This is a genomic window from Aquimarina sp. MMG016 (assembly GCF_018100805.1).
GTDB lineage: Bacteria > Bacteroidota > Bacteroidia > Flavobacteriales > Flavobacteriaceae > Aquimarina.
The window spans coordinates 517504-575174 of record NZ_JAGJEA010000003.1 but is presented as its reverse complement, the minus strand read 5'-3'; the positions used below and the strand labels follow the sequence as shown (position 1 = coordinate 575174).

General features: G+C 32.1%; 56 protein-coding genes (2 of these 56 only partly in view). 3 read left to right on the top strand and 53 right to left on the bottom strand.

All coding sequences use genetic code 11. The features are described 5' to 3' along the window. The 21 genes from J8M14_RS08685 to J8M14_RS08585 all read right to left on the bottom strand — a co-directional run. Window positions 1-941, bottom strand: partial view of a sugar phosphate nucleotidyltransferase gene (locus tag J8M14_RS08685; RefSeq protein ID WP_211074195.1) — the 5' portion only. 76 nt of this gene lie to the left of the window's left edge; the window shows 941 of its 1017 coding nt (coding positions 1-941); it begins with the start codon at window positions 939-941; its stop codon lies off the left edge, out of view. A gap of 105 nt (window positions 942-1046) precedes the next feature. Beyond that, window positions 1047-1481 (bottom strand): dUTP diphosphatase, encoded by a 435-nt coding sequence (gene dut, locus J8M14_RS08680; protein ID WP_211074194.1) that lies wholly within the window; start codon window positions 1479-1481, stop codon window positions 1047-1049. Between the two features lie 76 nt (window positions 1482-1557). Continuing rightward, window positions 1558-3009 carry an oligosaccharide flippase family protein gene (locus J8M14_RS08675; protein ID WP_211074193.1) on the bottom strand — a complete coding sequence of 484 codons (1452 nt, stop codon included), beginning with the start codon at window positions 3007-3009 and terminating at the stop codon, window positions 1558-1560. Window positions 3010-3044: 35 nt separating this feature from the next. Further along, entirely contained in the window at window positions 3045-3563 is a 519-nt protein-coding gene (locus J8M14_RS08670; RefSeq protein WP_211074192.1) for a hypothetical protein, read from the bottom strand. Next, complete coding sequence (locus J8M14_RS08665) at window positions 3539-4186, bottom strand: hypothetical protein (RefSeq protein ID WP_211074191.1); 648 nt, start codon at window positions 4184-4186, stop codon at window positions 3539-3541. Before J8M14_RS08665 ends, J8M14_RS08670 begins: the two co-directional genes overlap by 25 nt. A gap of 139 nt (window positions 4187-4325) precedes the next feature. Continuing rightward, window positions 4326-5186 (bottom strand): ATP synthase F1 subunit gamma, encoded by an 861-nt coding sequence (gene atpG, locus J8M14_RS08660; protein ID WP_211074190.1) that lies wholly within the window; start codon window positions 5184-5186, stop codon window positions 4326-4328. Between the two features lie 30 nt (window positions 5187-5216). Further along, window positions 5217-5558, bottom strand: coding sequence for a four helix bundle protein (locus J8M14_RS08655; RefSeq protein WP_211074189.1), 342 nt, complete (start codon window positions 5556-5558; stop codon window positions 5217-5219). A 34-nt stretch (window positions 5559-5592) separates the two neighbouring features. After that, the gene (gene atpA / locus J8M14_RS08650; protein ID WP_211074188.1) at window positions 5593-7170 is read right to left on the bottom strand and encodes a F0F1 ATP synthase subunit alpha; all 1578 of its coding nucleotides are present in this window, start codon (window positions 7168-7170) and stop codon (window positions 5593-5595) included. A gap of 73 nt (window positions 7171-7243) precedes the next feature. Continuing rightward, a complete protein-coding gene (gene atpH, locus J8M14_RS08645; protein WP_211074187.1) occupies window positions 7244-7771 on the bottom strand; it encodes an ATP synthase F1 subunit delta in 528 nt (175 codons plus the stop codon). A gap of 7 nt (window positions 7772-7778) precedes the next feature. Beyond that, complete coding sequence (locus J8M14_RS08640) at window positions 7779-8279, bottom strand: F0F1 ATP synthase subunit B (protein ID WP_211074186.1); 501 nt, start codon at window positions 8277-8279, stop codon at window positions 7779-7781. A gap of 83 nt (window positions 8280-8362) precedes the next feature. Continuing rightward, the gene (atpE, locus tag J8M14_RS08635; RefSeq protein WP_027394417.1) at window positions 8363-8554 is read right to left on the bottom strand and encodes an ATP synthase F0 subunit C; all 192 of its coding nucleotides are present in this window, start codon (window positions 8552-8554) and stop codon (window positions 8363-8365) included. Between the two features lie 39 nt (window positions 8555-8593). Then, window positions 8594-9661 carry a F0F1 ATP synthase subunit A gene (gene atpB / locus J8M14_RS08630; RefSeq protein ID WP_211074185.1) on the bottom strand — a complete coding sequence of 356 codons (1068 nt, stop codon included), beginning with the start codon at window positions 9659-9661 and terminating at the stop codon, window positions 8594-8596. A gap of 122 nt (window positions 9662-9783) precedes the next feature. Continuing rightward, window positions 9784-10161: a DUF6168 family protein gene (locus J8M14_RS08625; protein ID WP_211074184.1), complete on the bottom strand. Its 378-nt coding sequence runs from the start codon at window positions 10159-10161 to the stop codon at window positions 9784-9786. 34 nt (window positions 10162-10195) lie between these two features. Beyond that, window positions 10196-10444: an AtpZ/AtpI family protein gene (locus J8M14_RS08620; RefSeq protein WP_348772835.1), complete on the bottom strand. Its 249-nt coding sequence runs from the start codon at window positions 10442-10444 to the stop codon at window positions 10196-10198. Next, complete coding sequence (locus J8M14_RS08615) at window positions 10395-10835, bottom strand: polymer-forming cytoskeletal protein (RefSeq protein WP_211074183.1); 441 nt, start codon at window positions 10833-10835, stop codon at window positions 10395-10397. The genes J8M14_RS08620 and J8M14_RS08615 overlap by 50 nt, the downstream gene beginning before the upstream one ends. 25 nt (window positions 10836-10860) lie before the next feature. Beyond that, on the bottom strand, window positions 10861-13485 hold the full coding sequence (locus J8M14_RS08610; RefSeq protein ID WP_348772834.1) for a hypothetical protein: 2625 nt from the start codon (window positions 13483-13485) through the stop codon (window positions 10861-10863). Window positions 13486-13715: 230 nt separating this feature from the next. Beyond that, on the bottom strand, window positions 13716-14411 hold the full coding sequence (locus tag J8M14_RS08605) for an ABC transporter ATP-binding protein (RefSeq protein WP_211074181.1): 696 nt from the start codon (window positions 14409-14411) through the stop codon (window positions 13716-13718). Between the two features lie 4 nt (window positions 14412-14415). After that, window positions 14416-15891: a DUF5687 family protein gene (locus J8M14_RS08600; RefSeq protein ID WP_211074180.1), complete on the bottom strand. Its 1476-nt coding sequence runs from the start codon at window positions 15889-15891 to the stop codon at window positions 14416-14418. Between the two features lie 109 nt (window positions 15892-16000). Next, the gene (locus tag J8M14_RS08595) at window positions 16001-16663 is read right to left on the bottom strand and encodes a hypothetical protein (RefSeq protein ID WP_211074179.1); all 663 of its coding nucleotides are present in this window, start codon (window positions 16661-16663) and stop codon (window positions 16001-16003) included. Beyond that, entirely contained in the window at window positions 16660-17283 is a 624-nt protein-coding gene (locus J8M14_RS08590; protein WP_211074178.1) for a hypothetical protein, read from the bottom strand. Before J8M14_RS08590 ends, J8M14_RS08595 begins: the two co-directional genes overlap by 4 nt. Beyond that, complete coding sequence (locus J8M14_RS08585) at window positions 17284-17622, bottom strand: PadR family transcriptional regulator (protein WP_211074177.1); 339 nt, start codon at window positions 17620-17622, stop codon at window positions 17284-17286. 90 nt (window positions 17623-17712) lie between these two features. Here J8M14_RS08585 and J8M14_RS08580 point away from each other — a divergent pair, with 90 nt between their 5' ends. Further along, a complete protein-coding gene (locus J8M14_RS08580) occupies window positions 17713-18798 on the top strand; it encodes a ferredoxin--NADP reductase (protein ID WP_348772833.1) in 1086 nt (361 codons plus the stop codon). A 48-nt stretch (window positions 18799-18846) separates the two neighbouring features. After that, a complete protein-coding gene (locus tag J8M14_RS08575; RefSeq protein WP_211074176.1) occupies window positions 18847-19449 on the top strand; it encodes a hypothetical protein in 603 nt (200 codons plus the stop codon). 4 nt (window positions 19450-19453) lie between these two features. Here the strand turns inward: J8M14_RS08575 and J8M14_RS08570 are convergent, their stop codons facing one another. The 11 genes from J8M14_RS08570 to J8M14_RS08520 all read right to left on the bottom strand — a co-directional run bounded on the left by J8M14_RS08570 (window position 19454) and on the right by J8M14_RS08520 (window position 32041). After that, window positions 19454-20473: a glycosyltransferase family 9 protein gene (locus J8M14_RS08570; protein WP_247672590.1), complete on the bottom strand. Its 1020-nt coding sequence runs from the start codon at window positions 20471-20473 to the stop codon at window positions 19454-19456. Window positions 20474-20645: 172 nt separating this feature from the next. Beyond that, window positions 20646-21254 (bottom strand): DUF4254 domain-containing protein, encoded by a 609-nt coding sequence (locus J8M14_RS08565; protein WP_211074175.1) that lies wholly within the window; start codon window positions 21252-21254, stop codon window positions 20646-20648. A 4-nt stretch (window positions 21255-21258) separates the two neighbouring features. Then, window positions 21259-22257: a DNA adenine methylase gene (locus J8M14_RS08560; RefSeq protein ID WP_211074174.1), complete on the bottom strand. Its 999-nt coding sequence runs from the start codon at window positions 22255-22257 to the stop codon at window positions 21259-21261. Window positions 22258-22317: 60 nt separating this feature from the next. Then, window positions 22318-24018 carry a DUF4199 domain-containing protein gene (locus J8M14_RS08555; RefSeq protein WP_211074173.1) on the bottom strand — a complete coding sequence of 567 codons (1701 nt, stop codon included), beginning with the start codon at window positions 24016-24018 and terminating at the stop codon, window positions 22318-22320. A gap of 11 nt (window positions 24019-24029) precedes the next feature. Then, entirely contained in the window at window positions 24030-24545 is a 516-nt protein-coding gene (locus J8M14_RS08550; RefSeq protein WP_211074172.1) for a hypothetical protein, read from the bottom strand. Further along, window positions 24542-25792, bottom strand: coding sequence for a DUF6638 family protein (locus J8M14_RS08545; RefSeq protein WP_211074171.1), 1251 nt, complete (start codon window positions 25790-25792; stop codon window positions 24542-24544). Before J8M14_RS08545 ends, J8M14_RS08550 begins: the two co-directional genes overlap by 4 nt. Before the next feature lie 3 nt (window positions 25793-25795). Continuing rightward, entirely contained in the window at window positions 25796-27760 is a 1965-nt protein-coding gene (locus J8M14_RS08540) for an AAA family ATPase (RefSeq protein WP_211074170.1), read from the bottom strand. A gap of 24 nt (window positions 27761-27784) precedes the next feature. Further along, entirely contained in the window at window positions 27785-28834 is a 1050-nt protein-coding gene (locus tag J8M14_RS08535) for a hypothetical protein (RefSeq protein WP_211074169.1), read from the bottom strand. A 72-nt stretch (window positions 28835-28906) separates the two neighbouring features. Next, complete coding sequence (locus J8M14_RS08530) at window positions 28907-30253, bottom strand: microtubule-binding protein (protein ID WP_211074168.1); 1347 nt, start codon at window positions 30251-30253, stop codon at window positions 28907-28909. 226 nt (window positions 30254-30479) lie between these two features. Beyond that, entirely contained in the window at window positions 30480-31124 is a 645-nt protein-coding gene (locus J8M14_RS08525; protein ID WP_247672589.1) for a hypothetical protein, read from the bottom strand. Continuing rightward, entirely contained in the window at window positions 31121-32041 is a 921-nt protein-coding gene (locus J8M14_RS08520) for a DUF6427 family protein (protein WP_348772832.1), read from the bottom strand. The genes J8M14_RS08525 and J8M14_RS08520 overlap by 4 nt, the downstream gene beginning before the upstream one ends. Window positions 32042-32152: 111 nt before the next feature. On the opposite strand from J8M14_RS08520, the gene J8M14_RS08515 reads away from it, so the two are divergent. Next, a complete protein-coding gene (locus J8M14_RS08515; protein WP_211074166.1) occupies window positions 32153-32386 on the top strand; it encodes a uracil phosphoribosyltransferase in 234 nt (77 codons plus the stop codon). Between the two features lie 110 nt (window positions 32387-32496). Here the strand turns inward: J8M14_RS08515 and purD are convergent, their stop codons facing one another. From purD to J8M14_RS08410, 21 genes are all read right to left on the bottom strand, one after another. Next, window positions 32497-33768 carry a phosphoribosylamine--glycine ligase gene (purD, locus tag J8M14_RS08510; protein WP_211074165.1) on the bottom strand — a complete coding sequence of 424 codons (1272 nt, stop codon included), beginning with the start codon at window positions 33766-33768 and terminating at the stop codon, window positions 32497-32499. 108 nt (window positions 33769-33876) lie between these two features. After that, window positions 33877-35190: an O-antigen ligase family protein gene (locus J8M14_RS23045; RefSeq protein ID WP_211074164.1), complete on the bottom strand. Its 1314-nt coding sequence runs from the start codon at window positions 35188-35190 to the stop codon at window positions 33877-33879. Between the two features lie 4 nt (window positions 35191-35194). After that, window positions 35195-36547 (bottom strand): exopolysaccharide biosynthesis polyprenyl glycosylphosphotransferase, encoded by a 1353-nt coding sequence (locus J8M14_RS08500; RefSeq protein WP_211074163.1) that lies wholly within the window; start codon window positions 36545-36547, stop codon window positions 35195-35197. A 6-nt stretch (window positions 36548-36553) separates the two neighbouring features. Next, window positions 36554-37534 carry a UDP-glucuronic acid decarboxylase family protein gene (locus tag J8M14_RS08495; protein ID WP_211074162.1) on the bottom strand — a complete coding sequence of 327 codons (981 nt, stop codon included), beginning with the start codon at window positions 37532-37534 and terminating at the stop codon, window positions 36554-36556. A 1-nt stretch (window position 37535) separates the two neighbouring features. Next, window positions 37536-38849, bottom strand: coding sequence for a UDP-glucose/GDP-mannose dehydrogenase family protein (locus J8M14_RS08490; RefSeq protein ID WP_211074161.1), 1314 nt, complete (start codon window positions 38847-38849; stop codon window positions 37536-37538). 41 nt (window positions 38850-38890) lie between these two features. Further along, window positions 38891-40189, bottom strand: coding sequence for an undecaprenyl-phosphate glucose phosphotransferase (locus tag J8M14_RS08485; protein ID WP_247672588.1), 1299 nt, complete (start codon window positions 40187-40189; stop codon window positions 38891-38893). Window positions 40190-40338: 149 nt separating this feature from the next. Beyond that, window positions 40339-41505 (bottom strand): glycosyltransferase, encoded by a 1167-nt coding sequence (locus J8M14_RS08480; protein WP_247672587.1) that lies wholly within the window; start codon window positions 41503-41505, stop codon window positions 40339-40341. Between the two features lie 128 nt (window positions 41506-41633). After that, window positions 41634-42881 (bottom strand): O-antigen ligase family protein, encoded by a 1248-nt coding sequence (locus tag J8M14_RS08475; protein WP_211074159.1) that lies wholly within the window; start codon window positions 42879-42881, stop codon window positions 41634-41636. Then, window positions 42874-43962 carry a glycosyltransferase family 1 protein gene (locus tag J8M14_RS08470; RefSeq protein WP_211074158.1) on the bottom strand — a complete coding sequence of 363 codons (1089 nt, stop codon included), beginning with the start codon at window positions 43960-43962 and terminating at the stop codon, window positions 42874-42876. Before J8M14_RS08470 ends, J8M14_RS08475 begins: the two co-directional genes overlap by 8 nt. Further along, a complete protein-coding gene (locus tag J8M14_RS08465) occupies window positions 43928-45190 on the bottom strand; it encodes a hypothetical protein (protein WP_211074157.1) in 1263 nt (420 codons plus the stop codon). The genes J8M14_RS08470 and J8M14_RS08465 overlap by 35 nt, the downstream gene beginning before the upstream one ends. 115 nt (window positions 45191-45305) lie before the next feature. After that, complete coding sequence (locus tag J8M14_RS08460) at window positions 45306-46157, bottom strand: FkbM family methyltransferase (protein WP_211074156.1); 852 nt, start codon at window positions 46155-46157, stop codon at window positions 45306-45308. A gap of 73 nt (window positions 46158-46230) precedes the next feature. Next, window positions 46231-46971 carry a hypothetical protein gene (locus tag J8M14_RS08455; RefSeq protein WP_211074155.1) on the bottom strand — a complete coding sequence of 247 codons (741 nt, stop codon included), beginning with the start codon at window positions 46969-46971 and terminating at the stop codon, window positions 46231-46233. Between the two features lie 930 nt (window positions 46972-47901). Next, window positions 47902-49248 (bottom strand): undecaprenyl-phosphate glucose phosphotransferase, encoded by a 1347-nt coding sequence (locus J8M14_RS08450; protein WP_211074154.1) that lies wholly within the window; start codon window positions 49246-49248, stop codon window positions 47902-47904. Window positions 49249-49440: 192 nt separating this feature from the next. Continuing rightward, complete coding sequence (locus tag J8M14_RS08445; RefSeq protein ID WP_211074153.1) at window positions 49441-50556, bottom strand: glycosyltransferase; 1116 nt, start codon at window positions 50554-50556, stop codon at window positions 49441-49443. After that, window positions 50534-51181, bottom strand: coding sequence for a hypothetical protein (locus tag J8M14_RS08440; protein ID WP_211074152.1), 648 nt, complete (start codon window positions 51179-51181; stop codon window positions 50534-50536). The genes J8M14_RS08445 and J8M14_RS08440 overlap by 23 nt, the downstream gene beginning before the upstream one ends. 613 nt (window positions 51182-51794) lie before the next feature. Further along, entirely contained in the window at window positions 51795-53072 is a 1278-nt protein-coding gene (locus J8M14_RS08435; protein ID WP_211074151.1) for a hypothetical protein, read from the bottom strand. A 31-nt stretch (window positions 53073-53103) separates the two neighbouring features. Further along, entirely contained in the window at window positions 53104-53754 is a 651-nt protein-coding gene (locus tag J8M14_RS23370; protein WP_348772831.1) for an O-antigen ligase family protein, read from the bottom strand. Window positions 53755-54341: 587 nt separating this feature from the next. Then, on the bottom strand, window positions 54342-55361 hold the full coding sequence (locus J8M14_RS08425) for a hypothetical protein (RefSeq protein ID WP_211074149.1): 1020 nt from the start codon (window positions 55359-55361) through the stop codon (window positions 54342-54344). Further along, window positions 55354-56430 carry a hypothetical protein gene (locus J8M14_RS08420; RefSeq protein ID WP_211074148.1) on the bottom strand — a complete coding sequence of 359 codons (1077 nt, stop codon included), beginning with the start codon at window positions 56428-56430 and terminating at the stop codon, window positions 55354-55356. The genes J8M14_RS08425 and J8M14_RS08420 overlap by 8 nt, the downstream gene beginning before the upstream one ends. A 247-nt stretch (window positions 56431-56677) precedes the next feature. Continuing rightward, on the bottom strand, window positions 56678-57433 hold the full coding sequence (locus J8M14_RS08415) for a hypothetical protein (RefSeq protein WP_211074147.1): 756 nt from the start codon (window positions 57431-57433) through the stop codon (window positions 56678-56680). A gap of 7 nt (window positions 57434-57440) precedes the next feature. Next, window positions 57441-57671 carry the 3' portion of a hypothetical protein gene (locus tag J8M14_RS08410; protein ID WP_211074146.1) on the bottom strand. It continues 1095 nt past the right edge of the window, so the window shows 231 of its 1326 coding nt (coding positions 1096-1326); its start codon lies off the right edge, out of view; it ends in the stop codon at window positions 57441-57443.

Genomic DNA, 57671 nt, shown 5'->3' with positions numbered 1-57671 from the left:
GCATTGTCTAAGTTAGCATTTTTTATGACAGTTTGTGTTTGAACCAGACTATTTTTAATTGCTGTGTCCTCAATCGTACATCCATCCCCTATAGATACGTTTGGCCCTACAGATGCGTTCTTAATCGTAACCCCTTCTCCAATGTAACAAGGAGGGATAATTGTAGCGTTTTCTTGTATAACAGAATCGCTTACCAATTTTTCGCCATCTTTTTGTAAAAAACCTAGCATTCTAGAATTAGTTTCTACAGTCACATTTTTGTTTCCACAGTCCATCCATTCATCCACCTGTCCGGTAACAAAAACTTTGCCGTCAGCCATCATTCTTTTGATTCCGTCATTAATCTGGTACTCTCCTCCATTGATAATATTATGATCCAAAACATACTGAAGCTCATTTTTAAGTACTCCAACATCCTTAAAATAATAGATTCCTATCACCGCTAAATCCGAAACAAACTCCTGCGGTTTTTCAACCAGCTCTACAATTTCTTTTTTGTCATTTAGTTTAACCACACCATAGGCTTCCGGACGATCCACCTGTTTTACCCATATTGCAGCATCTGCTTCTTTATCTAAATCAAAATTTGCTCTAATCAAAGTATCCGCATAAGCAATTACCGCAGGGCCTGATAAAGATTCCTTTGCAGACATAATTGCATGACCAGTTCCTAACGGTTCATCTTGTCTATAAATAGAAGCTTTAGCCCCAAGACTTTCTGCCAATTCTGTTAAACTAGCTACAACATCATCTCCAAAAAACGCAGGATCGCCTAATATAAAAGCAATTTCTTCTATGGGTTCTCCTAAAACTTTTGCAATATCTGACACTAATCTATGTACAATAGGTTTACCCGCTACCGGAATTAATGGTTTAGGAACTGTTAATGTATGAGGTCTTAATCTAGAACCTCTTCCTGCCATAGGTACAATGATTTTCATATTTGGTTTGTTGTTTTAATATTTTGATTGATTGTTAATACATCCCCCTAGCCCCCTTCCAAGGGGGAAACCGGTTTTGTTTATATATTTTTATTTTATACTCGATTACTTCACCCCAGTACTACCGAATCCTCCTTCTCCTCTAGAGGTTTCTGATAGTTCCTTTACATCCACCCACTCTGCTCTCTCGTGTTTAGCTATTACCAGCTGAGCAACTCTTTCTCCATTTTCTATAGTAAAATCTTGGTTAGAGAGATTTACTAGAATTACACCGATCTCCCCTCTATAATCCGCATCTACAGTTCCTGGCGCATTAAGCACTGTAATTCCTTTTTTGGCTGCCAATCCACTACGCGGACGAACTTGTGCTTCATAACCAACTGGTAATTCTATAAGCAAGCCAGTTTTTACAATTGTTCGCTCTAATGGTTTTAAGGTTACAGCTTCAGTAATATTAGCTCTTAAATCCATTCCCGCAGAGGCAATGGTTTCATAATGTGGTAAATCGTGTGACGACTTATTGATGATTTTTATTTGCATCTTTATATTTTAACTTTTGCATTGCAATGAAGTCTTATTCCTCGACTCCAATCGAAACAGCAGAAAATTTGTTTTTTTATCTTTTTAAAATTTGTCTTAATTCCCTCTTTTCAGAGGCGTACAAAATTACTAAAAACACTAGTAACAAAGGGATTGAAATCAAATAATTACTATCAAAAACATAAAACGACAGTACAGAAAAAACAATAGACAATGTTAAATACATTCCAATCTTCTTTAGATCATATGGAATAGCATAATATTTTCTTCCAAAATACCAGGAGAGTACCATCATGGTTCCATAAGCAACTAGTGTGGCAACTGCTGACGCCATATAATTATATTCTCGAATTAATACAAAGTTTAGGACCAAAGTGAGTATTGCACCTACCACTGAAATGTAAGCTCCAAACTTAGTCCTGTCTGTAATTTTATACCAAACCGAAAGATTATGATAAATCCCCAGGCAAAGATTAGCTAACAAGATAATAGGCACAATCTTTACAGCTTCCCAATAGGATTCGTCTAGAATAATATACTTTTTCAAAACGTGCACAAAAACAACGACAGTCAATAAAATAAAAGAACCAAAAGCCACAAAAAATTTTGTGATTTTTGCATACGTTTCTGGAGCATTTTTATTTTCTGCATGACTAAAGAAAAAAGGTTCAATTCCCAATCTAAAAGCGGTGGCAAACAATGTCATAAACAATGCTAGCTTATAACAAGCTGAGTACACTCCAACCAAATGTTCTGCAACATCTTCTGGCAATAAATTATCCAAAAGAATTCTATCAAATGTCTCATTAATTGAATACGCAACACCAGCTACAAGCACCGGCAAAGCATATTTCATCATTTTCTTCCACAATGCTTGATCAAAACGGTATTTGACCTTAGTATAGAATGGAATCAATAACAATAGCGTTAGACCACTGGCAACTAGATTAGATATAAAAATATAGTTGATCTCATAATTATCTTTACAGATATGATCTAAAACCGAAGGAGTAGAAGTCAACTCAGATAAGTATTTTAAAAGAAAGACATTTAGTCCTAAATTAACTGCTACATTCAAGATTTTGACAAAAGAATATCGCATAGGCCTTTCATTGGCTCTGAGCCACGCAAAAGGAATAATTACCAAAGCATCTAAAAGTAAAATCCATATTACTAAAGAAATATAATCTACTCTTATGTCTGTTAGAAATGCTATCTGATCTTTGAGCAATAGCGCCAATGCAAAAAACCCAAATGATGATACTGCAAGGGAAATTGCTGAGGTACTTACCACAGCATCTTTATCAGATTCTTTATTAAAAAACCTAAAAAATGCCGTTTCCATGCCATAAGCCAAGATCACATTAAATAATACGAAATAGGAAAATATGATAGAAACCTTACCATATTCATCTGTGGGTAAAAGATCAGTATATAATGGTACCAAAAGAAAAGACAACATGCGCGGAAGCACAGTTGCCAATCCATATATAAATGTTTGTTTAAATAATTTCTGAAATATTCCCAACTAGTATCTTGATTATGGCTCTAAAAATACAATTTTTATTGCCTTATCTGCATAGGAACTCCTTCTACTTTCTTTTCGGGTAAATTATCTAATCTAAAATGTTCTTTCTTATTATTTTTGGTATATTCTATTACACATTCATTACCCTTTAATTCATATGGAATTTTCTCAGGTGATTCTGGAAATTCATTGCCATATTCTTTTTTGGGATCTACATGCATTTTATACCCCTTCTTTTTAGCGCGATTTACATATTTTCCAACGTAAACAGCTTCTCTTGCTTTTCTTTCGAGTTTTATCTTCTTTCCCTTGAAATATGCATACTCCAGTTGAATATTTGATGATTCCTCTATCGGTAGATACACTAAAAATCCAGAGCCTCCCTCTTCTATTGACGAATTCCATTTCTGAAAGTACGGCTCCTTAACTTTAACCGGAGCTGTTTTTTCTGTATTTTGACTACTGGCACACTGTGTAAAAACTGCTAGCAGGCTACATAAAACTATATTAGTGCAAATTGATTTGATACTTATTGATTTTCTTCTTTTTCCCATTTTTTCTTCAGACGCTCTCGCATTTTGGTTTTCCATTTTTTGACATCTTTTGTATTAAAAACAATATTCATACCAAGGTTTAATCCAATACCAGAAAACAGCTTGGTATCGTCTCCATTAGTAATATTAAGGCCATACATATACGGAACACCAAACTCTAATTCCAGGCATTTAGCGAATCTATATTGAATACCTGCTCCTGCAGTAAGTAATAACATTCCTCCGCTATTGTCTTCAATGGCTATATCCGCAGGATCTTTGGCTTCATATCGTATCGCTCCGATTCCAACACCGGACTCTAAATAAAAACTGAATTTACCACTATTAATTGCATGTTTTCTAAAAGAAGGTATAAAACCATAGGCTTGTACTTCTGCATCTCGTCCGCTATCCAGTTCAATATCCTGCGGAAATAAAACAAATGCAGCAGTATTAATTGCAAATCGCTCGGATACGTAAAAAGAAACACTTGGTTTAGCTGCTACTCCAACATAACCATCGCTAAGATCCAAAAGAGGAACTCCGGCAAAGCCCATTTTAATATTATTTGCTTCATTTTGAGCTTTAATCGTTGAAAAACTACTTATTAAAAGTAGTATAGTGAAGAGTTTAATTGCTTTCATTTTTCTTTTTCTCTTAAAGGTAAGGGATTTGCCGATAAGCAATTCTTAAAAAAACTAAAAAACCTCATAAGTTTTCTTATGAGGTTTTTAACTGTTTTATGATAATATATTCCAACCTTCGTCGAAATGATATATCTTTTTAATTATTCAAAGCTTCTGCCCCACCAACGATTTCAAGAATTTCGTTAGTAATAGCAGCTTGTCTTGCTTTGTTATATGATAGCTTAAGCGAATCTCTAAGTTCTGTAGCATTATCGGTCGCTTTATGCATTGCAGTCATACGAGCACCATGCTCTGACGCAAATGAATCTCTCACAGCTTTATACAATTGAGTCTTTAATGATTTAGGAATCAACTGCTCTACTATTTCCTCCTTAGAAGGTTCGAAAATGTAATCTAAATTCACATTAGTATCTCCTTCAGTAGGAACAATTGGTAAGAACTGTTCAGTAGTGACATCTTGCGTAGCAGCATTCTTAAATTTATTGTATACTACTACAATTCTATCATAAGAACCATTAGTAAATAATTCCATCAATTCTTCAGCAATTGCTGCTACATTAGCAAAAGTTAAATCATCAAACAAGTCACTCTTGTTAGCGACAACAGTATGTGTTTTTGAAATGATATCATTAACCTTTTTACCAATAGTAACAAAATCAACTTGCTTTCCTGAGTATACATTTTCATATAACTCTCTTGAAGCTTTAATGATATTAGAATTAAACGCTCCTGCTAATCCACGATTAGATGCTATAGATACTACTAGTACCTTATTAACCTCACGTTGCTCAGAATAAACACTTGCACTATCACCTTCAAGCGAAGCGCTCAGGCTTTGTAAAAGCTCTGTAAGTTTATCGGCATATGGACGCATTGCAGTAATAGCCATCTGTGCTTTATTCAACTTTGCAGCAGATACCATTTTCATAGCACTGGTAATTTGCATTGTTGAGGATACAGAGGTAATTCTACTACGTAATTCTTTTAAATTTGCCATTTTTTATAATTATGAATTCTGAATTCAGAATTATGAATTTTTAATTATACTAACCAATAACCTAATTAGCTCATCACATCTTTCAGTTAACTCATTTGGAATCTCCATCGTAGTTTCCTCAATTACATCAAGCCAAAAAGATGTTTCATCAGCTTCTTTTAAAGCAATCCCTAATTTATTTTTGAAATCTTTGGTGCTTACTCCTCTTTGCGATTCTCTTACATTTGCACCTATACTAGTACCACTTTTTATAAGTTGACTAGCAATTTCATATTCATGCTTTTTCTTTAATTCTTTACAAAAATTTACAATATCACAACTAAAATAAAAACTTTTATCTACGATTGCATTATTCCTTTTTTTGTAAGCCATCTCCTATTCAGAATTCTAAATTTAGAATTCTGAATTATTTGTATTTTGCAGAAATCTCCTTACAAGCAGACATTAATACATCTGTAACCTCGTCAGTTAGTTTTCCTGCCTTAAGAGTATCTAGTGCATCTCTATGTTTAGCATTAAGATATTCTATAAAATCGCTTTCGAATTCCTTTACTTTATTTACTGGTACGTCTCTTAACAAGTTCTTAGATCCAGCATAGATTATTGCAATCTGATCTTCTACTGTATAAGGATCATTCTGAGCTTGTTTTAAGATTTCTACGTTACGCTTACCTTTTTCGATTACATTTAAGGTTGCAGCATCAAGATCAGATCCAAACTTAGCAAACGCTTCTAATTCACGGAACTGCGCCTGGTCAAGTTTTAAAGTACCTGCTACTTTCTTCATCGATTTAATCTGTGCCGATCCACCAACACGAGACACAGAGATACCCACGTTAATTGCCGGACGTACACCAGAGTTAAATAAATCAGAAGTTAAAAATATCTGACCATCAGTAATCGAGATTACGTTGGTTGGGATATATGCTGATACATCACCTGCTTGTGTTTCTATAATAGGAAGAGCGGTTAAAGAACCTCCTCCTTTTACTTTATCTTTTAAAGAATCAGGAAGATCATTCATGTCTTTAGCAATAGTATCATCAGCAATTACTTTTGCAGCACGCTCTAATAATCTAGAGTGAAGATAGAATACATCTCCAGGATATGCCTCACGACCCGGTGGACGACGTAATAATAATGATACCTCACGATATGCAACCGCTTGCTTAGATAAATCATCATAGATGATTAAAGCAGGACGACCTGTATCACGGAAATACTCACCAATTGCAGCACCTGCAAACGGAGCATATACCTGCATCGGTGCAGGATCAGACGCGTTAGCTGCAACAATAGTTGTATACGCCAATGCACCTTTATCTTCTAATACCTTAGCAATATTCGCTACTGTAGAAGCTTTCTGACCGATAGCTACATAAATACAGTATACCGGCTCACCAGCATCATAAAATTCTTTTTGATTAAGAATGGTATCAATACATACCGTAGTCTTACCTGTTTGACGGTCACCAATTACAAGTTCACGTTGCCCTCTACCAATCGGTACCATAGCATCAATAGACTTGATACCTGTTTGTAGTGGCTCATTTACTGGCTGACGGAAAACTACTCCAGGAGCTTTACGCTCTAATGGCATTTCGAAAGTTTCACCTTCAATTGCACCTTTACCATCGATAGGGTTACCCAGTGTGTCAACAACACGACCTACGATACCTTCTCCAACATTGATAGATGCGATACGCTGTGTACGCTTTACTGTTGCACCTTCTTTTACTTCTGTTGAAGAACCTAAAAGTACTACCCCAACATTATCCTCTTCTAAGTTAAGAACGATACCTTCAAGACCTGAATCAAACTGTACTAATTCTCCATATTGAGCATTAGACAATCCGTATACACGTGCGATACCATCACCTACTTGTAATACTGTTCCTACTTCCTCCAATGAAGCTGATGCTTCAAATCCAGATAATTGTTGTTTTAATATTGCTGATACTTCAGCAGGATTCACTTCTGCCATTTTATAATAGTTTAGAAGAATGAGAATTTAACTCATTCCCTTATTATTAAATTTTTATTTTAAAATGTAATTCTTAATTACTTAATTCTCTTTTTAAACTTGTCAGCTTATTTGCTATACTAGCATTATACTGCAAATCTCCTACTCTAAGAATAAATCCACCGATAATACTTTCATCAACTTCATTTTCTATAGTCGCCTCATTACCTGTTAGCTCCTTTACCTTAGCCAGTACCTTTGTACTCATTGCTTTGTCTAGGGGCACTGCAGTAGTAACTTTTGCAACCTGAGTATTATTTAACTGATCAAATAAAACAATGTATTGCTTTGCTACATCAGCTAATAAATTCACTCTTTTATTTTCAATCAATACATCGAAAACTTTTTGAGTTATTTCTCCAGTATTTTTAAAGATTTCCTTTAATGATGCAAGTTTCACCTCACTTTTGATCAAAGGACTATTTAAAACCATTTTGAGCTCTGCGCTATCACTTACTGTAGTGATAATACTTTGCATATCCTTCTGAACATCTTCAGTGGCTTTTTTGTCTTGAGCTAAACTCAAAACAGCTTTAGCATAACGTATTGCTGCTCTACTCATTATACGATTAGTTTAAAGTAACATCTCCTAACATAGACTCTACTAACTCTAGTTGTTTGTCTTTGTCAGCTAATTCTTTTCTTACTACTTTTTCTGCGATTTCTACAGAAAGTCCAGCCACCTGATTCTTAAGGTCAGCAATTGCAGCTTTTTTCTCACTAGCAATAGTTGCTTGTGCTTGTGCAACAATTTTATCAGCTTCTGTCTGAGCTTCTGCTTTAGCATCAGCAATCATATTTTCTTTAAGCTGTCTTGCTTCTTTAAGCATTCCATCACGTTCTGCACGAGCTTCATTAAGGATACGCTCATTATCAGCCTGAAGGTTTTGCATTTCTTTTCTAGCAGCTTCTGCAGACTCTAATGCATTTTTAATTCCTTCTTCACGATTATTAACTGAATCCAAAATAGGTTTCCAAGCAAATTTTCTTAATACCAATAGCAATCCAACAAATAAAAGTATCTGCCAGAAAAACAAACCGAATGAAAAATCATTTATTAACTTATCCATAACTAATTATGTTATTTTCTTTTTTGTCTAATTCTAAATCTTAGTAATAGCTGCAACCAACCGTTACAGCTATTACCTATAAATTAAGCTGCGAATAAGGCAGCAAATCCAATACCTTCAATAAGTGCTGCTGCAATAAGCATAGCAGTTTGGATTTTTCCTGAAGCTTCTGGCTGACGAGCAATAGCTTCCATTGCCTGACCACCGATTCTACCAATACCTAAACCAGCACCGATAACAATCAAACCAGCTCCTACATAATTTAAACCTTCCATAGTAAAGAATTAAAAAAATTAAACAATTATAAATTATCGTTAATGATGCGCCTCTTCATTAGCCATACCAAAGTATAGTGCAGACAACATCGTAAATATATATGCTTGTAAAGCAGCTACCAATAATTCTAATAATGATAGTGCAAATGCTAAACCAAATGATAACGGACTACCAATCCAGCTCTTAAATAAGAACATCATCCCAACAATGCTCATTAATACAACGTGACCTGCGGTCATGTTTGCATATAAACGAATCATTAATGAAAATGGCTTGATAAACACCCCTAATAATTCTATAGGTGCTAAAACCACTTTCATAAATGTTGGTACTCCTGGCATCCAAAAGATATGACCCCAATAATTTTTGTTGGCTGTCAAATTAGTAATTAAGAAAGTAAGCAGCGCCAAAGCAAATGTTACTGCTATATTTCCTGTGACATTAACGGCCAGAGGTGTCATTCCTAAAAGATTTAAAAACCAAATAAAGAAAAAGATAGTCAATAAAAAACTCATATACTTTTTATACTTCTTTTCTCCAATGTTTGGGATAGCAATTTCGTCTCTGACAAAAAGAACCAAAGGTTCTAGGAAACGACCAACTCCTGTAGGGATGCCGTTGTTCTTTTTATAAGACTTGGCCAAACCTCTAAACATAAAAAACATCAGTAAGCCTATTAAAACCATACTTACTACATTTTTTGTTATAGAAAAATCAAGTGGTTTTGCATTAGTTGCGTGATGCTCTTCGTCATAAGTAATAGTCCCTTCGGCATCAGTCTTATAAATCTTGCTATGGTATAATTTGTAATAATTTCCATCTACTTCAGCAACTGTTTCACCGTGATGAAATTTAGATGAAGAAAAAAACTTTAATCCTTCATCCCAAAGAATGACAGGCAACGGAAATCCGTAATGTTTTCCGGATTCCTTATCAGAAAATAATGTAAAATCGTGTGAATCTTGAAGGTGATGATCAATAAACTCTTTGATTTCAGTTTTTAAGCCTCCTTTTTCTTCTTTTCCTGATTCTTTTGCGAACAGGTTTGAAGTGGTAAAAACCAATGTAAAAATCAATAAAATTTTAACTACAGTACATTTTTGCATTACGCGTAAAATTTCGGTTCCTAAATTTCGGTGCAAATGTACATAATTAAGTTAGATTCTTAAACTATTTTAGTTAAATAAGTTTGAGATAATTTTACAAAAAACAATATACTGAAAATCAGTTATTTAATATTGTTCAGAATTTTAGAAATATAGTAGACTTCAGCTACTAAACAGATTACATAAGGAATGAAAAAATCCGGAAAGACACTTTTGTTAATTTCCATTCCGATAAGTTTAATTATCGCCATAAAGATTCCAATCTTGGCGAAACTAGCTCCCAAAAAAATAAAACCTAACTGGTCTTTGAATCTATTACTAAGCAGAATTATTCCTGAAGTAAGAATGATCGTAAACACCCCATTAAACATATAGGATACTTTAATCAGATCTATATCACGATTGAGATTGTAGTATGTTATAATCTGCATTTGCAGGAAGTAACCTATAACAACAACTACAGCAAATAGTAGTAAAAACTGGAGTAAACTTTTAAACATTAAAAAATCTGTGTAGCATATATAAATTAAGAGATCATTTATTGGATCTATTAATTCTGTCTAATTGTTTGAGAACTAAATATAGTGAAGCTGCAACCCCAAAAATCACAAAACCCATTGTGAACCACTGTTTTTCTAGTTCATAATAAGCGTCAAGTTTTTTGCCCACATATGCGCACAAGAAGATAGTAGCTCCCATCTGGAAAGCTATTCCTGTCAAGGCTACATATCTACTAAGCCGGTTGCCCCTGTTTTTGTCCTTGTCCTTGTTGTTTTTGCTCACTTGGCTTACCTCCTAAGGATTTTACACTTCCTTTCATAGAACAAGATGCATTAAAGTTTGCTCCTGGCTCTACTGCAAGTTTACCTACGGTAACTTCTCCTTCGATATGAGCAGTAGGTTTTAATGACAAAGTGCCTGTTATGATCAGTGTACCAGAGAATTTTCCTTCAAAATCTGCGTCAGAACACTCCAGGGTTCCTTTGATAAAACCTGACTTACCTACAACTACTTTTCCGGTTGTTTTAAATGTACCTTCTATGGTCCCTTCTACCCTGAAACCTCCTTCAGAAACAATGTCTCCTACAATCTTAGTTCCTTCAGAAATTTTGTTTTGATTTCTTGAAAAATCAGTTGCACCTTGGTCTCTTCCTTTCTTATTATCTGAAAACATATACTCGGGGGAATTAAAAAATTTATTATTCTGATTCTGGTCTTAAATATTCTTCCAAATTTTTATGAATCTGAATAATCCTGTAATTTGGAGAATTTACTATAAAATATTCTTTATCTACACTGCGGTAGTACTTCTTCTTTCTATTCCATTTAGTAAGGTCAACACCTCTTGTATCTTCGGTTTTACCTAGCGCTAACAACTCACCTAAACCTTCTGCTCTAAGCTTATCTCTTTTGGTATGGACTACTACAAACTGCTGGTCTTTAGAATACACATCAAGTGAGACCTTCATTTTATCATACTTAAGCTCCTTAATGACATTCTCTATATGCTCTCTTAAACCTAAGGCTTGATTGTTTCCTAAAGTAGAAAACACATAGATTAACTTATGATTTTGATCTTCGTCTATATTCTGAACAAATGTGCTATTTTGTATCTGAGGAATAGAAACTTGATAGATCAGTTGCGCTTTTTTACCTTCCGGACTTTGCGGATAATTAAGTGAAACATAATTTAATGCCTCTTTATAAGCTTCAAAACCTTTATAACGTCCAACAGCTTGTGCCTTTAACAATTCGAATTTAGGCAAAAATTCATCATCGCCACCAAACTTAGTAATCAACTCATCACTTTCTTTAATGACCGAAGCATATTTCTGATTCTGGAAATCTTTATAAAGCTTATTGTATCTATATTTAGGGCTGTCTTTATCATCTTGCAATGCTTCGTCCGGGTTCTGTAGAATTTTAGCATAACGAGAATCCCCATGATTATTAATTATATCCTGCATCATAGCATTCGCCTTTGTATCATCTCCTTTAGCAACATATATCTTATATAAGTTATATTTAGAAGGGATAATTAAGCGCTCTTCAGGGTTGCTTTGTAATAAATTTTCAAACTTATCAATTGATAGATCATACTCCTGAAATTTTTCTTTGTAAATAACTCCTAATTGGTAATAGGCAAAATTACGTTCTGTATGCAAACTATCAATTACGGCTTGATCAGTTGGCAATTGAGCTATATATGTTTGCGGGTCAAAAGTAGGGTCGGTATCAATAGAATATTCTTCTTCCTCTTCTGATTCCTCTTCTTTGGCTACAGTATTCGGATCCGAAATACTAGAAACCCTCCAATTATCTTTTAGTTCTCGATTACCGTATGTTCTTTTAAAAGTAGTTTTTCCGAAAGCAACTGTGGTTTGGTTATAAAAATAAAACACTTCTACTGTTTTCTTTTCTACACGTTCTTTAATAGCCGCTCCAGAGTTTTTAAATCGTTGCTCTACAGGCAAACCTTGTTTAATACGTTCTACCTCAGCCGCTTCCTCAGCTGCTATTGCTTTAGCTTTTAGTCCTTCTGCATATTCAGCATAGTATGCTAGCCTTTCTTCTGGTGACATCTTTACCGCATCAAAGATGCTATCATTTTTTCTAGCTATACCATCATATAAAATAACATCATCTAGATTATCGCGTTTTTTCTTAAGTACACGATATCTTTTGGAATCTACAACCATTCTTTGCAGCGTACTATCATAATATGCACCAGCAATAGCATATTCTTTAGCATCAAAATTAAAATTACCTAAAGTGATATAATTTAAGGACTCCAAATACTTGTCTTGTGAAGCCGTTCTAAGGGACTTATTATAATATTCAGTTGCTCCTTCCAGCGAATCGGTAAACTTAAAATATTGAGCTTTTTGATGATATATGATATCAAGAAACGGTCTGTTTTCTCGATTTTCCTCGAGGTCTGTCAGTAATTCAAAAAATTCTTCCTTATTTCCTGATTCATAATTAAAGTTACGTGCTTTGGCCATCTGCGCATTAATCAGATAACGTCTTGGCGTTCTCCGATTCAATTCAATAATTCTATCAAAAGCATAGTTTGCACTATCCTTATAGCCTAATTGATTAAGTAGTTGACCTTTTATAAAAAGGTAACGCCCTTTTTCTTCGGGTTTTGTGGTATGAGTTGCTGATTTATTAATATAAGTGACCGCAGAGTCTTTTTGTTCCAAATTGATGTAAGCTTGGGCTAGCATCGATGTCGCATCAGCATAATCCTGAGGCTTCATATACTCCTGCTCAATCATCCTCATCAGATCCTTGATAGCTTTCTCGTTATTATCGAGTCGAAGATTAGCCTTGGCTTTCCATACCTTGGCGTGATTGATAGTATTACTTGTGGGATATTTATACAATATATAATTAAAAGCTTCTAAAGCAGGAATGAAACGTTGTTCGAAATATCTAGCTTTACCCAATAACAAAAAAGCTTCATCGATTTTAGGGTTTCGCTCTTTTCCATCGATCAGCATGCTATGTTTCTGAATCGCTTTTATAGCTTTTTCTTCAGCTCTATCAAAATTTTGATTCAGTACCTCATTTGGAAGCCGAACATCTTCGATCGTAATCATGCGCTCTACCGGAAGTAGCTCCCAAAAATTATCACGATAGGTCTGAATAAGTTCTTCCTGACCATCTGCATATGCATTCCTTCCATTATATAAGGTATTGTTCTTGGTAGTCATATCATGCCACGTACGATTCAAGAACTTGTCTTTCTTTCGTGAACAACCAGACCCTAAAAGAGCCACAAGAAGAACGATAATGATTGGCGACGAATATTTATTCAAACCTCTAAATTTATACATCAGATAACTACAAAACTTAAGTTTTAGTACATCTAACGTGTGCAAAAATAATCTGTGAATGGTAAAAATACATTTCTTTCTTAAAAAAACGGATGATTAGCAGGATTTTCTGCTTCAGGTTTAGCGGTTTGAGTTCTAAACCCCATTATATAAAAAAACACCACAGTATGAATACAGTGATGTTTTGTCAAATTCCCAAACTTCTTTATTTATTATTTATTGAAATGTTCTTCGAGTTCTTTTAGCGTAGCCTCTGATGTTGCTATGTCCTTTACTACTTCGCCTTTATCCAGTACTACAATACGCTCACAAACTTCTGTAACATGCATTAAATCATGACTAGAAACTAAAACTGTAACTTCAGGATCAGCTGCCAGATCTTTGATAATTTTCTTTAAACGAATTTGAGTTGTAGGATCCAAATTCGCAAAAGGCTCATCCAGAACTATTACTTCGGGTTTACCGATTAATGCAGCAACGATACCTGCTTTTTTCTGGTTTCCTTTAGAAAGATCTCTTAAATACTTTTTCTGACCAAGAATTTCACCGTGAAAGAAATCCTCAAATCCAGAAAGTAATGCGTCTACATCAGCTTTGTTCTGGCCTCTAAGTTCTCCTATGAAATAAAAATATTCCTCAGCAGTCAGGTAACCGATTAAGAAAGTCTCATCTATAAAAGCTGAAGTAATGGTCTTCCAATCTTCACTTTCATTAACCTTAATTCCTTTATTTTCTATATGTCCTGTTGTAGGTTTTATTAAGTCTAAAATAGAACTAAAAAGTGTTGTTTTTCCTGCTCCGTTGTTACCCACCAATCCAAAACTGTTTCCTTTATGAATTTCTAGGTTATCAATATTAAGAACCGTATTCCCTGAGTATGTTTTTGTAAGATTATGTACTGCTATCATCTTTTTACTTTTTTTGTTTGTATGCCCAAAGGGTCTTATATTTTTCTGTTCTATATATACTTTCTATTTTATCAAAAACTTTATCCTTAAATGCAAATCCTGCTACCCCTGCAACTGCAACCAAGGCATATCCTGCATAAGGGCTATACGCATAATGTCCTATAGCATATAAAACTAAGGGTAGTACCATTTTTGGTAAAGACAACAATAACGTCTTCGTATTAAAAGCTTGCTTATCCCCAAAAGCCTTTTTATTACTTGTTAAGTCAATCGGCGTTTTTACATAGGCACCTGCCCAAAGTACAATATGTGAGTTCACTCCAATATTATAAATTGCTGCAACAACAATTGCTAAATATACATCCCACCCAAAATACAGATATCCTGAAGCTAATACCGTAGAGATTAAAGTAGCGATCACCATCAACCACCATTTTGATGATAAATATTCTTTATATCTAATATTCTGACTCATCATTAATGGATAATATGAACTATCCCAACTAGGTACAAACTGCCCGAAGCTTAGTAAAAAACCTCCTGTCACAAAAATTGCGGCAAAAATTCTCCAAACCGGACCGTCATATGTTTCTATTGCTCCAGTAAAAAACAGTAATCCATAAAACAGGAACATAATACTCACCAAAACAGTAGATCTTGCACGTTTATTTCTTTTGATAAGTTTTATATCATTCTTAAGAAAAGTAGCGGTTTTGCCAAATCGATCTAACCATTCCAGGTTTTCGGTTTTTACACTTTGTGCTTTAGAAGCCAAGCCTGCATCCAGATATAAATCCTTTATAAAAGATCTAAAAGAAATTATAACTAAAATAATCAATACTATTATTGGAAATACTACCATATACGAAGTATCGAATAACCCTTGGAAAAAAGGAGCGGTATACTTGGTAATATCAAAATATCCAAAGTACTGTAAACCTCCAAAAATTGCTAAAATCCCTCCAACCAAAAAGATCAGGTTATCTTTTTTATTTAATAGAATATTCAAAAAGTTATTTGCATAAATCAATGCGATCAACCCTATATTCCATAATAACACGTTCAGAGCAGAATGTCCTCCTTTTACTATGAGTAATATAGAAAAAGGAATAAAAAAGAAGCCATGAATAATATTAAAAAATGAAAAGACTGTTTTACCAAAGGCAAAGGATACGATCTTTCTTTTGTTAAAAGGAAGTATCAATAATGGTTTAATATTAATTACTGGCATTTTCTGTAATGCATACCTAAACAAAAGGTCTGCAACTACCCAATATATTAAAAATCTATTTACTACTACCAATGGGTCTAGACATAGTTCTTTTTCAATAAAATAATAGGCTCCAAAACTTCCTCCTACCATCGCTACAATAAGATATAATGCCCAAAATCCCATAAAAATTTTCATCCAAAGACTGGAGCTTAATGTGGCAGATCGCCAAAAGGATTTCCACTGTAAATTAATAAAATGCTTAAACATAGTTGTTGATGTTATTTATAAGAAGCTAAGATGGCTTCATATATATTTAGTAATCAAAATGTGGATTTTGTTACAAAACAACATATAATTAAGTAAATATTTAGAAGGTTTATACTATTGAAGGATACTCTTCAAGTACTTTTTTGATAAGATACTTTTTGATATTCGAATATGCCAAAAGCATAATCATAGAAGTTGTAATAATCAAACTAAAAACTATAGAATTAGTAAAGTTTTTATACATAATAGTAATAAAAAAGAGCAAGAAAACAGGAATTGATAACATCAAGTGGATATAATCCTGAGATTTAATCATCAAAAACTCATACCCCTTATTATGCAATTTTTTTAAATAAGAATTACCACCATAAATTCCCTGAAAAATTACCAATACATTTAATAATTGTGCAATTGCAGAATAAATATCACTATCCATAGCAATCGTTCTAAATGAATATTCTAAACCGACAAAAATGGCTAAGGTTAATAGAATCTTTGGTAACGAAAAATATTCTTTTAGTGACATAAAATACATTTTCAGAAACCTCTTAATTAGGATTTTCTTTTTCTCCCAAACCATTGATTTAAGACCTTGTCTCCCTCCAAAATCCTGAATAATATTCTGAATTTTATCTTCGAAAGACAACATGTTTTCCTCTTCTAATGCAGTAGCAAAGTGATCAACCAATTCGGTCTGAACATCGTAATATTTTACACCATTACTCTTAATGATCTGGTATAATTTATTGATATGATCTTTTTCTAATTTCATATTGTTTGCAAATTCTTATTATAATATGAAGAAAGATCAAGCATAGTCTTAAAACTAGCTGCGCTGAAAAATGCCCAAATAAAAAGTATAGCGTAGAAAAAAGTCGAATTAAAATCCGTTATGAGAGTTAACTGAACACATAAATTGAAGTAAACACATTGGAAAATAGCAAAGTTTCCTATAAAAGAGTATTTTTTTCCTCTCAACCTAATAATTGGAACTGATGTAATCGCAAATAACATTAGCATTGGAATAATCATAGCTGTAAAATCATCAAACGGATAAATCATTGTATCCAAAAAACGTAGAGCCAAAAACAAAAGTATTCCACCTAGTATAACTTTAAACGAAACCAGATTAGCAGCAAATTTTTTTAAAGTACTCTTAAACACTTTCCACTGAAAAGGTTTTCCTTGCTTCTCTAGTGAAGATTTATTTTCTATCATATACTCTTTAAAAATCTCATAGAAACCTCTCGAATCTCCTTCATTCATTTTATGTTCAATATCAGAAGCCACATGATCTATCATCTCTATTCTGATATCTTCATAATGAATGTCAGAATTTGATAAATACGTGTCTATAAACTGTATGTCTTCTTTAGGTAATTTGTTTTCCATTTAGTTAATACTCCAATTAGGGTTAATAATCGTTTGCATGGTTCTAATGTATTCTTCTAATTCTGATAATCGATTTGCAGTTTCTGTGGTACCTTTTTCGGTTAGTTTATAATACTTGCGTAATCGATTATCGACTTTTTGCATCTCTACATCCAACAAACCTTCGGCTTCTAGTTTATGTAAGGCTGGATATAATGCTCCCTCAGTAATATTCAATTCACCCTTAGTTATTTCTTTTACCTTTTGAGTAATTTCATAACCATACATCTTATCACTCTCTTCCAAAAGCTTTAGAATAATAGTATTCAGACTGCCCTTATATAATTTAGAATTGCCCATATCAAATTATTTGAAGCAAATATATACCTAAAACTCTTATGCATAAGAGTTTTAGGTATATAAAATTTCATAAAAAACTATGCCCTCATTATGCATTTACTATTTTTGCCAAAAATTATTGCAATGGCTGACTTTCATAAGCTCACAATCAAAAACATCATCCGCGAAACTCCAAAAGCGGTTTCTATAGAATTTGAAGTTCCTGTGGATTTAAAAAACACATATGCTTTTACAGCAGGACAATACATCACCATAAAAACTGAAGTTGCAGGAAAAGAAATCCGCAGAGCCTATTCTATTTGTAGCTCACCTAAAAGTGGAATACTTAAAGTTGCAGTAAAAGAGGTTGAAGATGGAACTTTTTCTGTTATTGCCAATACTAAACTAAAATCCGGAGACCTATTAGAAGTTCATCCTCCTGAAGGAAACTTTTTATTAAATACAAATACGGACTCTAATAATACATATGCGGCATTTGCTGCAGGAAGTGGTATTACTCCGGTAATGAGTATGATCAAAGCAGTTCTGGAAGAAGAATCAAACAGTACATTTGTTTTAGTCTACGGAAATCAAACTCCTGAGGAGACCATTTTTCTTAATGAGTTATCAAATCTTCAATCAAATCATCCTGATAGATTATTTATCGAATCGTTTTATAGTAGAACCGATGTAGAAGGTGCTAGATTTGGTAGAATTGAGAAGTCTACGGTCAATTATATTGTAAAGAATAAGTTTAAAGATACTTCTTTTGACGGTTTTTACCTTTGCGGTCCGGAAGAAATGATCAATGATGCTAAAGCAACCTTATTGGAAAATGGTATTGCAGAAAACACTATTCATTTTGAATTATTTACCAGCAGCACAGAAGAAGTAGAAATGGATGCTAATCTAGAAGGAAAAACTTCTATAACAGTATTAGTTGATGACGAAGAGTTTACTTTTACTATGGATCAGAAAAAAACGATTCTAGATGCTGCATTAGAAGAAGATATTGATGCTCCTTATTCTTGTCAGGGTGGTGTTTGTAGTTCTTGTATCTGTAAAATTACCGAAGGTGAAGCTATTATGGAGAAGAATAGTATTCTAACCGATGGTGAAATCGAAGAGGGATTAGTATTAGCTTGTCAGGCACATCCCACTTCTGCTAAAGTGAAGGTTGATTTTGATGATGTGTAATCCCCTTATCTTCGAATATGGAGCTCTATTTCACAAATTTACTATTAGATGGTGAAAACAAAAGTCATTCTGTTTTATAAATTATTCATTTACATTTTAATAATTACATTTCTAAGCGGTTGTGCGTCTTTTTCGTATGAATTTCAAAACCCAACCTTTTTAACTCCAGCTTTTATTACCTCGAAAAATATCCAAGAATTAAATGGAGAATATAGCATTATAGCCAGAGCAAAAGACTCTTCCGCTAATAGTTATAATGTAAAATTTAATAATTTTTTTCAAATTCTTGATGGAGATATTAAAAAGGATACTTTGACCGAGCATAATTTAGATCACTATTCTTTTAAAATCAATGTAATTAATGATACAAATATCAAAATAGAGTACTTAAATAATCATATACCTTTTGAAGAACTAATTATTGGATATGAACTTAGAGAGGGGTATTTATATCTGAAAAACAAAAAAACCACTATTCGCGGAGTTCCTTATTTGTTTGGAGGAGTAGAAGTCAATAAAATAAGGTTAACTAGAGATTTAAATGATAATTTAGTTGCTGAAATAGCACATCATAATTCAGGTACAATACTATTTATATTTCGAGATGCTAAAGACAACCATTATCAATGTTATTATCTCAAAATCAAATAGGTGTTTACAATTTATTAATTGCTTCAACCACCATTTCTGGTTCAATAGTATACATTACTTTTTCGTATCCCGGTGGAAGTTTATTACCATAAATCGAAGTTGGGATCTGATCATATTTTGTCAAATTAGGTATAATTGCATTTATGACAGGTTGGTCAAAAGGCATAAAGCCCGCATATGGGTGTGTTACTCCCCAAAGGGTAATGGTTGGTATTCCATACATCGCAGCCAGGTGTGCATTACCACTATCCATAGATAACATTGCATCCAAATTACCTATTAATTTGAGTTCGTCTTCAAAAGATAACTTGCCAACAATGCTTATTGCATTTTTAAATTTGCTTGCGATATTATTCAGGATATCTTTTTCTCTTTTTCCTCCTCCGAAAAGGAAAATTTCGAACTTATCTTCTTTATCCAACCGCTCAATTACCTCAACCATGAGTTCCAAAGGATATGTTTTTCCTTCATACTGTGCAAAAGGTGCAATCCCAAGCCATTTCTTTTTTGAATTTTGGGTTAATGCAACTATTTCTGGTGTTAGTTGTTGTTTTTCAGGAAAAACATGATCATCAAGATCAATTGGGTATCCTAACTTATCAAAAACATCTACATAACGTTGATGCGTAGTTTTGAGCTGTTTAAAAACCTTGTTCTGAGATCTGGTCAGTGCTTTCTTCTCGGCTCTTCCTTTATCAATTTGAACGACTTTGATGCTACTAAAGGAAAACAACTTCTTCAATACATTTGAGCGAAGTACATTGTGCAAATCTGCGACTGCATCGATTCCCAATTTCTTGAGCTCTTTTGATAATCTGGTAAGTCCAAGAATTCCTTTATGCTTTCCATCCACATCTGCATGAAATACCTCGAGGTTTTCAATATCAGAAAACATAGGTGCGAAGAACTTTCGTGTAAGCACAGTGAGTTTTATGTCGGGATACTTAGCTCTAAAAACCCTGAGAACGGGAACAGTCATTGCTACATCTCCCATTGCAGAAAGGCGTATAACCAGAACGTTCATTTCCCTCCTAGACGGAACTTTACTATTTTTAGATATTGACCTATTCTTACTCAAAAACTGTAATTATCATGAAAAATGATTGAATATGAAAATTCCCTCATCCTAACTCCTTTACATAATCTCGCCCATTGCTACTAAAATGTCGTCCAAGGAGAAGGAACTTTAAAATAGATTATTTTTCGCCGCGTAATACCGGGTTTAACTCATCATCATTATACATTTTCATCTGCTTATAGACTTTCATGTACTTGTCTCCTTTTTCGATATCACTCAGCAATGTGTCTATAGCTGTAGATAAATCCACTCTCTGTTCTAATAAAATATCTAGCTTTGCCTGACAAGCTGCCTTATGTGCATCAGAAGCTCCAATACGCACAGTTTCTTCGTGCATGTGATATACCTTTAGTGCTAGAATGGATAATCGATCTACTCCCCAGGCAGGGCTTTCGGTATTGATGCTAGCATCAGGTTTAGCAGTTACATCTTTATATTTTTCTAAAAAATAGCTATCGATATACTCTACCATATCTGTACGATCCTGGTTCGAAGCATCGATTTGTCTCTTTAAAGTCAAAGCCGCTACAGGGTCAATTTCCGGATCACGAATAATATCTTCATAATGCCATTGTACGGTGTCGATCCAACATTTGCGATACAATAAATGTTCTATCACCTCTGATTTGCTATCATAAGGGTTAGAAAATGGTTGATCTACACTGTCAATTTCGTGATACTTATCTATAACTTCTTTAAAAATCTTGTTTGCTTTATTAGTGAACATAGTTCTATTGTTTTTCTAAGATGTGTAAATATTCTGTTGTAGCTGTTGCTTTATGATTTCGGTTTTCGGTCTTATCGGCTTTAAATCTTTGATATGCTGTTGTCACCAAATCATATTTACCATAACGTTCTAAAATTTGTCGGATCTCTGTTTCCGGCATTAATCCTTCATTATTATAGCTTAAAAAGATGTACTTAAACTTAGCATTTTTGATTAGCTCTTCAAAAACCTCAGATACTTCTCCTTTTTTGCAATAATCAGAACGATCATAAGGCCGTAAACCTGTTTTTCCGGCAGGTACAAAGGTATCATATTTTGCAATAGTATTCAGCATATGATAATTGGCTCCATATTGCCGTGCATTGTATGGCGGGTCTAAGTATAAAATATCTCCTTCGATCTTTTTGATAAGCTCATTACTGTCTTCATTATATACCCGATGTGAATTGGTTGTCACTTCAAATGCTGCCGGAGTAATTTGCAGGGTTTTCTGAGCTGTTTTCTTTAGTTTTTTGAGATACGCACCATACACCGAGGCCGTATTAGCCACTTTATCTGCACTTTCTAACAGCGAGGTCAGGAGAAAATAATATGTATTTTGGTCAATCTCTCCAGAAGTTTTCCAATCCTCGATTTGAAGTCGTGCGGCGTCAATCTTTAAACCATTTTCATCACTAAAATATTGTCTTTCTGATCCTCCACCAGTACAATAATTATTATAGATAAATCCTTTCTTACCTTTGAGTTCATTTAGCTGAGAAAGATAGTCTTCTGCATTGAGCTTAGTATGATTTCCTATATAATTTTGGTTTAAAACATAACTATAGTACTCTAAATCATTAGAAATTACCTTTTTTACTGAAGTTTTAAACGTTCGACCAACAATCCCCGTTCCAGCAAAAAGGTCACAGAAAACCTTATCACTGAGATTATAGCCAGCAACACCCTCAACAGCGGTTTTAATGAAGTCTGAAAGTTTATATTTTGAACCTATGTAATTCATTCAGATTTTTGCAGGTTCAAATGTAATAACATAACTTGAAATAGCATCTCTCTGATCTTACTAATTCGATATGGTATCCGGAATAATACTATCAACTTCTTTTTTTACTAGGATAATACTGTCCTTTTCTTTACCGATAGGAAGAACATTTACTGGAATACTATCTGTTTCTAATTTTGTATCTGCATCTTCAGGTATCTGATCTTGATAAAAATGCCCAATATTTTCTGAGGAACGCCAAACTTCGTGAAATTGATCATAAATGATTTTATCCCACCCTAAAGGATGCTTGGCATCCATCCATATCACATCTCTATATTCTACATCCACCAATGCCAAATCAGGTGTTGCAGAACCATCAAATTTTTTATTCTTATCTCGCTTTGCCGCAATAGTAGAAAGCATAAACATCCTTTTTCTGCCTGCAATATCCTTGATATACGGTCTGAACTCTACCGGTGTATTTACGTTCCAATCGTATTCTTTTTTGGATTCCATCACCTTCAAAGGCATCGCCGAAACTCCAGCCAATCCTTCTTTCTTTTTTGAATGATTATAATACCACATCTTATCGGTACCATCTGCCGGAATAAAAACACTAAACGCTAAACTTGTACGCTCATCTCCTATCGGTTCTAATCCGAACCAATGATATAATCCATTGTAAGCCTGTTCATTCATTCCTGTAAAATCAAAATCCGTCACAAATGGTTGTTGATTTTGATCTTCTTCTAAATCAGGAATCTTAACCGCCGTTTCCATATTCCAGGGTAAAGGATCGGTAAAACCACCTAAAAACATAAGGGATTCTGCTTGTAACCTAGACACTTTTTCTGACAATGTATTCTGTCTTTGTAAAAAAGGATAATCCTTCATTTCATAGGGACTTACATAAGTACCTTTTCCTAAAAAGATTCGTTCCAGATAATCTTTAAAATTATGCATACCTGATTCTATAATCATAACCCCTCCAAATGATGGGTATGGAAAAAAGAAGCCTTTCCATCGAATTAAACTTACAACCTGAACCCAATTACCATTATCATTCTTCATATAATACACCTGATCAGGTTCCAGGGTAAACATTTGAAACAAGTTAAATTTCTGTACAACCGCATTATAGGTATTCCTGCTAAAAGCAAGTGATTCTCCTATAGAAAACGTAACAGGAACTCTATTTTCTCCTGCAAAACGAGGAAAAGGTGTGGTGCTGGAAACGTTAAAAACCTCTTCAGTATTATCATTAATACGTTGCCAACGATATTCTTTAGCTGGCTGAACCGCCATGGTCCATTGATTACTATTATCAACTCTTACCAGTTGTGGTGGAGAAACTTCTTGTGTTTCTGAAATTGATTCATAGGCCATCGTAACTATATTGTTATATGGCTGAATACGTTCGTTTTGAGTTAAAGGCAATTCATTTATTTCTTTTAGATTAAGGTTTTGAAAAATATTATATTGCTGCATATAGTCATACATACCTACTTTCCAACCTACATAATATCCTCCACCAAAAAATATAACTAACATCCCAAATATCAATGCTCGCTTTCCACCTCCTTCTGTTCTTCTGAATTTATAAACACTAAAAAACAGAACAATCGTACTAAGAAGAATGACAAAAACATTTTTCCTTAAAAATAGTAAAGCTGGTTGATAATCATCCCTAAGAATAAATAGAAGCAATAACACTGTAAGTCCAATGAATATTAGTATTATTTTTTGCTTTCTACCTTTTTGCCAAATTCTTTTTATCATCTCTTCCTGAATTACTTTAACAACCCTTTGTCTTTTAGCCGTTCTCTGGCACTTTTTTTCTCTTCTTTTGGTGTTTCTTCAGTTTTCGGGGCTTCACGAGAAGACTCCTCGGGTTTGTTATCGACTATATCATCAATAAAATCTTTTCCCTTACTAATAGTCTCTTCTACGATATCCTTATTATCTTCAATTTTAGAATTAGCAAAAAGAATTGCGGATGCCAGATAACTTCCCCCTAGCATTCCTACAACCGAAGCTGTAAACAGCTCAAAACTAAAAATATTCAATGGTGTTAACGCACTCACCCCACCATACACCAATCCACATAACAGCGTCATATAAACCAGCCTGAAAATGAAGTTTTGCTGAAATAAAAACCCCTTACGATCAGAAGCTTTCATTTGCAACTTTTTGGTATTTAATAACTTATTAAAAAAGCGATACAACGCATTATTTCTTGATTCTCTCCAATACATTAATATCCCCAAGAGAATAGCTCCGATAAATACAATGATTTCTAAAGTCATAATTCTATTTTTTGATGCTGTATTTTAATATATTCTATCACCCATTCTTGATAAGATTCATCCCAGGTTTTATAATGTACATAGAACTTTTCTTTATCAAACCAATATAGGTGTAAAGGATCCTTTGGGGAGATTTTTGTTAACAGTTTCCAGATAAGCTCTTTTTCTTCTTCAGAGTATAAGATATTTGGTTCGCATAATGCATTAAAAAAATTAGGGTCAATGTATCTTGACATCTCTGTTTGTTGATTGACTCTTTGTTTTTCGTTAAATAGTTCTACACCCATTACAATCTTTCTTTTTTCGATATCCATCTTATTAAGATAACTCTTAAAAAGAATCTGATTGTCCAAAATCTCTTTTATGTCATGTTCTACATCTTCCAGTTGCTCTACAAACATGAAATTCTTTATCCTTTTGTAACGATCTGATTGGTTAATATTTAGCAAATTGTATCTAAGAATCCTGTGTCCAATCAACTGCTGAACCAAATCTTTTTCATCTATTCGATAGATAATTACATCTAGTGTTGTATCCTCTATAGCTTCTTTGTACCATTTCTCGGATTCAAAGATTAAGATTGGTTTTATATAATCTTTTATTACAAAAACACCTCCAAATGCTTTGGTATAAAAAGAAGCTGTTTTATAGGTAAGAGGCTTTAAGGTAAGCTTTCGTTTTCTTAAATCTCCATATTTTCTGGCAGAAGCCAATAATTGCAAATGAATTTCTTCATCAATGAGATTATTTCCTTCATTAAAATGTTCGATAAGTTTTAGTTGTTCTTTTTGAACTTTATCCAAATCATTAACCAGTTTGAAACCTACGGAAATGTTTTGATATTTCAACAAATCAAAGGGTTCATAAAAAGCATCGATAAACTGATCCATATCTACACAAATCCCACCATCTTTGGTAATGTCATTGATGATTCCTGGGTAGGTTTCGAATATCAAACTCATGATATTTTTATCAAAACTATGAAAAGGTACATATACCGGACTATCCTTTTGGTATGGAGTTATAATAATAGCATTAGGATTAGCTTCGCCATTATTTAAGTAGTATGCATCGTTTTTCTCCTCTGCAACTTCAGGACTCCACCCGATACCATCAATAGAAAATTCAGAAAGCTCAGTAGGAGTCTTACCAATCATCTTAAGACATTGGTTATAGCGTTCTACCAAAGAACCTTTAACAGGAACCAATTCGGCCCCAAATAGATTTTCCTTTCTTAATTTATCCATTTATCATTTACCGTTTTCGAATACTTTTCTGGCTTCCTGATTAATATTCATATGCGTTACTTGTTGCTCTACTTTTCGTTTAAAGTCTGTATCAGCTATTATGGCCATATTATCGATATATCTGATCACCTCTTGTCTTCTGATATCAGAAAAGTTCAGATTGCCCATATTATCCTTCATTAGTCCCTGTAACGAGCTAAATTTGGTTTCATAATCTTTCTGAAAGTACAGTTTAGGATTCTCAAACCATTCTGAAGGAAGATCAAAATCCGTTAATCTTAAAGAAATTGCACTTTGAATATTTCTGATATCCCTAGATGAAAAGAATGGGAATTCTTTTTGAATCTCTTTATAGAAATCAGCAAAAAACATATGTTCTGAAGTTTTATGCTTTTTCTCTACCCTTTCATATATTTCTGCAATACGTTCTTCTGTTGGTTTTTCTACTTTATCTAAAATCTCTCCCATATTGGCTGCCAATCCTTGTTCGCTTAAAAACTGATACTTCGGTGTTTTCATATTCACAAAATCTGGCAAGGTGTTGTTCAATTTGTTCCACCATAAGTAATCCTGATCTAGAAAATCCGGAATCGTTCTAGCTCCATCAATTTTAAATCTCCCTTGGATTCTGGAAATTACGGCTTTATCTAATTGTTCAGGCAAATTAGTAAACAGTCCCACCGAACAGTTACCATAATTCACAGCATAAGCACCTTCTGTATATCTTAGAAAAACACCTATTACTTCTTTAACTCCAGCAGAAACACCTTGTGCCGTTCGTTCTTGTAAATTATTCTCTGCATCATCAATTGGCGCAAAAATAATCTTATTAGGATCTTGCATGGGCTTCATCCATTGCACCATTTTTTCTGCTGATCCTCCCTGAAAGGTAGAAATCAATGTATCTGGCATAGGGTGAAACAGGAATGGAATGTCCAAATGGTCGCATCTCTCCTTTAACATCGTTGCGATCGCAGCGATTAACATACTTTTTCCAGTCCCTGGAATTCCGTATCCCATAAATACCGGCATAAAACCACCAAGTTCCTGAAACGGGTTTTTCTTTGCATTAAAGTCATAACTAAGGATACGCTCTGTTAGTCTTCTGGCAAAATGCTTTGCATCTCGGTTACCGACAATTTCTTCGAATCTTATTTTATTAAACTCTACACTTTTTGCAGCACCAGTAAATACATTTTCCCAGCCGGAAACTGCAAATTCAGAATCTTCGAGTTTATAAGTTCGATCTGTTATTACTTCTGTATGATCTAAAGAATTTTTCCTAAGTTCAATTTCATCAATTAGTGCTTCAAAATAAACTACTGTAAAATCAATCACATCTTTATCTGAGGTAATGATTTCAGGATGGCTTAAATATTTTTCATAATAAAACAGCGCGCACGAAATTCCCTTAAGCGGTGATTGTAGTGAAAGTTCTGGTATGCCGGAAAACTTATTTTTCATTACACTCAAATCATCTGAAGCCAAATCCTTAAGCTGATGTAAAATGAAATAAGCCGAACCAAAGAGCATAAATGCAGTGGCAGTGTTTTGCTTAGATTCAAATTCTCGTTTTTGATCTGAACTTAGGTTAGATTTACCTTCATTCAGCACTGATAAACCAGAAGCATCATAATAGCTGTCTTTTAACCATATCCCAATTGTTATTCCTTCCTGAACCGAAAAAAGAGTTTGGTTTAAGTGTATAGGAATTGCTGTAGAATTAGGTAATAGTCTCTTTTTAAGTGCCAAAATAGTTTTGGAAACCGAAGCTACAGCAGTAGCATCTGTTCCTGATGTTGCTTTGGATAAATACAAAAGGATATTATCTTCCTTTCCAGAAGTTTTATCTCTGTTTTTAGCTTTATATCCTTGCTCCCACTGTATTCCTTTTAGGTATGAAGATGCTTCTTCTCTGAGAATAGCTAATTCTGAATTTTTTATGGGAAAAGTAGCATTATGTTCCATAGTATTTGTTGGTCTATTGGCTGTTTAGTTTGTTAATTCATTTACTTCGAACGGCTTTGTAGTCAAAGTGTCCATTAGCATTGGTAATTTATCATATAACATTTGTATTGTTCTATGAGATGCAAATAGATAGTTTTCTGATTTTTCAGCATTCCATATTTGCAGTTCCTGGCTTGACAAAAATTTTCCTTCTTTAAAAGATCCTTTGGTATGTACCTGATCTACATTAAGGGATAATACAAAAGATGAAAGATCTGTTTCCTTTGCTACAATACTTGTCATTACTGCATGTGTAATCACATTTTCGTCCTTAGCAAAAACTGAATGTATTGGGCCAAGATCAATTCTTCGAATTTTTCTTGGCTTTACTTTTGATAATTTTTTATCTATCCCAAAAGCCATAGCATCCAAATTCATATTCCTATCTGCATTATTCTTTAAAACCTCATATATTTCTTTGGTATATTCCTCTATCCTCTTTCCGCTATAGTTGAAATACATAAAACATATAAAAGGGCGATTTAAAGAAATATCATAAAAACACCAGCTTACTACATATTCTGATTCGTGATCCGTGGTCTTTATAATCTTACCTTGAATAAAGCGCTTAAAAATATAATTTTGATCAATAGTCGTATAATAAATAATAGAAGAGGCTTGATGCAACTTTTCGTCAGAAATATGTTTTTTATCTCTTAATAATTGATCCAGGAAATCATTTCTCAATTCCTCAATATTTGGTAATTTTTCTACATATTCATTTCTTAGCAACAAATCATTATACAAATACCTTAATTCTAAATAATTAGGGAATCCGGACTCTGTTAAGTCAATCTTTAGCAGCGCTTCTTTATCGTATAGATATTTTATACGCATTGCCTCAATAGAATAGATCAATAGTTCACAATACTGTTTAATAAATACAGATTCCTGATCCGAAAAGATGTAATACTTCTTAATCGAACTAACCAGTTCTTTTAAAGCATGGTCGACAATTTTAAAGTATAAGGAATACTGCTCCTTAGAATCTAAAACGGCTGAATCTAATGGAGTTACTATTTGATTAACAGGCATGTTGATTGGTTTTCTAAAATAAAAGAATCACCTCAAAGCTTTCCACACTATCCTCAGGAAAGCATTTTTATATTATGATAATAGATCATCACCTGAATCTGGCTCAGGAGCAGTTTTTTCTACACTTTCTTCACCATCATCAGATGGAGTAGTGTTATCAGAACTATAATATTCTTCGAACAACTCCTTCATATCGATTCCATAACGATTCGCAAAATCCTTACGTATTTCAGAATCTTTAGCTCTTATTTCTTGTAATGATTCTGCATAACTACTATAAATACCTTTCATCACTTTTTCGTGAACAGGTATATTTTCCATCATATCCTGACGTGCTTTAGAACTAGCAGTATGCATAGAAGCCAGTGTTTCTCCAATATGTTCATCAGTCTTTACACCAAGATGTTCTAAAATAGCTGCAAACTCCTGATCTGTTCTAGCTTTAAGCGCTACTACATAGCCATCATAATATTTAACACGTTCTTCGGTATCAGATTTTAGTTTGGCTCTATGCGTTTGTAGATTACTTCTAAGTGAAGTTAACACTTTGATCGTAAGATTATGTTTATGAACAAAGCTATCCTTACTTGCCGCCAAAGTAATATATGCATTTTTCAGACCTTCGAGCTCTTCCACCTTTTGTTCTAGTGTTGTTACTTTACTAATAGCTTCGGAATATTCTGTTGATTGCTTATCCACTACCTCTTCCAATTCTTGGCGAGCTTGTTTAAGCAATGCATATTGTTCTTCTAACTTCTCTTCGGTCTCTGCCTTTTTTTCTAAGGCTTTCATATGATTATTGCTGGCTTCAACAATGGCAACCTGAAGTTTATCTTCTACCTCTTTGATTTCAACCTCTCTATTCTTTAATCGATTTACTGCTGCCTGACTTTTAAAAGATAATTCACTGAGTAATGTTTGTATATCAGCGCTTTCGATACGCTCCTGAAACATAGCTTTAGCTTTAGAATCAGCAAAATCTCTTTCTTTCTGCGCAGCTTCTAATTCTACTTGTTTCTTTTTGATTCTACTTTTTCTCCCGAAAAGGTTATTCCACCAGTTATCTTTTACCGCTTCCGCAGAAGCTAATTCTACTTTTGCTCTTTCTAAACGAGCCTGAGCATCATCAATAACTTTTTGTTCTTTGGCATTAAGCGTAGAAAATTTCTCAAAAATAATTCCTACCTCATCCTGATAGTCTGTTAAATCTTTAATAGCATCTAATAGTGTTTTTCTATCAGTTTCTGCCATTTTTACAACATCATCTAATGTTGCATTCAATATTTTTTGACGCATCTCTGGACTTTCTTCCTGAGATAGCTTAGATTTCATTTGGTCAATCGTTTTGCCCCAGTTGACATCTACTTTTTCTTGTTCAGAAGAAGAACTTGTTTCTAATAAATCAAAATCATCAGACATATTCGGTTAGTGTTTTTATAATGGTTGAACAAAGTTTCTATACATAGACAATTACGGTAAATTTAATGAATTAAAAGTTAAAATTTTAACCACATTACTCCTACCAATTGTTGTTATTTATTTTTGAAAAGCTTCCCTTTATTATATAAGTACAAAAAATTGTTTTTCTGTTACAAAAGGAAATTAAAAACTTGCCAATACTGTCAAAAGTTCAAAGACCAAATGTTCACTTTCGAGCCCAAATCAATCCAGCCGTTGTCGTTTTATAGGGTTGTAATTGCAATCTATGTAATTTTGTATCATTAAAAGTAGCAACGTAAGCCGAAATTATATTTTTTAACCAACTGATTTGCGCTTTTAATTTCCAGTGCTCTCCATCCTCTGAGTACACAATCAAAAACATTCTATTTTCTAGATGCTTGCGTCCTTGCTGGCTTTGATTGCGATATAACCAAAGTAATAGTTCTTTAGGATGCTGTTGTGCGTACTCAATTGATTTTCCAAATCCTTTAGGAAAAACACTGGTTTTATGATCAAAATTTTTTCCAAAGAAAGAAAAATCCACTAGCTTATCCTTTTCATTTTTAGCAGGGATAACTCCTTCCATCTCAGAAAAAATAAGCTCTATAGCCAAAGCACTCCAGTAATTATACCATCGATTAATAGTGTAATAAAAGAATTCTTCTTTGTTTAGTTTATACTCTTCAACAGCCTTAGCTATTTTAGGAATCAAACTCTCCCACTCCACAGTCGAATACATAAAATTACTGTAGGTATCCCATTGATCATTTTGCTTTCTATACCACACATATTTATACTGCAATCGATGTTGAAGCTCTGATTCTATCGTATCTAAATGTGGTTTGATCAAAATAATAATATCGTAAACGGAAGTAATAAAAACACCCAGATGTTAAACTCCTTTACTAACTTACTATATTCTAATTCTAAATAAGTGGTTCCAATTATTGCTAAAGGACTGGTAACAAAAAATAACTCTGATGTGTTTTTCGCTGGTGAAATTATAACTATTGCAGCCGCAATTAGTAGTTGGGCAATGATAAGGTTTAAAACAGGTTTTACCTTTGCAGAATGACGCTTGAACGTAATCAGGTAAATAGAAAAAAAGAATACTATACAAATACTCAAAGTCCCAAAAGAAAATAGTTGTTGATTTTCTATATAATTATCAAACGAAAAAGATATCGGATCTGTGTACTCTGGAATAGAAAAAAAGGAATCATAAAATAATAATGTAAAGCAATTCGAAAAAAGAAAAACAATCAATAACCCAATAATTGGAATGATCCAGTTTCTGTAGTTTTTCGGCTCAAAAAATAACACACCTAAAAAAACAAATACCAAAAAGCCTATACTCCAGAAGTATGCTAAAGAAGCTATCCCAACACAGATCGATGCATCTAAAATTTTTGACTTTACCTGTTTTCCATTTCTTAAACCCAAAATGCGCATTACAGCCAAAAGCACAAATATATTAGACAACACAATCCAAAAATCAGTTAATGCGTTAGGGATAAGTGTTGTCAAAAAAGCAAATAAAAGTACTGTATGCGTGCTTTTTTGTGTTAAATCATTCCTCTGAGTAATATAGTTCAGTAACAACATGGATAAAACATATACTACTAACCCTCCTGAAAACAGCAAAACATAGCTCCTATTAAACTCAAAACCTATCTTGTTATGAGCTATCACAAAAAAAACTAGCATATACAATGCTATTATTATGAAGTTAATTGGTTTTGATTTACTAAAAAAGCTTGATAACACTACTATTTTTTATATTTTTGTCACAGACAATATAATATTGTTTTTTGTGTATTGTAGAACGAATGTATAAAAACTTTTTAGTTAGTTTTTTATAACGAAAATGAAAATCATATGTGGAAAGATTTTTTTGAAGGTATCGAATATCTATTTGTAGATGTACTTTTTATTCCTTTAGATGCTTTAAGAGCATTAGAATTAGAAAGCTGGACTGCAGCTAATGTAGTAAACTGGTTGTTTATGCTTATTGGCTTTGTGGCTTTCTTTTACTGGATGAAAGAGCTTAAAAGGTTTAATGATAATAATGAAGAAGATAGAGATCCTAAAGCTCATTCTTTCTTAAATTAAAAAAATTCCACCTTTCTCTGGATTTGAGAAAGTCTGGGGTTTAACTTATAAAAAAGCGTATAGTTTTAATATAAACTATACGCTTTTCTTATTATTACTTATTTAGAAACTTACAGATCAAAACCAAGGTCTTTTCTATAATACATCTTATCAAACTGTAGTTTTTCTATGTTTTTATAAGATTTTTTTAAAGCTTCTCTAAAATCATCATCAAAAGAAGTAACTGCTATTACTCTTCCTCCGTTAGTTACTATTTTTCCATCTTCAAGCTTGGTACCCGCCTGAAAAACAATGGAATCAGTGATGTCGTCGATTCCTGTAATTTCTTTTCCTTTTTCATAAGCTTCGGGATACCCCCCTGAAACTGTCATTACTGTGGTTGCACTTCGTTCATCTAGCTCTATTTTGACCTCATCAAGTGTCTGGTTTCCTACATGTTTAAATAATTTTACTAAATCTGTTTTAACTCTAGGTAATACAGCTTCTGTCTCAGGATCACCCATACGAACATTATATTCTATGACTTTAGGTTCATCTCCTACTTTGATGAGTCCAATAAAAATAAAGCCTTTATAATCGATATTTTCCTTTGCTAAACCATCTACTGTAGGTTTAAGAATTTGGTTCTCGATTTTAGTCATAAAAACATCATCCGCAAAAGGAACAGGTGAGATTGCTCCCATTCCCCCAGTATTAAGACCTGTATCACCTTCTCCAATACGTTTATAATCTTTGGCTGTTGGTAAAGTCAGATAATTTTTACCATCGGTTAACACAAAAACACTAAGCTCAATTCCATCAAGGAATTCTTCGATCACCACTTTTTCACTTGCTGTCCCAAACTTTTTATTGGTAAGCATATTCTCGAGCTCCGCTTTGGCTTCATCTATGTTTTGAAGGATCAATACTCCTTTTCCCGCAGCCAATCCATCAGCTTTTAGTACATACGGTGCATTTAATGTCTCCAGAAAATTCTTCCCTTCTTTTACCGTTTCAGCTGTAAAACTTTGATACGCCGCTGTAGGAATGTTATGCCTGAAAAGGAATTCTTTAGCATATTCTTTGCTTCCTTCAAGTCGTGCTCCTTCTTTTGATGGACCAATAACAGTTATTTCTTTTAAATCTGAATCTTCAGCAAAGAAATCACTAATACCCTGTACCAAAGGATCTTCTGGTCCGACTACAACCATTTCTATATTTTCTTTTAGTACAAATTCTTTGATAGCAGGAAAATCAGTTACGGAAATCGGAACATTGGTAGCAATATTTGCCGTTCCTGCATTACCGGGTGCTACAAACAGCTTATCGCATAATTCACTTTGAGCAATCTTATAAGCAAATGTATGTTCTCTTCCTCCAGATCCTAGTACTAAAATGTTCATAGGGTTATAGTTTGTTATTGGCTAATTATTTTAAGCCATCAAAAATAGTTGTTTAGCAGTTTTATTGCTAATTATTTTAAATCAATTTAAAATGATTCTGTTTACTATTTAGGAATCGATAGTTGTAGGGTGATTGCGAATTATTCTACTGCTCAAAATACTTCGCTTCTTAAGTAATAAAGGAACAATTATGGAAAAAAACACAATCCCGTTAAATCGAACCAGCATGGACTCAAACAATAACGAGATAAAAAGAATCAAGAATACTGAAAATTCATTTCTACTTCGTTTCATTCTAAGTGCTAATAAAATGAAAACACTTATTAAAATTCCAAAGCCAAAAATCCCGGTCTGTAACCAAGTCTGAAGAAACTGGTTATGTGCATTATATTTATTTTGATAATTGCTAAAATAATCTAGTTCTTTATATTTTTCTATAAGAACATCATTAGCATCTCCTATTCCATAGCCAAATATGGGAGCTTCTTTGATTAATTGTATGCTAGCATTCCAGGTTAACAATCTTGATTTTTCGACCGTTACTCTATGAATTCCTGAATTATTTTCAAGCTCTTCTGCGCTTGCATAAAAATCTGCTATTCTGGGATTTTTTAGAAAAACAACGGTTCCTAAAATCAACAACATACACACAATGTATTTTTGGCTTCTATCCTTAATATTAAATACTAATATAAGTGACATTATAAAAAGGATCAGATATGCTGCCGGAGAGGCCATTAAAAAAAGATACAAGAACAAAATAGTCAAAACCAATAGCTGAATTCTTGATTTCAACTTCTTTTTGAGATAAAAACTTAATACCAATAAGATATATAAAGAAACATAGTTAGGGTTAACTAATTTGGAAAAATCGGTTTCAAATATATATTGTGTTCCCAAGGATATTCTCTCTATTACGCTTGAAACTCCTTCCTCCCAATCATTAAAAACAAAATCACTTTTTTCAACCATTGTAAAATCATAAATAGTAAAATAAAAGTTGATAAAAAAAGAAACTATAAGCCCTACCAATAAGAAATCAAACAGTTTTCTAACCGAAGAAGCATCTTCTTTCACGAAAAGAAAAATTACCGGAAACAAAAACAAGGTCAATGATCTCTGAAATATCTTAAATCCATCAGAGATATTTTCTGTATATATCAGACTGAGTGCAATAAGTAAAAAATATACCGGAAAAAGTAACAAAACTTTATTGCTGGGAACAAAATTCTTAGGAGATTTAAAGATATTAATCCCTCCAAAAATAATTGCAGCTATAAAAAAAGGTGTTGGAAGATTGATTCCTAGAGGAAGTAGAAAAAAAGCTATATAAAGGCTATTCCAGAAAATGGTTAGAACAAGATCACTTTCATCCTTATAAAAGAAATCCGAAATTTCTACTATTTTTCCTCTTATATTCACAATTTTAGTAGGCTTTATCCTCTCCTTTAATAATATTGAATATGGTTTCAAATATAATTTTTAGGTCTAGTAACAAGGACCAGTTTTCAATATAAAAGATATCATATTTAATACGATTTACAATATCTACATCATTCTTTATCTCTCCTCTAAAACCATTTACCTGAGCATAACCTGTAATACCTGGTTTTACCGAGTGTCTAAATACATAGTTATATTTATCAATTTTCTTGCTATAATCCTTGGTATACGAAATCATATGTGGTCTTGGACCTACTACAGACATATCTCCAAAAAGCACATTAAAAAACTGAGGGAGTTCATCAATACTTGTTCTACGCATAAACCGTCCGATCTTGGTCACTCTTTCATCCTCTTTTTTTACTTGCTCAAGATCCGTATGGGTATCATGCCGCATTGATCTAAATTTATAACAAACAAATTCCTTGTAATTAATTCCATTGCGTTTATGACTGTAAATTAACGGTCCCGGAGATTCTAGTTTTATTAGAATATATAATAATGGTATCAACCACGAAAGAATGAAAACAACCACTAATAAGGAAAAGAAGATATCAAAGCCTCTTTTGATTGCTCTATTTGTAGAACTGTTTAGTGAAACCTCAGGAATTGATAATACTGGCAGGTATTCGTAATAATCAGTCTTCAAACGCTTAGAATATATATATTGTGACTTTGGTATAAATTTCAAAACGCTAAAGCTTTGATCTGCATATTTCACATACTCATTGACATCATCATCCGAAACCTCATCCACCGAGCAATAAATTTCATCAACATCTTCATTTTTAAGAAATTCAAAACTATCTTTTATGGTTTTTGAAAGATCGTTACTAAATATCTCTAAGACCTGATAGCCTAGATCTTTTCGCTTATCAAAAAAAGCTTTTAATTGCTGTGCACTTCTATTATTGCCAATGATAATAACTCGTCTGTTATTTCCTCCCAGGTAAGAACGATATTTTTTTAGTGCATAATAGCTTATAATTTTAAAAACACTAACAGAAGAGATTGTTATTCCTATAAATTGAAATATGCTTAACGAACTAAAATTACTTATTTTTAAAATCCCAAAATAAGCATATAGCAAAATTAAAATCAGCAACGCTTGATTAACCAAAAGAGAAATAATCTTAATAACTTTAGTAAAGCGATATACTTCATAAAAATTAAGCATATATGCCGATATCAGCCAGACTATTGGTAAAAAAACATAAAGCTCTTTAGACTGAACATCCACTAAAAAATAATGTGATGAAACCAACACAATGATAAGATCGACAACAACAAGTATTGGTCTTATTAAATATGAATATCCTCCTCTTTTGTGATGCATTTTGCATTATGAATAAGATGAAAAATCCTTATGCTCGCTTTTATATAATTCTTCTTTAGTAAGGCTTTTAAAATAATCCAAGGTTTTTTTCATTCCTTCAGACCTACCAATTTTTGGCTCCCAGTTTAAAATTTCCTTTGCTCTTGTTATATCAGGCTGTCTCTGTAATGGATCATTTACTGGCAATGGCTTATAAATCACTTTCTGGTCAGTCCCCGTAAGTTTAATAATTTCTTCAGCAAAATCAGCGATCGTAATTTCATTAGGGTTACCAATATTTACTGGATTTACATAATCACTAAATAGTAATCTATAAATTCCTTCAATTAGATCGTCCACATAACAAAAAGAACGAGTTTGCGAACCATCTCCAAAGACAGTAAGATCTTCTCCTCTTAATGCTTGCCCAATAAATGCTGGAACGACACGACCATCATTCAGTCTCATACGTGGACCATATGTGTTAAAAATACGAACAATTCTAGTTTCTATTCCGTGATAGGTATGATACGCCATAGTAATGGATTCTTGAAATCGTTTGGCCTCATCATATACTCCACGAGGACCAATGGTGTTCACATTTCCATAATAATCTTCGGTTTGTGGGTGAATTAATGGATCTCCATATACCTCACTAGTAGAAGCTATTAAAATTCTGGCATTTTTTTCTTTGGCTAATCCCAAAAGGTTATGAGTTCCTAAAGATCCTACTTTTAATGTTTGTATTGGAATTTTAAGATAATCAATAGGACTCGCTGGTGAAGCAAAGTGCAAGATATAATCTAATTTTCCAGGTACATGAACGAACTTTGATACATCGTGATGATAAAATTCAAAGTTTTTTAACTTAAATAGATGCTCAATATTTTTAAGATCACCAGTAATCAGATTATCCATACCAATCACGTGAAGCCCTTCATTAATAAATCGATCACATAAATGAGATCCTAAGAATCCTGCCGCTCCAGTAATTAAAACTTTTTTCATATTAATATTTTACATCTTTTCTACCTATGGAAAAATAAGAAACTCTTTCCTTCTCTATGTCCTGAATATCATAGAGGTTTCTTCCATCAAAAATTACATTATTCTTAAGCGATTGTCTGATCTTGTCGAAATCAGGGGTTCTAAATATACTCCATTCTGTACAAATTACCAGTGCATCTGTATTTTCAATTGCTTCATACATTGTCTTAGAAAAATTTATTTTATCTCCATATTTTCTTGAAACGTTGTTCATGGCTTCAGGATCAAAAGCTTTTATACTAGCCCCCTCGTCTAATAACACATCTATTATATCTAATGATGGCGCTTCTCTAATATCATCTGTTTCCGGTTTAAAAGCCAATCCCCAGATAGCAAAAGTCTTTCCTTTAAGGTCATTATTAAAAAATTTCTTGATCTTAGGAATCAGAGCTACTTTTTGATCCTTATTCACCTTAATAACCGATTCCAAAATTTGGAAAACATAATTATCATCTTTTCCTGATTTATGAAGTGCTTTAACATCTTTTGGAAAACAAGATCCGCCATATCCTATACCTGGAAACAAAAAACGTTTTCCTATCCTGGAATCAGTACCCATACCAATACGCACTTTATCCACATCTGCCCCAACTTTTTCGCAATAGTTTGCAATCTCATTCATAAAAGTAATCTTAGTAGCTAAGAATGAGTTTGCTGCATATTTAGTTAGCTCTGCAGATTTTTCATCCATGATGATAATTGGGTTTCCTGACCTTACAAAAGGCTTATATAACTTTTTCATTAATTCAGTAGCTCGCTCCGAAGAAGAACCAATAACAATTCTCTCAGGTTTTAAAAAGTCATCCACTGCAAAACCCTCTCTTAAGAATTCTGGATTAGACACCACATCAAAATCACATTTAGCATTCTTAGCAATTACTTCCTGTACTTTCTCTGCTGTCCCTACAGGAACAGTACTTTTGTCAACAATTACTTTGTAATCTTTTATGATTTTACCTATTTCTTCTGAAACTCCCAACACATACTTGAGATCAGCTGAACCATCGCCGTTCTCCGGAGTAGGTAGTGCTAAGAAAACAATTTCTCCATGTTTCAACCCTTCTTCTAATGAAGTTGTAAATTTTAAACGGTTTGCTTTAATATTTCGTTCAAACAAGACATCCAAATGAGGTTCATAAATAGGAACTTCCCCTTTTTGCATTTTTTGAACTTTTTTCTCATCTATATCAACACAAATTACCTCATTACCTGTTTCTGCCAAACAGGTTCCTGTCACTAATCCTACATAGCCAGTGCCTATAACTGATATTTTCATTTGTTAGTTAATTATTTATTGCGGTTTCCCAACTGTTGATACTAATACGCTTTCTCTTCGCCTTTGAATACATTAATTATAGTTTTCATAATTATATTAAAATCAAGCAATAATGACCAATTTTCCACATAAAATATATCATATCTTACTCTATTTTGCATGTCTGAATCCTTCTCTATATTCCCTCTATATCCACTTACTTGAGCCAAACCAGTTATACCTGGTTTAACATTATGTCTCAACATAAATTTATTAATCTTATTTTTATAATCCTCCGTATGACTTCTTAATAATGGTCGTGGACCAACAACTGACATTTCGCCAAGCAGGACATTAAAAAATTGTGGAAGTTCATCAATACTTGTTCTCCTAATAAATTTCCCTATTCTGGTGATTCTTACATCATCTTTTGATGCTTGAACCTTGTCGGATTCTTTATTAATAGTCATCGAACGAAACTTATAGCACAAAAAGAGATCAAAATCAGCACCATATCGATATTGCTTAAAAAAAATAGGGCCTCTGTTTTCTAGTTTTATTAATAAACTTATTATTGGCAATACCCATGAGAGCACCAGAAAAATCACTAGCAAAGAGAAAGTAATATCAAAACAACGTTTAAGCCAGCCATTAACATACTCATCCAATGGAATTTTACGTAAAGAAATAATTGGAGTAAGGTCATAATAGTCTAACTGAAGGTTTTTAGAAAATAACTCTTTGTCATCTGCAATGAATTTTAAAGTCTTTAAATTAACGTCACAAAACTCCACAAATTTCTTTATTTGATCATTGGTTAACTCTTTTACTGAGCAATAAACTTCATTTATATTATTTTCCAAAACAAAACTGAAGCTTTCTTCTATGGTACCACGCTTATCTGATTGATCTTTGTCACTAAAAAAGCCTTCAAATCTATAACCATACTCCGGAGAATTACTAAAAAACTCTTGTAACCTCTTTGTAGAATTATTAATCCCAACAATTACAACATATTTATTATTACTTCCTGTAATTAACCTATATCTTTTAAAAACCTCAAATAATAATATCCTCCATGTATTTATTGCCAATAGGAGAATAATGAAAAACCACAGAATTTTTTCTTTAGGTATATGATTTTCAGTAATAAAATAATAAGTAAACATTAATAAGACCAATAATGTAACTTGCTTAGAGAATAATGATATAATTTTTACAATTTTGGTAAAACGGTAAACAGCATAAGCTGAAGTTAAGACAGAAAGGCAAACCCAAAATAAAAGTACAAAACCAATATCTAATAAACTCTTAGAAAGAAAAAAGTAACATAGTGTGGTAATAATAGAAATATCTATCATGTAAAGCAGTGGTCTGATATATTTAGAATACCGTCCCTTATACATATAGATTAAAATTAATATTCAAAAAATCAAATGCCATAAATTCTTTTTCAAAATATCGTTATGTAGTTGCTCTAACCTTAAACTCATTAGATATAACGATATTGTTAAAAATTATTTTCATTCTTCCACTCAAAATATAGCTGTTCAACAGTTTCCTTAAACTCTCTTTCAAACCTCTCTCTGCTAAAAGATTCTGCATTTTTTCGAATGATTCCCTTATCAAATTGATTTTGGTGAGTTTCAAAAAATCCAATCGCTTCGAGAAGTGATTCTGTAGTTTGTTCTTTATAAAAAACACCTGTCGTCTCATCACTCATTATTCTTTCTATACTAAAAACTCCTTTTATTGTCTCCAAAACCCCTCCCTTACCATATGCAATGACTGGGATTCCATAGCCTTGAGCCTCAACCGGAGCAATACCAAAATCTTCTTCGGCTGCGAAAACAAAGGCTTTGGCTTTCCTTAAAAGAGAGTTTTTTTCTTCTGCCTCTAAATAACCTTTTAATTCTATGTTCTTAGAGCTTATTCTTTTTATTTTCTTATAATCAGGTCCATCTCCTATTACTATTAATCTTTTATTGGTTTTAGCAAATGCCTTTACAATCAAATCTACCTTTTTATAGGGGACCATCGAAGAACAAGTAATATAATAATCAGAAGTCTCATCAAAAGCCTCGAAGGAACCTAAATCTACTGGTGGGTAGATTACCTTAGCTTCTTTACCATAAATTTTTTTAACTCTTTTGGCTATATATTTGGAGTTGGCAATGTAAAAATCAGGTCTGTTTATAGTAGAAACATCCCAAATCCTTAGTTTATGAAGGAAATATTTGGCAATAAAGCCTTTGAGTCCTTTTTGCAGACCACTTTCTTTTACATATTGATGATATAAATCCCACGCATATCTCGCAGGTGAATGGATGTATGTAATATGTAATTGATCCTGACGAGTAAGCACTCCTTTTGCCACACAAGACGAAGAAGATATAATCAATTCATAATCCGTTAAGTCGAATTGCTCAATAGCCATAGGAAAAAGTGGTAAATAAGACCGGTATTTTCTTTTTCCAAATGGAAGCCGTTCAATAAAAGAAGTTTTTGGTTTTTTTTCCTTAAATATTTTTTCTTGATCTTCTTTATTTAATGTATTGACTAAGGTATAGAAGTCAAAGTCGTTCCAAATGTTAGACATACTCTCTACACATCGTTCTCCCCCTCTGTATTGTGTAAACCAGTCATGTACTAGTGCCTTTCTAATAATATCAAGCATGTATTGGTATATTTGGGTTTACCTTAAATTTATTTTAAATGCTAAAAATACTGTGGTTTTTGATATTTTATTCAATTATTTTTGAAAAACCTCTTTTTTTACTTCTTTATTGTTTACCTATTTTATTTTTATATACGATCTAATCTAGTTTTTACATTTAATAAAATGGTATTAAACACACTAAAAAAAACAATCCCATCATGTCTGCTTAGTATATTTTCAAAAGTAAAACAAAGAAGTATAAGCGTTAAAAAAGCTATATATAAGAATCCTGAAGACCATCTAATCCATAAAATAATCGATGTCAAAAATATCAACAACCCCAGTATTCCGGCGGCTAATACTATTTGAAAATATTGACTATGAGCATTAAAACGGAATGTCGTAAAAAGATCCGTATGATCAAATTTCTGATTGTAGCAATATTGCATTACCCTGTCAGTATTACCCACTCCATAACCCAGCAATGGTTTTTCTTTAATATTTATTAAAGCACAATAATAAATAGCACTTCTTATGTTTTCGTTAGATATATTGGGATTAGTGTTTTCATATTTCCCTTCGGGAATGGCCTTTTTATGACTACCTAATTCTTGTATTTTGTGCTGAATAGGGTTCCAAAATACAATCAATCCTATTGTGAACGATAATAAATATAACCCTACAATAGTTCTAAGCGATATTCTCAGGGAGGTCAGCAACAAAAAGGAAGATGCTACCAAAGTGCTAAAAAGAGGCATTCTTGCCCCTAGAAAATATTGCCAAAAAAGAAAATAACCTATGATCAAAACTCCAAAAACAAAAAGTATCTTTTTATATATTTTGTTTTGAAATAGGAGCCATATAACACTTAAAACCCCCATACCAATCCACATGGAAAGGTATGTACCGTGCATTTTTAAGGATTCTTCAATCCTACATCGCTTTTCCCAAGAGGTTATTTGAAGGTAGTGAATTTCTTCAAAAAAAGAGTAATGCAAAAAAAATAGCACACAACTTATAGCTAAAAAATATATAAACAATATGATTTGCAATTGTTTTATATTCCATTCTGCATTTTTTTGATTTAAAAATGCAAATGGTATTAGAAAAGTGGGAGCAGTACGTATAATAAATTTCATCCCTATATCAACATCCCCCATGTTTAGTAAACTAAAACAATAGATAACAAAAATAGATCCTAGAGCAAATAAGTGTTTTGTTTTTTTACCAGTCCAATCTTTTCTTCCTCTTATAGCAAAATAAATAATAGCTATTGCACCTATTGTGATAATTATACTACTATGTACTCCTCTAGGAGTCAAGGGAAAGAGCACAAGACAACATATCAGAAAGAAATGTGTCTTTTGGTAATATTGTATGATCTTATTACTCATATAAGTTGTTTAGTACAATTATATGTTTATCAGCTGATCTTTGCCAACTAAATTTTTTAATTTGTTCGAAACCTTTTTCAACACATTTGATTCTTAGCTCCTGATTATCTAATAGTTGAACAATATTTTCTTTTAGATCATTGGCCTCTTTTGGGTTAAAATATACAACCGCCTCACCTCCAACCTCAATCAAGCTTGCCATATCAGAAGACAAAACAGGAACTCCACAGGACATAGCTTCTAAAAGAGGCAATCCAAAACCTTCATATAAAGATGGAAAAATAAACAGCGTAGCATTTTTGTATACATCAGATACCAGGTTATCCGACACATACCCTGTAAAATAGATGTTTTTACTTAAATTGTTATCTTCTATATATCTAAAAATTGCTGTTTCTTGAGTTATGAAACCTTCTTTTCTGCCCAAAACGACAAGTTTATATTTTTCTTTAATTTCAGTTGTTAATTGATTATAAGCTTTTAATAGTGTAATTAGGTTCTTATGAGGTTTAACATTACCAACAAATAAAAAGTAATTTGTTGGTAATTCTAAACCACTATCTACCATTACATTTTTTACAAAATTTTGATCTACTCCGCAATAAACAACATTTATTTTATGAGGATCTACAGTAAAAAACTTGAGGATTTCGGATTTAGAAAACTTTGACACTGTGCATATAGTGTCACTTCGTTTTACAGCATTTTTATAAAGTACCTTAGCCCAGAGTCTTTTGATATAAGAAAAATATGCAGGATTTGATAGATGATTGACATCGTGTATCGTCACCATTCTTTTAGTAGCTTTGATAGGTAATAAGGGAGCATTAAAATGAGGTGTCCAAAACACATCACACTTGGGTATATACACCGGAAGCATAAGCTGCTCTTTAAAAGAATAGACTTTATATCGGAAAGGGATGATTTCTAACTTTTTACTCCATTCAAATTTTTTAATAATAACCGGATCACCTAGGACTAATACCTCTCCAAAACCACTTATAATTAAAGGAATTACATTTTTGATATAAGTTCCGATCCCAGAATTATGGATTAATCTTAAGTCTATTACTAGCTTCATTATCTTTATACTTTTTCACCAATATTAGTGCTAATAAAATCCAAGGGTACATAAAATGAATTTGCACCCCAAAAGAGAATAATATCACAAAGCCTAGTAGAAATTCTATTTTTCCTCTTTCTTTTCTTACTCTTTCAAAAATCTTCAATAAAATCCAAAAGAAAAATATGATCCCTAGTAAACCATTATCTATTAAAATATCCATAATACCTCCATACCCATGTGCATCTATATTTCTTATGTTTTTAGGGGGCAATGGAAAAAAACCTCGATATTCCTTATTATTACGTAACAATGGGTAGTTACCAGTGCCAATTCCCAAAAGTGTATGTTTGGTAATGATTTTTGGGGTAATAAAAAAGCCGGACACTCTACCCAAAATTAAATTACGATCAGTAGGTCTTTCTAATACGGATTGTTTCACCCTTTGGATCTCCTTTACATACATGTCATTAATATTAATAAACAAATAAATAAAGCCAATCAGCGATATTGTTATAATCGGAAACAGTAAGGGTTTTAGTTTTCTCCTTACAAATTCAAAATTCTCTATACCTAACCATACCACACAACATAAAGTACCCGCTTTGGATTGTGCCATAAAAAAGATAACTACAAATAAAAATATCCTTCTGATATATCTGCCTTTTTTGCTTTTTACCCAATAGGTAAGCATGAAAAAGAAGCTTAACATTAGCCCAAAGGGACCTCCTTCTGCAAAGTATCCTCTTAATCTTGTGGCATAACTGTAAACTAATCGAGTGTCATTAATAGAAATTACTTCAAAAACAACCAATAGATAAACAAATACAAATACAGCGGTTAAAACAATATTTAAATCAATAAATATGTTGATATAACGATCAAATTGATTACTTTTTTTCAGTGATCTAAAATATAAGAAAGCAATATTGCAAAGGATTAAACAGGTAACAATTTCTAAATATCGACTAATGGTAATCCAATATGGTCTTTTGAAAAATGATGGTTCTATATAAGCAAAATCTAAACGAGATGTTGTCCAAAATGATAAAACACCCATTACCGTAAAAAATAATAAAAAATGCACTACGTATTTGTTCAACTTTCCTAACAAAACAAATGGAGCAGCAACCAGCAATAGTATTTCTGTGATTTTAACAAAGCCTATCTTAAGATCCGTGAACTGAACACAAAAGGTCAAGAACAAAAGAACCAACATGTTGAATATAATATTTTTTCTCTTCAATCTTTTTGATATCTAACTTTTATAGATAATTATAGGTTAATGATTAAAAGTACAAGAAATTATTATTCTTAATCCAGTTATTTTCTATAATTGAATATAATACATTTACACTATTTTAAGAGTTCTTAGTAAAAAGTAAATCGTCGGATTTATTTTTAGAAGCTAAGCCATCCAGAAATTGTAGTAATTCTTCAGAAGAATCTTCAATTTTTATTTCTTCTTGTGTCCTTATAAGCTTTACTTTATCAAAATACGGAAAAATTAAATCTATAAAATTTTTATTAGAAACATTTGCGACATTTTTAAGATGATGGGGTACATACTCTATGTATAATACCCTTGTTTTTGCTAGGGTTTCTTGCATACCTTGTAACGCAAAATATTCAGCGCCTTCAATATCAACTACAATGCAACTCGGTGCCGGAAGTTTTTTTGATTCAATATGATGATCCAGGCTTACCATAGGTATTTCAATAACTTCCGGATTATCATAATTGTATAAAAAACTTTCCTTTAAAGGTTTTATCTTACTACCACCACTATTAATTTTATTCTTATAAAAAGTTATATTCTTTTCGGTATCGCCAATTGCATAGTTAAAGGCAATTACATTACTTACATTGTTAGCGTTAATGTTCCAGTTAAGAAATTTTAAATTATCTGGGTTTGCCTCATAACCTACTACTTTATTGCATTTTTTTGACATTGGAATTAGCAAAGTGCCTATATGGGTTCCTAAAAAATAGACAACATCTTTTTGATTTATGAATTTTAACAGCTCTTCTATTTCAGCAATATCCCAATTGCCTTTGAAACCCAGGTGTCTTCCTACAGTTAAATCCTCAATAGGGGCATTAATGATTCCGTTTTTTGTCTCATACTGCACTCCAATGGCATGAGGACCCAATATCATTTTTCTTAACCTAACCAACATTTTAAGAATAATAAACTTTACTCTATTTTTCATGCGTTTGTTTTATTGCTTCAAGAATCATCTTTATTCATTACCTCACATATTTATGATAATCCTGTAGATTTTATCATGCTTTGTTTTTTAAATAGCTTTCACTTATAGTAATCAGACCTATTGCAACGATTGCATTAGATATCAAATTAGTGGAAACTGCTCCTATAAGTCCATATTCTGGTAATAAAAAAAATATAGATAATGAACTTATAGCTACTGCTGTAAGGGTTATAAGAAACCTTTCTTTTTGTTTATCAAAAACCACTAATAATACTTCATAATTAAAAAATAAAAATCGCAATAGTATCACTACAATAATAATTATAAAAGCCACTTGGGTAGTTTCATTAGTTTCAATTTTTATGAAATCAAACAAATACTCTTTTAATAAACTAAGCGAAATTGAAATTAAAACGCCAAACCCGATGGTGTATAGAATCGTTTTTCTGAAAAGATATACTATTTTATGCTTGGGTATAGATTTCAGATACTTAAGAACTACCTGAGAAATTGCAACAGAGACCATCATTATTGGAGCTATAATTACAAAAAGAGCTCTATAATAACCATACGTTTCTTTATCAAGAAAATAGAAAAGTATAAGTAAACCAGCTTGCGTATAAAGAGCAGTTACAATCTCCTGGAGTCCAAAGTATAAACGTAGGTTTAGAAACTCTTTAAATTGATTTCTGTTTATTTTTAGATTTCTAAATTCCGATATAAGTGCTGATTTAAGACCAGAAGAAGAAACCACATATAAAGTCATCAAACTATTTAGTACTATCAAAAATTCAAAAATGAATATGAAATCCATAATTGATTTAGTAATGAAATAATAATATGCCGTAAAAAACAATAATATGAAACAAAAAAATGAATACGCGTAGAGTTCCTTCTTAAAATTTCCAATTGCTTTAAAATAAGAAAACAAAACTAAATTTAAGGAGAGTACGAAACCCAGTATGATTCCGTACAAGTAGGAAGGCCATCCTTTTAAATTATTTAAAAACGGTGTTAAAATGAAATAAAATAATATAATACAGATAAAAAAAACTGAAACTACTACTATGGAATTTGCCAGTTTTTTTAGCATTTCTGTTGGTTTGTCTGACTCTGAAATCATATAATCTGGACTTCCAAATGGTAAAATGCTATATAAAATATTTGACAAAGAATAAATAAATGAAAAAACTGCATATAATTTTATATCCATTAATGATATAAGAGAAAGATTTAAAACCCACCTTGATCCAAATTGCAAACCTTGCGCCAGATTATTGTAAATAATATCTTTTAGCAATTATCCATATTTTAAAATTATTTCACTGATTTTTCACCTGAAACAAAGTAATGCGTACTTTTTTTAATATCAAATAAAAAATCAGTGAAATAATTTTTACTTAGTATAATGCACCGCTCTATTTAATTAAAAAAAGAAGAAAGCTCGGCTACCAATATTCCTGTTCTAAATATAAAGTTGATATAAATATAGTCTACGATGTTTTGTACAAACGAAAAGATTATAACCAGATATTTTATTTATTATCGTTATCGCGCTTAACAGTTTAATCATTTGAAGGTCTTGCAGAGCTCAATTTAGATTAAAAACAGATGCTAAAGGAATAATAGTTACTGGCAAACAAGGAGTATAAACTATTAACCTCTAGAAATTAGATCCCGAAAAGAAATATTTTAGGTCTTTGGGTAAGGATTTCGTTTAGGTAGAAATTTACGTAAAAACTTATCAATAAGCTTTTTCTTCACCTTTAATTGCGTTAAATACGGTTAGGAAAATGATTTTAATATCTAACAACACAGACCAGTTTTCAATATAAAAAATATCATATTTAACCCTATTAACAATATCTTTATTGGTTTCTATTTCACCTCTAAAACCGCTAACCTGTGCTAAACCTGTTATCCCAGGTTTTACAAAATGACGCACCATAAACTTATCTACTTTTTGTGCGAAGTCTTCATTATGTTTTACCATATGAGGTCTTGGGCCTACTACAGACATATCGCCTTTTAATACGTTGATAAATTGAGGTAATTCGTCAATACTGGTTTTTCTTATAAACTTACCCACTTTGGTAACCCTCGCATCCCCTTTGGTAGTTTGTTTACCACTAGTATCTGGTTTCATCGACCTGTATTTATAGCAATAAAATTCTCGGTAATCCAACCCGTTCCTTTTTTGCATAAAAAACACAGTGCCTCTGGACTCTAATTGAATTAATAAAAATATCAAAGGTGTTAACCACGAAAGAATACATATCAAGACTAAAGATGCCAAAACAATATCAAAACTTCTTTTTACAAACTTATTAATAGAATCATCTAAGGGAATGTCTCTAAACGAGAGCACAGGAATATATCCATAGTAATCAAATCTTAATTTCTTAGTAAAAATGTCTTTATTATCGGGAATAAACTTTAACACTTTTAAGTTATTATCAGTGAAGTTTACAATTTTGTGTAATTGTTCGTTTGTAAGCTCTGCAACCGAACAATATATCTCATCAACATCGTTGTCAAGAATATAGTTAAAGCAATTTTGTAGATCAAAACCTTCTCTTTTAACACTAAATTTCTTTTGAAACTTGTAGCCAAAATCACTTCTTTCCTTAAAAGTTTCTATGAGTTGATTTGTTTTTTGATTATCCCCAACAACCACAACATTTCTATAGTTTCCACCAAGCACTTTTCTGTATTTATTTAATAAAAACAATAACAGGTACTTAGCAAATGAAATCAGCAAAAAACAAGTAAAAAAATACTTCGCCAAATCAAGTCTACTCAACTGAGGTTGTTTGAAAAATCCAACAAAAGCATAAAGAATCAAGGCAAAAATCACAAATTGCCTTAGTAAAGATGCTAAGGTTTGAATCATCTTTGAAAATCTTTTGGTTTCGTAAAACCCTGTTGCAAATGACACAATTATCCAACTTAAAGAAATGTAAACGTGAAATAATAATGTAGGGTTTGATTTAATATCCAGCAAAAAAATAAGAATATTTAGTATACCTATGTCTACCAATAGAAATATTGGTTTAATGAAAACTGAATAGCCTCTATTTTTAGAATTCATTTAATTAATCTGTTGATCTATTTTAGAACTTAATTTGTTTCGAGAAATACACTTGAACCTGATTTATAAATTATAACTATCTACTTCACTAATCCTCTTTTGTACACATATTTATATATAAATTTCGAATAAACTAATCTATTCTTATACCCCCTAAATCAATGAATTCTTTACTTATAAAGAATATTTCCGTTAAGCTCTTTTTATAAAGTTATCGTATTTTTCTTCTACAAATGCCTTCATTTCCTTTTCAAATCTTTCTTTAGAAAACCTTGATGCGTGATTCCTAATGAAATCTGGGTCAAAACTTTCTTTTTCAAATTGTTTAACGGCTTCAACGACATCGTTGATTCGTTGTCTTCTAAAAAGTATTCCGGTTTTTTTGTCGAGCACAGTCTCTTTTAGCCCTCCTTTATTAAACCCTATCACTGGCGTACCGCAGGCTTGTGCTTCGACTGGAATTATACCAAAATCTTCTTCAGCCGCAAAAACAAAGGCCTTGGCATTTTGCATCAAACTTATAAGCTCATTTTCTTCGACAAATCCTTTTAGTACAATATTTGATTTAGCCATTTTTTTGATTTTATTAAAATCAGGTCCGCTTCCTGCAACTACAAGCTTTTTGTTTGGCATTTCATTAAATGCTTGAACTATTAGGTCAATTTTTTTATAAGAAACCATTCTTGATGCTGTAAAAAAGAAATCGTCTTTATCTTTTTTGAGGGGAAACTTATCAATGTTAACTGGAGGGTATATTACATTAGAATCTCTATTATATACTTTTTTAATCCTTTTGGCGATATACTCAGAGTTTGCAATAAAATGATCTACCCGATTACTATTAATTATATCCCAAATTCGTGTTTTATGTAATACATACTTTGCGTATAAACTTTTGAGTCCTTTTTTCAGGTTGGCTTCTTCTAGATACTGATGATAAAAATCCCAAGCATATCTCATAGGAGAATGACAATAGCATATATGCAATTGGTCGTGATTAGTAATCACCCCTTTTGCTATTGATGCTGAAGAACTTAATATCAGATCATACTCATTTAGATCAAATTGCTCCACTGCATAAGGAAAAAATTGAAGGAATTTTCTGTGATTGTTTTTTGCAGTCGGAAGCTTTTGAATAAAGCTGGTATGTACCTTTTTATTATTAAGAATAAATTCGCGATCTTTTTTTGTAAGGAAGTCGATTAAAGCGTAATGTTCAAGATCATTCCATATGTTGTTTATTGAATGTATTACCTTTTCGGCTCCGCCGTTTACATAATACCAATCATGAACTAAAGCTTTTTTCATCATTCTTTTTTAGGTTAATAAAACGGAAAAAAATAAGGATTCCTAAAAAACATACGAACGGATACATACCTCCACCTCTTATTAAACTCATCACCGGCAAAGATACATTTATCACTAACAGATACACCCAGATTGCTCTAAAAAAAATAGATTTGTTTGCTTTGGTTGCTATCAATCCATAAAAGCACCCAAAAAGAAAACAAAAGAGGATTGCAAACCAACCAAAATCAATAAAAAGAGCACCAAAAAATGTAGTGTACACATATTGTCGAGGATGAATTTTAGAGGTATCCTCCCAACAAATATTGGTAATACCTAATTTATTAGTAAATTTTATCAGTGGATAAAATGTATAAGTACCATATGCTTTTTCTCTTTTTTGTAAGTGCATTATATAATCCAACTCATACAACCCATGAATAATATACTGTCCTGTATGAGTCATAAGAACGATAGCATTGCTATACACAGAATTACTATTTCTATCAAAATATCTTTCTCTAATTTCTCTTTTAACAGGAACAAAATCGTTATACCTAGAATTTGCCAAATATTGTGTCCAAACCTCGTTTTCAGGATTATTTTCTTTTACTCTTATATTGATAATGATAAAAGAAATAATCATTATTCCGAATAAGCCTATGACTGCTTTAATAAGAAAACTTCTTTTTAAAAGTATAGTTGTGTTTTTTGTGATAAGAAATGAAATTAAAATAACTATAAAAAGAATAAAATAGTCCTTCCTGGTGCCAAAAATTAGACTTTCAGGAATTATAAATAATATTGATAATATTGATAATATTAAAAACCATTTACTTTTTGTTCTTGTAATTATAGTTATTACTATAGGAAAAAAATAAACACTTCTAAAGATGGAGAATAAAGAGATGAGTAATGGGGATTTATTAGCATTTTGTACCCCTAACTGTTTGTTTATATAAAATTGGTTATAAAATGATAGTTTGCGATAACAAAAAAGATCTGAATATCTGGCAATAAATCCAAGTATAGTTAATCCTACAATAACCATGAAAATCTTAGTAATATCAATATTTATTTTCCTCTTTTTGTTTAAAAATGTGGTTTGACAAAAAAAGTACCCTAACAGGATCATTAGATAATTAATACCTAAAAAAAATAACAGTTGCCAACTCAACTCCTTTATTGGCTCCACAGGAATTAAGATATAGGTGAATATCCATATTAAAACCCCAGAGAGCAAACTATATAGAAATTGCTTATGTGCCAACAGAATATTTAACAAAATATATCATTAATGTTATAGAGAAAATCAGGGATAAAGAAATGGCAGATCTTTTAAATACTATTTTTTTTCTATATAAAACCAATATTTGCAGTAATGTAGCAATTAAAAAAACTACAAAATGTATCATAGTATATACCCGCAACGTCAAAAAGTCCTGAATCAAATATAAAACTAGTAAAAATAGAAGTATCAAAACCAAAAACAAGGGAGTAATCCTTTTGGCTAACTCTTCCCGGTCTGTAATATTTGACATTAAGGCGCTTGATATCCAAAAGACCACCTGAGAAGAAAGTATGAAATACACACCATCGTAGTTGTCGATTGTGCTAACATAAAAATCTGAAAAATAAGGAACTATGCTTTTACTAAGGATAAATGCAACAGTAGAAATCACATATAAACCCACAAAAAAGTAACTAAAATACTTATCTAATATTTTTGGATCCAGCGTATAGATGTCTTTGAAAAAAGCTATACTAATCACCTGGTATATCATTACCACCAAAGCCGCCAAACGAAAATAGAACGCATATATTCCTACTATTTCAAAATCATTAAAAAAATACTCTATTAAAAGCCTGCCGGAAACCGTTATAAAAAAAATCAAAATTGAAGCAAACAAAAGATGGTAGCTAAACTTAATTATTTCGATATACTTCAAAAACATGCTTCTTTTGACTTTTGTGAGTTTTGTTAGGGCGTTAATAGCGTATATTATAGCATAAAATTGAATACAAAAATTAATATTACCTAAAGTGCTATCTACAAAACCACTAGCGTTTAGAACGATAAAAACAAGTAATGTCAAATAAATTCCTGAATCAAAAAGTACTGCTTTAGATATAGCCCCAACGGTTTTTAACTGTGTGGAAATGAAAACCTGATTAGCAATAATATAGGAAACGTTTAAAGCCATATAGTACTCAACAGAAAGATTGAAGAAATAATATGCCAGTTGGTTTCCTATAAAAAATACTAATAACCATAAATAGTGAATAGTAAAACCGTTTAGAATTTTCAAATTCTTTTTACGCAATTTAAAGAAAGGATAAGCTCCTGGAACTCCAAGATTAAGTGTAGACTTGAGTACCATTCCCAAACCCGCTAGTGCGTATTCTAGTATACCGAAATTTTCCTTTGTCAAAATCTCGGCCATCAATAAAGGAATCAAGAATACTGATGCCTTAGAAAACACAAAGGAAAATAAAAAAGGTGCTTTATCTCTAATAGTTCTTTTTATCAAATCCATCCGAAAAGCTTAGATACGTTTAATAATACTTTCATTTATTTAAGTAGTTTTCGTATTTTATAAAAAAAGGTAGTAGTAAAGTAAATATAAAAACTCCATGTTGCCTATCTAGATAGGACTCTACGGTACAAGCAATACAAAATGTTATAGCTAGATAACTGTAAATTTTTTGACTCCTCTTTACTTCCATTAATAAATTGAAGATAATAATCATAAACAAAATTCCACCTAAAATTCCAGTTTTTAAGAACTCCGAAAAATACTGATTATGTAAATTATACTCATTAGCTATTCCTGCTTTAAACTTAATTTCTTTATACCTTTCTAACATTACATCTTTATAATCTCCTGTCCCTACTCCTAAAGGAAAAGAATCGAAAATTTCTTTAGAGGATAAATAATTAATTAAAACTCTGTGTTCAAAAGTGTTTTTTGTAATTGTAAACCTGTTTTTAGTTTTTATGACTTCTAGATCTAAGTCAGTGGTTTTTACAAAAACGTTCATCTTTCTATTTACAATATCCATTTGACTTAGACCAATACCTGACAAAATAGTAATTAATATAATTCCTAAGCGAATTATTAGTCCTTTATCACTAAATTCATTCAATAAATAGAACAATAGGAATAACCCTGTAATCCCCAAAATTGTTCGATTCCCCATTAAAGCCAGGAGACTCATAAAGAAAAGAAACAAAAAAGCATTTATAACGATGTTTGATTTTTCTGAGAAAATTTTTCTGAGACATTCATATATCCCGAATAAAAAGATAAATGATAAATAAAATTGACTGATTCCTATTCTTTTCTGGACAGTGAAATAAACAAAAGTTCTAATATTCCTTTGATCTAATACCAAATGAATAAATAGATAGCTTATAAAAACTATTACTATCCCCCATTTAACTATATTAAAAAGATGGTTATAATTAGGTTTAGATAATTTTTCTGACAAAACAATCCCAGGTAGAAAAAGACAGGGAATAAGCAAAATTGTTTTTTTAATTCCAAACGATACATTATCTGAGTAGGCTAGTCCTATAATTTGTACAAAAAAAAATAATATGTACAGATAGACTAATTTATTTTGTCGTAAAATTTGAATTTTTCTATTAAGATTTTCTCTGGTATCCAAAAAAAAGAAACCTATTAATAGAAAGGTCATAATAGAATTAATGGCATAAGAAAAACAAAACGAAAGAACGGCCAAGGATAGAATCCACAGATAAATAGTTTCTCTTTTTTTAATTATGTATCTTATTTGTTGTATCAATTTGCTTTTTTTACTAAAATGTTGGTGAGTTCATCGTCTAAAATAGATAGTTCTTTCGCCATTCCTTTTATCTCCAAATTATATATAAATGTGGGTTCAGCATATTTTCCTTCATCCAATTTCAAGCTATAACGTGCTCTTTTATATTGATCATTTATAGTTACAAAATCAAATTCGCAATTATTGCAACGATTTATCCATACGCCTGCGAATTCCATTTCTTCACCAGGTGCGGCATCCTCTAGCTGAAACATATTTCTATTGGTCCCTAAACCAAAGTTTTCGATATTCACTCTTTCTAATTTATGATTACTCCCTGTAATATAAAGGGCTGTTCGATCGGCATTATCAATATGCAAGTTTTTTATATAAATATGTTTTGGATTATGATTCCAACCATGTATCTGCAAGGCAGATGCTGTATGTTTATAATAGCTATCTTCTTTCCCTCCTGTATCTTTTATTTCTAAATGTTCAAATTTCAGGATCTCCGAACCAGAATAAATGCTAACACCTCTATTACTTCGTCTGTTAATATTTTTTAATGTATCTGTCATTACAACTAGCGTATCAAAAGAAATATTATTTGATCGTTTAATAAAAATCTTGTCTAAAACAGTCAATTTACCTTTGATTGCAATTTTAGTTGATGGCTTCTTTTTAAAATCAATTATTTGTAATCCTCCTCCAATTATTACATCATCAAAATGAAGTTGTATGTTTGATTGACCTTTTATAACTAATGACATAGGATAATACCCTTTAGGAAAAAAAATAGGCAAGCCACTTTCTGCCAAAGTTATTACCTGCTGAACAACTTTAGGTTCGTTTTTTTGATTAGGATAGATTCCATATCTTCTTATGTCTCCTTTCTTATATCTTGAGTCTGAAACCAAAAAGGTATCATCAATATCGGGATTAGTTATTGGATCCAAAATTTCTTGGGTCGCTGGTTTATCTTTTCTACAACTTCCCAAAATCCCTAAAATCAATATTATGATTGTTATTCTATACATTATTGGTTTTATGTAACACAAAAGTCAAATTATTTGGCCAAATTTTAAACAAAATTATAGCAACCAAAAAAGCAAAAAGATAATAAGAAGCGGTCCCCAAAAGGAAATTAATATAAAAAGATGCTAGAATTATTGTTGCCAAAAAAGAAAACAGTATAACATATTGAACATTCCCTTGAAGTGCTCTTATATGTACTTTTCTAACAAATCGACCCCAAAGAAACATAATTATTATTCCGAAAATCCCAAAATCAATATAAAAGGGGCCCCAAAAAGTGGTATAAACAGCTCTTTTATGAGATATAGAATTCAAATCGTAAAAACTAGGTATTTGAACCCCAAAAACTTTAAAAAACTTGGCAAAAACATAAAATTCATAAAGGCCATAATAATACCCTGTGGTTTTATCCAAATGATTTACTAATCTGATGTACTCAAAAACTCCATGAACGAAATAATGCTTTAGACTATATATTCCTATTTTATAGTTTTTATCTTCAATAGAACTTATACGCACCTCCTTTTTAAATTCGTCATCTACTTTTACCCTATGATAAACTTCCCAAACAGAGAGGGTGTCCTTATAATTAAACCTGCTAAGTCTATCATTTATTACCTTAATCGAATACGAAACAAAAGCAATTAGTATTATTGATGAAATTATTAAAACCTTCTTTCTTAAAAAGAAACTTGGCAGTGTAATTAATTTGAAAGTTGCAAGCTTTATTATTGTTTTTTTATAGTTTACGTTCTTTTCAATACTAGCCAAAAGTGTAAAAATGATAGTCGTGCCTAGTAAAACAATGATCGTTCTTCCACCTAAATAAAATGTCTCTAAAAATGGATAAAGCCCAAAAAGAATTGCAAAAACAATAAATGTTTTACTAAAATTTCTGAAATGATAAATCACAATTAACATTGTAATCACCGAAAAAGGAAACAAAATCGCTGATATTACACCAAAAATTCCACTATTAAATTCAGAGCCAATAAGCTCTAGTCTTTTGGAGAAAATTTCTCCCGGAATAAATATTTTTGTAACGAATATCCCTGTAAATAACTTAATCAAAACCCCAGTTAAACCTACAAAAAAAAGAAAATAGGTGATCTGTTTGACTTTTTTTAAAGGATACGACTTTTTTAAGAGTGATTTATTACTTTTTTTTATCGAAAGAATACCAAAAATAAAAAAAACAATGTATAACAGTAACAAACTAATAGAGAACAAGGCTGAGCCTTTGTAGATGTAGTTGGCAGGTATGGAAAAATAAAAAAGCAACCATACTAAAAATGATAATAAAAGTAACTTTATAGGACTAAATATCTTCATTAATTTTTTTTACATAAACCGCTTCCACTAGGTTGTATTCGTCATTGATATTTTGAAGTTTTGATTTTACCTTTTTGATGTCATTTTCGATAAATCTTAACCCTTGACTTACATACATGCCAGGTTTTTCCAAATTCTTAGAAATTACAGAACCTCCACCGATATGCGCGGCATCAGCAACTTTAACTCCTGGATTAAATATACATCCAGATCCCACATAAACATTATTTCCGATTTTTATTTCACCATCAATACGTATCCTCTCTTTTCCCTGGTCCGAATGGTAATAACCATGGGTCCACATCTGAGATCTTATTCCAGCAAGTATCGAATAATTCCCAAAGCTAATACTGCAAGTTAGGTCTAAGTGATGTCCTGTTGTTATTTTGGTTAATATACCTAGTTTTAAGATTGATTCGCCATAGGTTACTCCTATTCTTGCACGGGTAATATAATTCCTGTTTCCTATCGCAGCCTTTTGATCCAAAATCAATTGAACTGGTCCCTTAAAAAAATTCAAATATCCGATTTTGGCATTCTGAGCTAAGCTTATATTTTGGTTTAAAAAAATGTTGAAGTGCCCAATTCTAACATTATCTTGAATAGTTAAAGATGAAACTTTTAGTATTGAAAATCCAATTCTAACATTCTTTCCGATTTTATATCCTAATAATCTTAATAATTGAACAGAAATAACACTAGGAAAAAAAAAAGCAATACAAGCTGTTATTGTTCTTTTCATAATTTATTTAATCCGTTTTAAGAATATCTTTGAATGCGTAGTAAATTTTTTCCAGGTTCTCTTCTTCAAGACACCTGTTATAACTAAATGGATCAGATATTCTTCCTTCATAACTTAATTTATTAAGCTTATTTAGGAAGTTAATTTTCTCATTATCAGATATTTTGGGAAATGTATTATTTTTTACTTTTTCTAAAACAACTGGGATATCATTTAAATCATTGAGATATAAACAGTT

Bases quoted from the DNA above. Each gene is read 5' to 3' on its own strand.
- dut (WP_211074194.1), bottom strand. From the start codon at position 1,481: ATGCAAATAAAAATCATCAATAAGTCGTCACACGATTTACCACATTAT.
- J8M14_RS08670 (WP_211074192.1), bottom strand. From the start codon at position 3,563: ATGGGAAAAAGAAGAAAATCAATAAGTATCAAATCAATTTGCACTAAT.
- J8M14_RS08665 (WP_211074191.1), bottom strand. From the start codon at position 4,186: ATGAAAGCAATTAAACTCTTCACTATACTACTTTTAATAAGTAGTTTT.
- atpG (WP_211074190.1), bottom strand. From the start codon at position 5,186: ATGGCAAATTTAAAAGAATTACGTAGTAGAATTACCTCTGTATCCTCA.
- J8M14_RS08655 (WP_211074189.1), bottom strand. From the start codon at position 5,558: ATGGCTTACAAAAAAAGGAATAATGCAATCGTAGATAAAAGTTTTTAT.
- atpA (WP_211074188.1), bottom strand. From the start codon at position 7,170: ATGGCAGAAGTGAATCCTGCTGAAGTATCAGCAATATTAAAACAACAA.
- atpH (WP_211074187.1), bottom strand. From the start codon at position 7,771: ATGAGTAGAGCAGCAATACGTTATGCTAAAGCTGTTTTGAGTTTAGCT.
- J8M14_RS08640 (WP_211074186.1), bottom strand. From the start codon at position 8,279: ATGGATAAGTTAATAAATGATTTTTCATTCGGTTTGTTTTTCTGGCAG.
- atpE (WP_027394417.1), bottom strand. From the start codon at position 8,554: ATGGAAGGTTTAAATTATGTAGGAGCTGGTTTGATTGTTATCGGTGCT.
- atpB (WP_211074185.1), bottom strand. From the start codon at position 9,661: ATGCAAAAATGTACTGTAGTTAAAATTTTATTGATTTTTACATTGGTT.
- J8M14_RS08625 (WP_211074184.1), bottom strand. From the start codon at position 10,161: ATGTTTAAAAGTTTACTCCAGTTTTTACTACTATTTGCTGTAGTTGTT.
- J8M14_RS08615 (WP_211074183.1), bottom strand. From the start codon at position 10,835: ATGTTTTCAGATAATAAGAAAGGAAGAGACCAAGGTGCAACTGATTTT.
- J8M14_RS08605 (WP_211074181.1), bottom strand. From the start codon at position 14,411: ATGATAGCAGTACATAATCTTACAAAAACATACTCAGGGAATACGGTT.
- J8M14_RS08600 (WP_211074180.1), bottom strand. From the start codon at position 15,891: ATGTTTAAGCATTTTATTAATTTACAGTGGAAATCCTTTTGGCGATCT.
- J8M14_RS08595 (WP_211074179.1), bottom strand. From the start codon at position 16,663: ATGAAATTAGAAAAAGATCATATCAATAAATTATACCAGATCATTAAG.
- J8M14_RS08590 (WP_211074178.1), bottom strand. From the start codon at position 17,283: ATGGAAAACAAATTACCTAAAGAAGACATACAGTTTATAGACACGTAT.
- J8M14_RS08585 (WP_211074177.1), bottom strand. From the start codon at position 17,622: ATGGGCAATTCTAAATTATATAAGGGCAGTCTGAATACTATTATTCTA.
- J8M14_RS08580 (WP_348772833.1), top strand. From the start codon at position 17,713: ATGCATTTACTATTTTTGCCAAAAATTATTGCAATGGCTGACTTTCAT.
- J8M14_RS08575 (WP_211074176.1), top strand. From the start codon at position 18,847: ATGGTGAAAACAAAAGTCATTCTGTTTTATAAATTATTCATTTACATT.
- J8M14_RS08570 (WP_247672590.1), bottom strand. From the start codon at position 20,473: ATGAACGTTCTGGTTATACGCCTTTCTGCAATGGGAGATGTAGCAATG.
- J8M14_RS08565 (WP_211074175.1), bottom strand. From the start codon at position 21,254: ATGTTCACTAATAAAGCAAACAAGATTTTTAAAGAAGTTATAGATAAG.
- J8M14_RS08560 (WP_211074174.1), bottom strand. From the start codon at position 22,257: ATGAATTACATAGGTTCAAAATATAAACTTTCAGACTTCATTAAAACC.
- J8M14_RS08555 (WP_211074173.1), bottom strand. From the start codon at position 24,018: ATGATAAAAAGAATTTGGCAAAAAGGTAGAAAGCAAAAAATAATACTA.
- J8M14_RS08550 (WP_211074172.1), bottom strand. From the start codon at position 24,545: ATGACTTTAGAAATCATTGTATTTATCGGAGCTATTCTCTTGGGGATA.
- J8M14_RS08545 (WP_211074171.1), bottom strand. From the start codon at position 25,792: ATGGATAAATTAAGAAAGGAAAATCTATTTGGGGCCGAATTGGTTCCT.
- J8M14_RS08540 (WP_211074170.1), bottom strand. From the start codon at position 27,760: ATGGAACATAATGCTACTTTTCCCATAAAAAATTCAGAATTAGCTATT.
- J8M14_RS08535 (WP_211074169.1), bottom strand. From the start codon at position 28,834: ATGCCTGTTAATCAAATAGTAACTCCATTAGATTCAGCCGTTTTAGAT.
- J8M14_RS08530 (WP_211074168.1), bottom strand. From the start codon at position 30,253: ATGTCTGATGATTTTGATTTATTAGAAACAAGTTCTTCTTCTGAACAA.
- J8M14_RS08515 (WP_211074166.1), top strand. From the start codon at position 32,153: ATGTGGAAAGATTTTTTTGAAGGTATCGAATATCTATTTGTAGATGTA.
- purD (WP_211074165.1), bottom strand. From the start codon at position 33,768: ATGAACATTTTAGTACTAGGATCTGGAGGAAGAGAACATACATTTGCT.
- J8M14_RS08500 (WP_211074163.1), bottom strand. From the start codon at position 36,547: ATGCATCACAAAAGAGGAGGATATTCATATTTAATAAGACCAATACTT.
- J8M14_RS08495 (WP_211074162.1), bottom strand. From the start codon at position 37,534: ATGAAAAAAGTTTTAATTACTGGAGCGGCAGGATTCTTAGGATCTCAT.
- J8M14_RS08490 (WP_211074161.1), bottom strand. From the start codon at position 38,849: ATGAAAATATCAGTTATAGGCACTGGCTATGTAGGATTAGTGACAGGA.
- J8M14_RS08485 (WP_247672588.1), bottom strand. From the start codon at position 40,189: ATGATAGATATTTCTATTATTACCACACTATGTTACTTTTTTCTTTCT.
- J8M14_RS08480 (WP_247672587.1), bottom strand. From the start codon at position 41,505: ATGCTTGATATTATTAGAAAGGCACTAGTACATGACTGGTTTACACAA.
- J8M14_RS08475 (WP_211074159.1), bottom strand. From the start codon at position 42,881: ATGAGTAATAAGATCATACAATATTACCAAAAGACACATTTCTTTCTG.
- J8M14_RS08470 (WP_211074158.1), bottom strand. From the start codon at position 43,962: ATGAAGCTAGTAATAGACTTAAGATTAATCCATAATTCTGGGATCGGA.
- J8M14_RS08460 (WP_211074156.1), bottom strand. From the start codon at position 46,157: ATGAAAAATAGAGTAAAGTTTATTATTCTTAAAATGTTGGTTAGGTTA.
- J8M14_RS08455 (WP_211074155.1), bottom strand. From the start codon at position 46,971: ATGGATTTCATATTCATTTTTGAATTTTTGATAGTACTAAATAGTTTG.
- J8M14_RS08450 (WP_211074154.1), bottom strand. From the start codon at position 49,248: ATGAATTCTAAAAATAGAGGCTATTCAGTTTTCATTAAACCAATATTT.
- J8M14_RS08445 (WP_211074153.1), bottom strand. From the start codon at position 50,556: ATGAAAAAAGCTTTAGTTCATGATTGGTATTATGTAAACGGCGGAGCC.
- J8M14_RS08440 (WP_211074152.1), bottom strand. From the start codon at position 51,181: ATGATTATTTCTTTTATCATTATCAATATAAGAGTAAAAGAAAATAAT.
- J8M14_RS08435 (WP_211074151.1), bottom strand. From the start codon at position 53,072: ATGGATTTGATAAAAAGAACTATTAGAGATAAAGCACCTTTTTTATTT.
- J8M14_RS23370 (WP_348772831.1), bottom strand. From the start codon at position 53,754: ATGAGTCTCCTGGCTTTAATGGGGAATCGAACAATTTTGGGGATTACA.
- J8M14_RS08425 (WP_211074149.1), bottom strand. From the start codon at position 55,361: ATGTATAGAATAACAATCATAATATTGATTTTAGGGATTTTGGGAAGT.
- J8M14_RS08415 (WP_211074147.1), bottom strand. From the start codon at position 57,433: ATGAAAAGAACAATAACAGCTTGTATTGCTTTTTTTTTTCCTAGTGTT.